The sequence below is a fragment of the Kitasatospora sp. NPDC088779 genome (genome assembly GCF_040685395.1).
Classification (GTDB): domain Bacteria; phylum Actinomycetota; class Actinomycetes; order Streptomycetales; family Streptomycetaceae; genus Kitasatospora.
The window spans coordinates 1-44710 of the sequence record NZ_JBFBHW010000066.1; the positions used below are offsets into that span (position 1 = coordinate 1).

General features: G+C 72.8%; 37 protein-coding genes and 1 pseudogene. 19 read left to right on the forward strand and 19 right to left on the reverse strand.

Annotated features, from left to right (window positions below):
- Both AB0P03_RS36595 and AB0P03_RS36600 read left to right on the forward strand, forming a co-directional pair.
- Positions 1–240, forward strand: a 240-nt coding sequence (locus AB0P03_RS36595; protein ID WP_363632974.1) for a BTAD domain-containing putative transcriptional regulator, incomplete at its 5' end; no start/stop codon positions are given.
- Positions 241–324: 84 nt separating this feature from the next.
- Entirely contained in the window at positions 325–1002 is a 678-nt protein-coding gene (locus AB0P03_RS36600) for a ScbR family autoregulator-binding transcription factor (RefSeq protein ID WP_363625720.1), read from the forward strand.
- A 61-nt stretch (positions 1003–1063) separates the two neighbouring features.
- Here the strand turns inward: AB0P03_RS36600 and AB0P03_RS36605 are convergent, their stop codons facing one another.
- Entirely contained in the window at positions 1064–1846 is a 783-nt protein-coding gene (locus AB0P03_RS36605; RefSeq protein ID WP_363586253.1) for an MBL fold metallo-hydrolase, read from the reverse strand.
- A 90-nt stretch (positions 1847–1936) separates the two neighbouring features.
- Between AB0P03_RS36605 and AB0P03_RS36610 the strand changes: the two genes are divergently transcribed.
- From AB0P03_RS36610 to AB0P03_RS36620, 3 genes are all read left to right on the forward strand, one after another.
- Entirely contained in the window at positions 1937–2545 is a 609-nt protein-coding gene (locus AB0P03_RS36610) for an ABATE domain-containing protein (RefSeq protein WP_363632976.1), read from the forward strand.
- Positions 2546–2690: 145 nt separating this feature from the next.
- Positions 2691–4757 carry an NAD-dependent DNA ligase LigA gene (ligA, locus tag AB0P03_RS36615; protein ID WP_363632978.1) on the forward strand — a complete coding sequence of 689 codons (2067 nt, stop codon included), beginning with the start codon at positions 2691–2693 and terminating at the stop codon, positions 4755–4757.
- A gap of 278 nt (positions 4758–5035) precedes the next feature.
- On the forward strand, positions 5036–5830 hold the full coding sequence (locus tag AB0P03_RS36620; RefSeq protein WP_363586287.1) for a putative protein N(5)-glutamine methyltransferase: 795 nt from the start codon (positions 5036–5038) through the stop codon (positions 5828–5830).
- 69 nt (positions 5831–5899) lie between these two features.
- Here AB0P03_RS36620 and AB0P03_RS36625 read toward each other — a convergent pair whose 3' ends face one another.
- The 6 genes from AB0P03_RS36625 to AB0P03_RS36650 all read right to left on the reverse strand — a co-directional run bounded on the left by AB0P03_RS36625 (position 5900) and on the right by AB0P03_RS36650 (position 13299).
- Complete coding sequence (locus AB0P03_RS36625) at positions 5900–7117, reverse strand: MFS transporter (RefSeq protein WP_363586256.1); 1218 nt, start codon at positions 7115–7117, stop codon at positions 5900–5902.
- Between the two features lie 136 nt (positions 7118–7253).
- Positions 7254–8453 (reverse strand): cytochrome P450, encoded by a 1200-nt coding sequence (locus tag AB0P03_RS36630; protein ID WP_363632980.1) that lies wholly within the window; start codon positions 8451–8453, stop codon positions 7254–7256.
- 30 nt (positions 8454–8483) lie between these two features.
- Positions 8484–9143, reverse strand: coding sequence for a DUF5825 family protein (locus AB0P03_RS36635; RefSeq protein WP_363632982.1), 660 nt, complete (start codon positions 9141–9143; stop codon positions 8484–8486).
- 70 nt (positions 9144–9213) lie between these two features.
- Positions 9214–11151 carry a RiPP maturation radical SAM C-methyltransferase gene (locus AB0P03_RS36640; protein WP_363632984.1) on the reverse strand — a complete coding sequence of 646 codons (1938 nt, stop codon included), beginning with the start codon at positions 11149–11151 and terminating at the stop codon, positions 9214–9216.
- Positions 11152–11230: 79 nt separating this feature from the next.
- A complete protein-coding gene (locus AB0P03_RS36645; RefSeq protein WP_363586260.1) occupies positions 11231–11392 on the reverse strand; it encodes a hypothetical protein in 162 nt (53 codons plus the stop codon).
- Positions 11389–13299: a prolyl oligopeptidase family serine peptidase gene (locus AB0P03_RS36650; protein ID WP_363632985.1), complete on the reverse strand. Its 1911-nt coding sequence runs from the start codon at positions 13297–13299 to the stop codon at positions 11389–11391. The genes AB0P03_RS36645 and AB0P03_RS36650 overlap by 4 nt, the downstream gene beginning before the upstream one ends.
- A 295-nt stretch (positions 13300–13594) precedes the next feature.
- On the opposite strand from AB0P03_RS36650, the gene AB0P03_RS36655 reads away from it, so the two are divergent.
- From AB0P03_RS36655 to AB0P03_RS36665, 3 genes are all read left to right on the forward strand, one after another.
- The gene (locus AB0P03_RS36655) at positions 13595–13720 is read left to right on the forward strand and encodes a hypothetical protein (protein WP_363586262.1); all 126 of its coding nucleotides are present in this window, start codon (positions 13595–13597) and stop codon (positions 13718–13720) included.
- Positions 13721–13723: 3 nt separating this feature from the next.
- On the forward strand, positions 13724–14311 hold the full coding sequence (locus AB0P03_RS36660; protein ID WP_363632987.1) for a cysteine dioxygenase family protein: 588 nt from the start codon (positions 13724–13726) through the stop codon (positions 14309–14311).
- A 433-nt stretch (positions 14312–14744) separates the two neighbouring features.
- Positions 14745–16388, forward strand: a complete 1644-nt coding sequence (locus AB0P03_RS36665) for a glycosyl hydrolase family 18 protein (protein WP_363632988.1) — start codon at positions 14745–14747, stop codon at positions 16386–16388.
- Between the two features lie 122 nt (positions 16389–16510).
- Here the strand turns inward: AB0P03_RS36665 and AB0P03_RS36670 are convergent, their stop codons facing one another.
- Positions 16511–17149 (reverse strand): hypothetical protein, encoded by a 639-nt coding sequence (locus AB0P03_RS36670; RefSeq protein ID WP_363586265.1) that lies wholly within the window; start codon positions 17147–17149, stop codon positions 16511–16513.
- A 640-nt stretch (positions 17150–17789) separates the two neighbouring features.
- On the opposite strand from AB0P03_RS36670, the gene AB0P03_RS36675 reads away from it, so the two are divergent.
- From AB0P03_RS36675 to AB0P03_RS36685, 3 genes are read left to right on the forward strand one after another with little or no spacing between them, the layout of a single operon-like run.
- The gene (locus AB0P03_RS36675; RefSeq protein WP_363586266.1) at positions 17790–18170 is read left to right on the forward strand and encodes a hypothetical protein; all 381 of its coding nucleotides are present in this window, start codon (positions 17790–17792) and stop codon (positions 18168–18170) included.
- Between the two features lie 59 nt (positions 18171–18229).
- Positions 18230–19447 carry a phosphatidylserine decarboxylase gene (locus tag AB0P03_RS36680; RefSeq protein WP_363632989.1) on the forward strand — a complete coding sequence of 406 codons (1218 nt, stop codon included), beginning with the start codon at positions 18230–18232 and terminating at the stop codon, positions 19445–19447.
- Positions 19448–19474: 27 nt separating this feature from the next.
- Positions 19475–20875 (forward strand): hypothetical protein, encoded by a 1401-nt coding sequence (locus AB0P03_RS36685; protein ID WP_363632991.1) that lies wholly within the window; start codon positions 19475–19477, stop codon positions 20873–20875.
- Between the two features lie 118 nt (positions 20876–20993).
- Here the strand turns inward: AB0P03_RS36685 and AB0P03_RS36690 are convergent, their stop codons facing one another.
- The 10 genes and pseudogenes from AB0P03_RS36690 to AB0P03_RS36735 all read right to left on the reverse strand — a co-directional run bounded on the left by AB0P03_RS36690 (position 20994) and on the right by AB0P03_RS36735 (position 34010).
- Positions 20994–22214, reverse strand: a complete 1221-nt coding sequence (locus tag AB0P03_RS36690; protein ID WP_363632993.1) for a hypothetical protein — start codon at positions 22212–22214, stop codon at positions 20994–20996.
- A 123-nt stretch (positions 22215–22337) separates the two neighbouring features.
- The gene (locus AB0P03_RS36695; protein ID WP_363632995.1) at positions 22338–23702 is read right to left on the reverse strand and encodes a sugar porter family MFS transporter; all 1365 of its coding nucleotides are present in this window, start codon (positions 23700–23702) and stop codon (positions 22338–22340) included.
- Between the two features lie 260 nt (positions 23703–23962).
- Positions 23963–25315: a phosphomannomutase/phosphoglucomutase gene (locus AB0P03_RS36700; RefSeq protein WP_363632996.1), complete on the reverse strand. Its 1353-nt coding sequence runs from the start codon at positions 25313–25315 to the stop codon at positions 23963–23965.
- A gap of 10 nt (positions 25316–25325) precedes the next feature.
- Entirely contained in the window at positions 25326–26516 is a 1191-nt protein-coding gene (locus AB0P03_RS36705) for a glycosyltransferase family 4 protein (RefSeq protein WP_363632998.1), read from the reverse strand.
- 8 nt (positions 26517–26524) lie between these two features.
- Entirely contained in the window at positions 26525–27256 is a 732-nt protein-coding gene (locus AB0P03_RS36710; RefSeq protein WP_363632999.1) for an NDP-sugar synthase, read from the reverse strand.
- Between the two features lie 11 nt (positions 27257–27267).
- Positions 27268–28251, reverse strand: coding sequence for an NAD-dependent epimerase/dehydratase family protein (locus AB0P03_RS36715; RefSeq protein WP_363586274.1), 984 nt, complete (start codon positions 28249–28251; stop codon positions 27268–27270).
- A 283-nt stretch (positions 28252–28534) separates the two neighbouring features.
- Positions 28535–29590, reverse strand: a complete 1056-nt coding sequence (locus AB0P03_RS36720) for a hypothetical protein (protein WP_363633001.1) — start codon at positions 29588–29590, stop codon at positions 28535–28537.
- Positions 29591–29946: 356 nt separating this feature from the next.
- Positions 29947–30085 (reverse strand): annotated as a pseudogene (locus AB0P03_RS36725) (IS256 family transposase); the annotation flags it as partial.
- 8 nt (positions 30086–30093) lie between these two features.
- Positions 30094–31503 carry a hypothetical protein gene (locus AB0P03_RS36730; protein ID WP_363633002.1) on the reverse strand — a complete coding sequence of 470 codons (1410 nt, stop codon included), beginning with the start codon at positions 31501–31503 and terminating at the stop codon, positions 30094–30096.
- Positions 31504–31754: 251 nt separating this feature from the next.
- On the reverse strand, positions 31755–34010 hold the full coding sequence (locus AB0P03_RS36735) for an RICIN domain-containing protein (RefSeq protein WP_363633004.1): 2256 nt from the start codon (positions 34008–34010) through the stop codon (positions 31755–31757).
- 242 nt (positions 34011–34252) lie between these two features.
- Here AB0P03_RS36735 and AB0P03_RS36740 point away from each other — a divergent pair, with 242 nt between their 5' ends.
- From AB0P03_RS36740 to AB0P03_RS36775, 8 genes are all read left to right on the forward strand, one after another.
- Complete coding sequence (locus AB0P03_RS36740; protein ID WP_363586278.1) at positions 34253–35140, forward strand: SIS domain-containing protein; 888 nt, start codon at positions 34253–34255, stop codon at positions 35138–35140.
- 59 nt (positions 35141–35199) lie between these two features.
- Positions 35200–36150, forward strand: coding sequence for an ROK family protein (locus AB0P03_RS36745; RefSeq protein WP_363633006.1), 951 nt, complete (start codon positions 35200–35202; stop codon positions 36148–36150).
- Positions 36147–37097, forward strand: coding sequence for a hexose kinase (locus tag AB0P03_RS36750; protein ID WP_363586280.1), 951 nt, complete (start codon positions 36147–36149; stop codon positions 37095–37097). Before AB0P03_RS36745 ends, AB0P03_RS36750 begins: the two co-directional genes overlap by 4 nt.
- A 25-nt stretch (positions 37098–37122) precedes the next feature.
- Positions 37123–37983: a class II fructose-bisphosphate aldolase gene (locus tag AB0P03_RS36755; protein ID WP_363378434.1), complete on the forward strand. Its 861-nt coding sequence runs from the start codon at positions 37123–37125 to the stop codon at positions 37981–37983.
- A 50-nt stretch (positions 37984–38033) separates the two neighbouring features.
- Positions 38034–39815 (forward strand): beta-galactosidase family protein, encoded by a 1782-nt coding sequence (locus AB0P03_RS36760; RefSeq protein WP_363633008.1) that lies wholly within the window; start codon positions 38034–38036, stop codon positions 39813–39815.
- 430 nt (positions 39816–40245) lie between these two features.
- A complete protein-coding gene (locus AB0P03_RS36765) occupies positions 40246–41559 on the forward strand; it encodes an extracellular solute-binding protein (protein WP_363586282.1) in 1314 nt (437 codons plus the stop codon).
- Positions 41560–41671: 112 nt separating this feature from the next.
- Positions 41672–42628 carry a sugar ABC transporter permease gene (locus AB0P03_RS36770; protein WP_363378430.1) on the forward strand — a complete coding sequence of 319 codons (957 nt, stop codon included), beginning with the start codon at positions 41672–41674 and terminating at the stop codon, positions 42626–42628.
- On the forward strand, positions 42625–43545 hold the full coding sequence (locus AB0P03_RS36775; RefSeq protein ID WP_363633010.1) for a carbohydrate ABC transporter permease: 921 nt from the start codon (positions 42625–42627) through the stop codon (positions 43543–43545). Before AB0P03_RS36770 ends, AB0P03_RS36775 begins: the two co-directional genes overlap by 4 nt.
- Before the next feature lie 55 nt (positions 43546–43600).
- On the opposite strand, the gene AB0P03_RS36780 is transcribed toward AB0P03_RS36775, so the two are convergent.
- Positions 43601–44359, reverse strand: a complete 759-nt coding sequence (locus tag AB0P03_RS36780; RefSeq protein ID WP_363586284.1) for a DeoR/GlpR family DNA-binding transcription regulator — start codon at positions 44357–44359, stop codon at positions 43601–43603.
- Positions 44360–44710 lie beyond the last annotated feature (351 nt).

Consider the following 44710-nt stretch of genomic DNA (forward strand, 5'->3'; position numbering starts at 1 on the left):
TACATGATCGCCCTGCACCGCTCCGGCCGACGGGGCGAGGCCCTGGAGGCCTACCAGCGCCTGCGCAACACCCTGGTACGGGAGTTGGGCATGGAGCCGTCCACCGGACTGCGACGGCTCCAGCGCTCCATCCTGCTGGCCGGCCCGGAGCGGCCCGAGCGTTCGGAGCGCCCGGAGCGCGAGGCGGCCGCGACCGCTTCGCCGGAGGGGTCCGTGGCCCGGTTCACCCGGGTCGGCTGAGGACGCGCGGCAGGCGCCGTCGCTGCCGGGGCGCTGCTCGTGTGTGGTCGGAACGTGCTCGTCGTTGTGAGGGGTGTGGGTCGGGTGGTGCAGGAGAGGTCGGAACGGACACGCGGACGGCTGGTCGAGGCGGGGGCGGTGCTGTTCGACCGCTGCGGCTATGCGGGGGCCACGCTCGGCGAGATCGCCGGCGCCGCGGGAGTGACGAAGGGTGCGCTCTACTTCCACTTCGCGTCCAAGGAGGAGCTGGCGCAGGCGGTGTTCCAGCGGGCCGAGCGCTCGCTGCGGGGCGCCTGCGGCGGTCTGCGGGCCACCTCCTCCCCCCTGCAGACGCTGATCGACGTGGGCTACTGGCTGGTCGACGCCCTGGGGTCGGACGCGGTGGTCCGGGCGGCGTTCCGCCTCGGCCGGGAGGGCGGCTGGCAGTCGAGGACCGCCGCGTTCGCTCCCGCCACGCCCGCCCCCGGCGCGCCGGTCGCGGGCGTGCGGGGCTTCCACGGCGTCTGGGCCGGTGTCGTCCGGGAGTTGCTGACCGGTGCCCGGCGCGCCGGCGAGCTGCGCGACCGCTCGGGCGATCCCGGCCCGGAGACCCTGGTGGTGGCGGCAGCCTGCGGGCTGGAGGTCGTCTTCGGTGACGGCTGCCCGGGCGAGGAGCGCGCCCGCCGGGTCGGCGCCCTGTGGGAGTGGCTGCTGCCCTGCCTCGTCCCCCCGGGCTCCTCAAGCGCCTACCGGACCAGGCCGCTGACGTCGCTGCCGGGCTGAGCAGGCGGTTCAGGGGCGGACAGGCGGGGTGCCTGGTGCGGCGCGCCCCGCCCCGGGCCGGTCACGCCGTGTGGAGGCGCTCCGCCAGGCCGGCGGCCGTGAAGGCGGCCACCAGGTCGTCTCGGTCCTCGGTGAAGTGGGCCCAGCTGTCGTGGTGGACGAGGACGACCCGGCGGGCGTCGAGGATCGCGGCGGCCTCGGCGGCCTGGGCGCTGTCCAGGACGATGGGCGCGCCGTCGAAGAGGGCGGCGAAGCGGGGAGCCCCGGCGAAGAGGATCGCGGTGTCCACGGGGGCGAAGCGTTCGGCGATCTCCCCGACGGCGGGGAGGGAGGCGTTGTCCCCGCTGACGTAGACGGTGGGCAGCCCGTCCCCGGTCAGGACGAAGCCGACGACCTGGCCGGTGGCGGCCTCCACCTCCTCGCGGGCCCCGGGCCCGTGGAGGGCGGGCACGCCGGTCACGGTGAGGGTGCCGCCGCCGGGGCGGTCCAGCGTGACCGACTCCCAGTCGGCCAGTCCCCGGGCCGTGCCGCCGAGGCGCAGGCCGCCGCCGGGGGTGGTGAGGGTGAGCGGGACGTCGGCGAGCAGGGCCCGGCCGGAGTGGTCGAGGTTGTCGGGGTGCTCGTCGTGGGAGAGCAGGACGACGTCGACGCGGCCGGCGTCGGCGGGGCTCCCGGAGGAGGGCGCGGTCTTGGTGAGGAGCGGGCCGCCCGGCCGCTGGTAGTCGCCCGGGCCGTCGAAGGTCGGGTCGGTGAGGAAGCGCAGGCCTCCGTACTCGAAGAGGGCGGTCGGGCCGCCGAAGAGGCGGACGGGGAACTGCTCGACGGTCGTGTCGGAAGAAGCCATGGTGAAGCACACCTCACGGTTGAGAGTGGTTTATCCGTGAGGAAAGCTAGCCGGTTCTCACGGATGAGTGCAAGCGCTACCATGAGACTCATGACGGACGCCGCGGACACCGCCACCGACGAGACCGCCGTGCCACCCGCGCCGGGCGAGCAGCAGTACTCCTCGCTCGCCCTGGTCAACAGCGCCGTCACGCTGCCCGGCGGACATGTCGTCGACCGCCTCGGCACGCCGGCCGCCGCCGGTCGGTGGCTCCTGGAGCACGGCCTCGCCCCGGCCGACGCGGGCCTTCAGGAGATGTGCACGGCGCAGGTGCGCTCGATGCGCGAACAGGTCAGGACGCTGTTCGCCGCCCGCGTCGCGGAGCTGCCCGCACCCTCCTCCGCCCTGGCCGCCGTCAACGACGCCCTGACCCGCCTGCCCACGGCCCGGCTGCTGCGGTGGGACGACGGCAGCGGCCCCTACCGCGCGGCCCCCCACCCCACCACCGAGATCGTCGACCACGCCCTGGCCACCCTCGCCGCCGACGCCGCCGACCTGCTCACCGGGCCCGAAGCGGCCCGTCTCACCGCCTGCGGCTCCACCCCGTGCACCCGGTACCTCCTCCGGCACGGCCGGCGCCACTGGTGCTCCACCCGCTGCGGCGACCGCGCCCGCGCGGCCCGCGCCTACGCCCGGCGCACCCGGCCCCAGCCCGACTGACCGGGCTGGCGCCCTCGACCGGCGCCCTCGCCGACGGCCCTGGTCGACACCCCTGGCCGGCGCGGGCCGCACCCCCCCCGAGCCCGGTCCGTGCGAGCCGCGTTCGAACGGGCCGAATGTCAGTGCGGCTCGCCATGATGGCGGTATGAAGGACGCAGCCACCCTGGCCCCTCCCGCCGCCCTGGCCTCCCCGCAGGCCTACGCTGACGCCGTCGCCGCCGCCGTACGGGCCGCCGCCGCGTACTACGCCGACGGCTCCGCCCCGCTCGGCGACGACGAGTACGACGCCCTGGTGCGGGCGATCGAGGCCTACGAGCACGAGCACCCGGACGAGGCGCTGCCCGAGTCGCCCACCGGCAAGGTGGCCGGCGGCGCGGCGGTCGGCGACGTCCCGCACAGCGCGCCGATGCTCTCCCTCGACAACGTCTTCTCGGCCGAGGAGCTGGAGTCCTGGGCGGCCGGCCTGGAGCGCCGGCTCGGCCGGCCGGTCGCCGCCTGGTGCGTCGAACCGAAACTGGACGGCCTCGCCGTCGCCGCCCGCTACCGGGCCGGCCGGCTCACCCAGGTGCTGACCAGGGGCGACGGCCTGGCGGGGGAGGACATCACCGCCGCCGCCGACGCCGTGCTCGGCCTGCCCGCCCGGCTCGCCGAACCGGTCGACGTCGAGCTGCGCGGCGAGGTGCTGCTCACTCACGAGCAGTTCGAGCAGGCCAACGCCGTCCGCACCGCGCACGGCGCCAGCCCGTTCGCCCACCCGCGCAGCGGCGCGGCCGGCACCCTGCGCGCCAAGGACCGCGCCTACCGCGTCGAACTCACCTTCTTCGCCTACGACGCCCTCGGCCTGCCCGGCCTCGACCACGCCGACCTGCTCGCCCGGCTGGCCGTCCTCGGTGCCAACACCGCCGCCAGCACCGATGCCGCGCCGCGCCGCTGCGCGACCCTCGCCGAGGCACAGCAGCGGATCGACGAGATCGCGGGCCTGCGCGCCGCGCTGCCCTTCGGGATCGACGGCGTGGTGGTGAAGGCGGACGCGGTGGCCGACCAGGAGGCGGCCGGGTCCGGCTCCCGCGCGCCGCGCTGGGCGGTGGCCCGCAAGCTGGCGGCGCAGCACAAGGTCACCCGGCTGCTCGGCGTCGAGTGGAACGTCGGCCGCACCGGGATCATCGCGCCCCGGGCCGTCCTCGAACCGGTGGTGATCGACGGCGTCACCGTCACCTACGCGACCCTGCACAACCCGGCCGACATCGGGCGCCGCGGGCTGATGATCGGCGACCAGGTGTTCGTCTACCGGGCCGGCGACGTGATCCCGCGGGTCGAGGCGCCCCTGGTCGACCAGCGCACCGGCGCCGAGCAGCCGATCGCCTTCCCCGAGGTCTGCCCGCGCTGCGGCGACGCCATCGATACCTCCGAGCAGCGCTGGCGCTGCGTGCGCGGCCGGGCCTGCCAGGCGGTCGCCTCGGTGATCTACGCGGCCGGGCGCGACCAGCTCGACATCGAGGGCCTCGGCGGCACCCGCGCCGTCCAACTGGTCGAGGCCGGGCTGGTCGGCGACCTCGCCGACCTGTTCACCCTCACCCGGGAGCAGCTGCTCACCCTGGAGCGGATGGGCGACACCAGCGCCGACAACCTGCTCGCCGCGATCGAGACCGCCCGCAGCCGCCCGCTGAACCGGGTGTTCTGCGCCCTCGGCATCCGCGGCACCGGCCGGACGATGTCCCGCCGACTCGCCGCGCACTTCGGCAGCATGGCCGCGATCCGCGCCGCCGACGCCGCGGCGCTGGCCGGCGTGGACGGTATCGGCGTCGAGAAGGCCGCCGTGATCGTCGCCGAACTCGCCGATGTGGCACCGCTGTTGGACCGGCTCTTGGCGCAGGGCGTCGGCACGGCGGTGACCGAGCCGACGGCTCCCGCCGACCGGGCCGCGGACGGCGGCGCGGCGGCTGCGGACGACACCGCGGCGGGCCCGCTGGCCGGCCAGAGCGTGGTCGTCACCGGCAGCATGACCGGAGCCCTCGCCGAGCTCTCCCGCAACGCGATGAACGAGCTGATCGAACGCGCCGGCGGCAAGGCCTCCTCGTCGGTGTCCAAGCGCACCACCCTCCTCGTCGCGGGCGAGAAGGCCGGCTCCAAGCGTGCCAAGGCGGAGGAGCTCGGAGTGCCCGTCATGACCCCGGAGGAGTTCGCCGCCCTGGTCGCCGAGCAGCTCGGCTAGGCCGGCCGCGGCCGGCCAACCGGCCGGACAGCCGGACAGGACCTGGGCCCGGAAGGCCAGTTGATCGCCCGCGCCAAGGGTGCGGTAGGGTGGCCGACGCCGTGTACGACCGCGACTCAAGGAGGTGAGCCCCATTACCGGTATGTCCGAGCGGGTGCTCCCGGAGCGCGGCCGTGCGGGCGCGTCGCGCGCGTAGCGCGGATGCGTCGGCGCGGTGTCGGCCCTTGCGGGAGCCCTGACGGAGTCGTTCGTCCTCCTCCCGATTCCCCCAAGGGGTCATCTTGTCGGTTTTTGCCTCCGCAGCTCTCCGTTCCTCGGTCGTCGCCCGGCTGCGTGCCGCCGGTTGCGTGTTCGCCGAGGACGAGGCGCGGGTCCTGCTCTCCGCCGCCGCGACACCGGCCGACCTGGCCGTGATGGTCCGGGCCCGGGCCGAGGGCCGGCCGCTGGAACACGTCGTCGGCTGGGCCGAGTTCGCCGGGCTGCGGATCGCCGTCGACCCGGGCGTGTTCGTGCCGCGCCGCCGCAGCGAGTTCCTGGCCGCCACGGCCACCGAGCTCACCGGCCCGGGCGCCGTGGTCGTCGACCTCTGCTGCGGCAGCGGCGCCCTCGGCGCCGCCGTGGCGGCCACCGCCGCGCACCCGGTCGAGCTCTACGCGGCCGACGTCGACCCGGTCGCCGTCCGCTGCGCCCGCCGCAACCTCACCGGGCCCGGGGCCCCGGTCTTCGAGGGCGACCTGTTCGTCGCGCTGCCCGCCGCCCTGCGCGGCCGGATCGACGTCCTGCTCGCGAACGTCCCGTACGTCCCCAGCGCCGACATCGCGCTGCTGCCGACGGAGGCCCGGCTGCACGAGGCCCGGCCGGCGCTGGACGGCGGCGCCGACGGTCTGGACGTGCTGCGCCGGGTGGCCGCCGAGGCGCCGCACTGGCTGGCCCCGGGCGGGTCGCTGCTGTTCGAGACCAGCGAACGGCAGACCCCGACGGCCCTGGCCGTCGCCCGCGCGGCCGGCCTCGACGCCGTCGACGCCTGGTGCGAGGACCTGGATGCGACGGTCGTCACCGCGACCCTGCGCTGACGGGGCCGCAGCCCGCCCCCGCCTCCCGCCTCCCGGTGGCAGGGGCGGGCCCGGTGGCCGGCTGGGCGCTCACAGCTCGCGGATCTCACGCCTGGTCAGCGCGTACCCGAACGCGCCCGTCAAACAGAGCCCGGTCGTCGCGAACACCCCCCGGCTCCCGAAGGCGTCCACCGCCGCGCCGGCCGCGATCACCGAGATCGGGAAGACTCCCAGCGCGCAGAAGGTGACGGCCGCCATGACCCGGGCCAGCAAGGCGGGCGGGGTGCTCTTCTGCACGCCGGTGACGATCAGGACGTTGGTCACCGTGCTGGCGCCGCCGGCCAGGCAGAGCAGCAGCACGGCGCCGACGAGGCCGGTGAACGGCACCAGCCCGATCGCCGTACCCATCACCAGACCGGAGAGCATCGCCGTGCGGCCCCGCGAGCGCACCTCGGTGAGGCCGGCCGCGAACAGGCCGCCGACCAGCGCACCGCCGGTGAACGCGGCCAGCAGCAGGCCCAGCCCGACGGCACCGGCGCCGAAGCCGTGGGTGGCCAGGGTCGGTAGGGCGACACGGGTGGCGCCGCCCACCGTCAGGTTCGCGATCACCGTCACCGTCAGCACCGCGCGCAGCAACGGCGACTCCCGCAGCAGGCCACGGAAGTTCTTCGGTACGGAGGCACGTTCGGAAATCGGGCTGGCGGGTGCGACGAGGCTGCCGCGACCGATCAGCAACAGCGTGGCCGCCGACACGGCGAAGGTGGCCGCGTCCAGGCCCAGTGCGGCGGCCGGGCTGAGCCAGGCGACCAGCGGGCCGGCCAGCGCCGGACCGAGCAGACCGGCGCCGAAGGTGACCGTACTGTTCAGTGCGTTGCCCGCATGCAGGTCCTCGGAGGGCAGCAGGGTCGGGGTGATCGCCCAGGCGGCCGGCAGGAACACCCCTGCTCCGAGGCCGACCAGCAGCGCGAGCCCGCCGATCAGCCAGAAGTTCGCCGCCCCGCCGGCGGCGATCGCGCACAGCCCGGCGGTGGCGAGCAGTCGGCCGAGGTCGGCGGCCAGCATCACCCGGCGGGCGCCGAACCGGTCGGCGAGCATCCCGCCGAGCGGGGTGGCGGCCAGCCGTCCCGCGCCGTAGGCGGCGACCACCAGACTCAGCTGGCGGGCGCCTCCGGCGAGGGAGTAGACCAGCAGCGGCAGGGCGACCACCTGGAACGCGTTGCCGAACTCCGAGGTGCCCTGCCCGATCACCAGCAGCCGGAAGCCCCGCGCACGCAGGGGCGCGACGCTGATCCGGGGGCGGAACCGCAACAGCCCCGCCGCGCCGCCTGCTCGCGCGCCGCCCGTCCCTGCGCCGCCCGTCCCCGTGCTGCCCGTCCCCGTACTGCCCGTCCCTGTACTGCCCGTCCCCGCGTTGTCCGTCCCCGTATCGCTTGCTCCCGCGCCGCTAGCCATCGAGCGAGACCGGCAGCGACTCCAGGCCGCGCAGCATGATCGTGTTGCGCCAGGGCAGGGTCTCCTCCGCGGCGGCCAGCTCGATCCGCGTGAAGCGCTCCAGCAGGCCGGTCAGCGCGACCTCGCTCTCCAGCTTGCCGAGGAAGGAGCCGAGGCACCGGTGCAGGCCCTGCCCGAAGGCCAGGTGGCCCGGATCGCCCCGGTCCAGGATCAGCCGGTCGGGATCGGTGAATCGGGCCGGGTCCCGGTTGGCCGCGCCGAGCGAGAGCAGCACCAGCTCGTCCGCCGGGATCTCCACGTCGTCGACCATCACGTCGGCGTTCGTGAACCGCAGCGTGGCCATGCTCACCGGAGACTCGTAGCGGAGGAACTCGTCGATCGCGACCGGCATCGCCGCCGGGTTGGCGCGCAACCAGGTGAGCTGGTCGGGGTGGTGGAGCAGCGCCAGGGTGGCGGTGCCGAGCAGGTTGACGGTGGTCTCGTGGCCGCCGATCAGCAGCAGGAAGACCATCGAGAACACCTCCCGCTCGGTGAGTTCACCGGCGTCACAGGCCTGGACCAGGTCGGTCAGGATGTCCGCGCTCGGCGACGCCCGCCGGGCCGTCATCAACTCGCGCAGGTAGTCGTTCAGTTCGGCGGTGGCCTGGTCGAAGGTCATGTCGCCGCCCTGGGTGAGGATCGCCGTCGACCAGGTGCGGAAGGCCTGCATGTCCTCCGGGGGGAAACCCAGCAGCTCACAGATGATCATGATCGGCAGCGGGAAGGCGAAGTCCGTCACCAGGTCGGCGGTCTCCCGCCCGCGCAGCCCGTCCAGCAGGCCGCTGGCGATGCGCTCGACCAGCGGTCGCATCAGATCGACCCGCCGGCGGGTGAAGACGCCCTGGATCAGCCGGCGCAGCCGGGTGTGGTCCGGCGGGTCGCTGTTGAGCATGTGGACCACCTCCGAACCGAGCGTCAGGCCGGAGCCCCGCCCGCTCGCGATGGCCTGGCTGCGGCGGACGTCCTGCCCGAAGCGCGGGTCCATCAGCGCGGCCCGGACGTCCTGGTAGCGCGTCACCAGATAGACCGGCAGGCCCTCGCCGAACTCCACGACGGAGACCGCGCCGGCCTCGCGGATCCGGGTGAGCGTGGGGTAGGGGTCGCGGATGAAGGCGGACATCCGCGCGGCGGCGTCGTCGACCGCGGTGGTCATGGATCACTCCTCGGGCTCGAACTCCGGCAACTACACGGTCAGCGACGGGAAGGGCCAGCGGCGCACCCGCATGGGCAGGAACCAGGCGCGGCCGGCCTGTTCGGCGATCAGGCCGGCCGCGGCGAAGTCCCGGTGGACGGCGTCCGGCAGCCGGCCGACCTCGACGCCCTCGGCCAGCGCCTCGACCTGCGCCAGGTGGCCCGGCTCGTCGATGGTGAACAGCTCCAGCGTCCCGAACCGGCGGTCGCGCACCTCGACGAAGCCGGGGCCGCGCCGGAAGACGCACTTGCTCGGGTAGTACGTGGCGCGCCAGTCGGTGACGACGTCCTCGGGGCCGCCGGTCAACTGCTCGGGCGGGTACAGGTGGTGGAACCGGCGCTGTGCCGCGCAGCCGTCCGTGCAGTCGGCCTGCCAGAGCACGGCCAGCCCCTGCCCGGTCGCCTCGCGCAGCAGCATCAGCGCCCGCGCGGAGGCCGCCGGCGCGTCCGCGCAGAGCCGCACCGGCTCGGTCAGCCGCAGGCAGCGGACCCCGGCGCGGTGCAGTTCGGTGACCTCCGCCTCCGCCGGGCCGGACAGGGTGCGGTGGCCGAGCGCGAAGCCCGGCAACTCCCGGGCGGCGGGGTCGTAGTCGAGCCAGAGCTCGACCTCCGGGCCGGCCGCGCGCCAGGAGGCGGCATCGGTCCTTCCCACAACGGTCCTTTCCACAACGGTCCTTTCCGCAAAGGCTCTTCCGGCATCGGTCCTTCCGGCATCAGTCCGTTCAGCCGATCGTGACGGCATCGAGCACCTCCTCGGCGCCAGGGCGGGCGGCGGCGGGGCCGTGCCGGTGCTGCATCCGCATCAGCACCTGGTTGTCGGACTCGACGGCGACCTGGAGGAAACCGTCCCCGTCGTGGAACAGCAGGCCCAGCGCGGTGAAGCGCTCCAGCACCGGCTCGACCGCCGCCGCGCCGCCGGGGACCTTGGCGGCCAGCGCGGCGGTCGAGCGGGGCTGGTTCAGCAGCCGGAAGGCGGCGAGCTCCACCGGATCGGTCAGCTCGACCACCCGCCAGTCGTACCCGGGGCGGGTGTTGACGAGCGCGATCCGCCCGCCCGCGTCCCGGTAGCTGAGCCGGCTGTGGGGGAACCGCGCGATCCAGGTGCCCACCGCCGCGCTCAACCGTTCCGCGAGGTCGCCGCCGATCCCGCGCGGCGGTGCGCTGAACACGTAGGCCAGCTCGGCCAGTTCGCTCTCCGGCAGGCGGTAGGTCGCGCCGTACTGGAAGGCCGGTCGGGTGATCGCGAAGCCCAGCTCGGGGCGGTCGAAGTACGGGCTGAACCGCTCGATCGCGATCCGGCCCGCTCCGGTCGGCGGGTCCAGGTGGTGCAGTACGGGCAGTTGGCGGATCACCGACTCGTAGTCGGCCGGCTGCTCGCCCGGGAAGCCGTAGAGGTAGTTCCAGCTCACCGACACTCCGGCGCTCTGCGCGTCCCGCAGCGCGCGGACGTTCTGGCAGCCCGTCACCCCCTTGTCCATGATCCGCAGGACCCGGGTGCTCAGGCTCTCGATGCCGGGCTGCACCTGGGCCGCGCCCGAGTCGCCGAGGAGTTGGAACTGGTGGCGGCGCAGGTTGGCCTTGATCTCGAAGTGCAGCCGCAGATCCACCGGGAGCTCGGCGAGCGACTTCAGGACGGTGTCGAAGTAGCCCATGTCCAGGATGTTGTCGACCACGTAGACGTCCAGCAGCTGGTGGCGTTCGGCGAGCGCGAGCACCTCGGCGAGGAAGTCGGCCGGCGGCTTGGAGCGGAACTCCATCGAGGAGCCGTTGAGCCCGCAGAAGGTGCAGTGGTGCTTCTCGCCCCACCAGCAGCCCCGGGAGCCTTCGACGACCAGCTTGGGATCGACCCAGCCGGCCGCGACGGAGGCGTCGAGCCGCTCGTAGAAGCCGTCGTAGCGGGGCGCCAGGATCGCCGCGGGCGGCAGCGGACGCCTCGTCATCTCGTTGGCCGTCGACTTCCCGGAGCCGTCCCGCCAGCACAGCCCGGGGACGGCGGAGAGGTCGCCGCCTTCCAGGAGTGCCGGGAAGGCGGCCTCGCCCTCGCCGCGCACCACGTAGTCCAGGAAGGGAAAGTTGCGGTGCAGCGCGGCGCCCTGCGGACCGTCGCAGTTCGCGCCGCCGAACACCGTGCGCACCTGCGGGCACCGCTGCTTGAGCAGCCTCGCGGCGGCGAGGCTCGCCGTGTTCTGCTGGAAGGTGGTGGTGAAGCCGACCAGGTCCGGTGGGTCGGCGGCGAGTTCGTCGACCAGTCGGGCGATGAACGCGGGGGCGATCGCGCGGGTGGCCCGGGTCAGTGCGATCTCCTGCTCGCTCGCACCGCTGGTGGCCAGGTACTCGAAGTAGGCCGCGAACTCGCCGTCGCTGTCGTCGATGTCGCCCTCGATGTCGCCCTCGACGCCGGGGGCCGGGCCGTCGTCACCGTACAGCGCACCGGCGAACGCCCAGTCGCCCGCGCCCTGGAAGTAGGACTTCTCGGAGAAGTACTGGTAGTCGTCCACGCCGAAACCCGCGGTCTCGGCGGCCCAGTCCACGAAGTCCAGGTTGGCGTACCGCACTTCGACCTGGTGGTCGGCGCGTGCGGCGGCGGTGTGCATGATCCCGAGCGCCAGCGACGGCACGTCGATCGCGCCCCAGGGCATGTGCAGCAGGACGATACGCATGGTGGCCACTTCTGTTGATCGCCGGCGGTCGATGAGGTGTCGCTCCGGGGCACCGCAGGCGCCCCGGAGCGACGGAGAATCACTTGCCCTTGGTCTCCGGCTTCGGCTTCGGCTGCCCCTTGAGGGCAGGCGCGACCACCGCGGCCTTGGTGATGTCGAGTGCGAAGGCCTGGACCACCACGGCGCCCCGGTCACGCTCCGGGGTGCTGATCGGGTCGTTCTGAATGCTGCGTCGCTTCATGGATGTTCACCTCCTTCCACCAGTTCGGCGGGTACCTCGGGGCGGTCGCCCCGGGGTGGCAGGGGGAGCGGTGCCGGCCAGGCGTGCTCGGCGAACCGGACCATCGTGGCCAGCACCGATCGGTGGTCGGCGGTCCGGCGGCTGTAGTGGCCGCCGTCCACCCAGAGCAGCTCGTGCGGCACCGCCAGCCGGCGCAGGTCCGCGGCGTACCGGGCGACCTGGTCGGGCGGGCACCGCTCGTCGGTCCGCGAGGCGACCAGCAGGACGGGCGAGCGGACCTGGTGCACGTACGATCGCGGGTCGGCCGCGCGGTAGCGCTCGGGAACCTCGTCCGGGGTCCCGCCGAAGAGCTGCCGATCGAGCGCGCGCAGTGCGGGGGTGGTGGTGCGGTAGGCGGCGGGGTAGTCCGCGATCGGCTGAGCGGCCATGCCGAGTGACCACAACTCCGGCTGCGCGCCCATCGCCAGCAGGGTCAGGTAGCCGCCCCACGAGAATCCGCACAGGCCGGTGCGCTCCGCGAGCGCCGTACCGTCGGCGACCAGCTCCGTGCGGACGGCGGCCAGGTCCTCGATCTGCGCCAGCCCGACCCGGTGGCCGTACTCGTGCTGCCAGCGGGCGCCGTAGCCGGTGGAGCCGCGGTAGTTGGTGCGCACCACCGCGTAGCCACGGCCGACCAGGGCGTTCACCCGCGGGTCGTAGGAGTCGCGGTCGTGGGTGGCGGGGCCGCCGTGGACCAGGAAGAGGGTCGGCCACGGGCCCTCGCCGACCGGGGTGCTGACGAAGCTGTGGATCCGCCCGTACGGCCGGGGCGTCCAGCGCCGGCTGCGGGAGGTGTCGCCCCGGTCCGGGTCGAGGCCCTGTCCGGGGTGGTGCGCAGCCTCCGTGCCGGGGCGCAGTACCAGCGGGCGGGGCGGTGTCGACTCCCGGCTCCAGACGCAGTGCAAGGTGCCGTCCGGAGCGCAGGACAGGTCGTGGATCGTGCCGCCGGGCGTGCTGATCTCCCGGACGGGCGGGGCCTGTTCCGCCGGTCCTTGCCGTGCGGCTCCCTGCGGCGTCACCCGCTGCCGCGTCGCCCCCTGTCCCTCCGGCGGGTCGAGGTCGGCGAGGAGCAGCCGGCTCCGCCCGGCCCGCTCGTGCTGGATCAGCACCTCGCGCGGCCCCCGGTACCAGCCGGCCGATATCTGCGAGTCGAACGACAGCCCCGGGTACCTGCGCAGTCCCGTGCCGGCCCGCCAGGTCGCGACGGTGTACCGCTCGTCCTCCTCGACCACCAGCAGCAGCTCCGGTTCGAGTCCCGCGAGCGGGTTGAACTCGATCGGCCAGAGCCGTAGTCGGCGGTCCCCGGCGATCCGCAGCGGACCGTCCGCCTGCGTGCCCGCCTGCGCGCCCGCCTGGGCGCCTGTCGGCCACAGGACCACTGAGTCGTCCCCGTCGGGCCGCCCGCCGAGGGCGAGGAGCCGACCGTCCGGCGACAGGTCGGCCAGGCTCAGGTACCCCGGCGCCGAACCGATCAGCCGGGCCTCGCCCGCGGGCGGTCCGACGTAGCAGTGCGAGGCGCCGTCGACACCGACGACCACCGCGGCGAGCGCGCCCGTCCGGTCGAAGGCGACGCCGTATGCCCGCCCGCGCGGCACGTCGTGCAGCGCCTCGCCGCCCGCGCCACCGGCGAACGGCTCGCGCCACCACCGGCCCTCCCCGGCGTTGTCGGCGTCGAACCACCAGATGGCGTCGCCGTCCGGCTCGATCTCGCTCAGATGGACGCCCCCCGGCCGGTCGGTGACCACCCGGCGCCGGCCCGTCCTCAGGTCCCAGGCCACCGCCTGCCAGCGCTCGTCGACGAGCCGCGTCTCGACCGCGCGGTCGGCCGCCAGCGCGGCGAAGCCGGGGGATTGGAACGCCTGCGTCACGGACCCGGCCCTTTCGGCTCGATGGTGGGAACAGACTGCGCTGAACGTCCCGAGGCCGGTGCACTGATGTGAAGATCCAGTGAACTGGCGTGAAGAAAAGGCCACTTGTGGAGGATCGCCGCCACTCTAAGGGGGTGCCGTGGCTGCGAACAGACCTTTCGCACAGTTGGCCGAAATGCAGCTGAGGTGAATGCGGGCCGGCGCCGACGCCGCCGACCGCGCGTTGATCACTTGTCTGCCATGGATTCCTACGGTCGGGCCTTCGGCAAGTTCCGCACCGCTCAAAAGGATTCCCATGATCGACCAAGCCGCGTCGTCGCGCGGTGGCACAACCATCGGCCTGTTCGTCGCCCTGGTGGCGGTGACCCGCGTCATCGCCGCACCGGTGCCGCTGCGCGCGCTCACCGGGGTGGGGCGGTAGACCGTGGAACCGCGCTCCAACCTCGACGAGTTCCTCTCCGACCTCGCGCGCTACGCCGCCGCGGACGTGCTGACCGCGCAGCTCACCGCGGACATCCTGCGCAAGTACCTGCGGTCCGGGCTGATCGTGCCCGACGACCTGTGCGCCCGTGGCACCGACGGCTACTCGCAGCGGTTGCTGCACGCCGGACGGACGCACTCCGTGGTGGCCCTGACCTGGCTGCCCGGGCAGTCCACCCCGATCCACGACCATGTCGCCTGGTGCGTGTCAGGTGTGGTGGAGGGCGTCGAGGTGGACGAGGCGTTCCGGCTGTGGCGGCCCTCCAGGACCGGCCGCCGGGTGCTGGTGCCGTCCGGCCGGACCACCTGCTCTCCCGGCCGGGTGCAGTTCCTCGTACCGCCCGACGAGGACATCCACCGGGTGTCGAACGGCGGCACAGGTCGCGCGGTCTCCCTGCACGTCTACGGCGCCGACATCTCGCTGAACGGGGGCAGCTCGATCAATCGGGTCTTCGGGAACGAGGTCGTGGACCTCCCGCCGGACGGCGCCCGCCTGGTGAGCTGGCGGAGCCCGGAGGGCCTGGCCCGGTGACCGCCCCGTAGCGAACCGACGGGCCGTCCGATCCGGACGGCCCGTCGGCCGCGCCCGGGCCCCTGCCCGGTCGACCGGGCGGGGCCGTACGGCCTGACGTCGGCTTCTGTTGCGGCCGACCGGGCCGCACCTCGCGATTGGTCCAGACCTATTGACGAGCTGCGCCGCCCCTCCTACGATCCGGTCCGGCACAGCCCCACATGTCCCCACCTCACCCACAGCCGGGCGTCGCGCCCCCACGCGTCGGTCATGTCCATGGCGTTCGGCGGGAAGGGAGCGCAGCATGTTCCGTCGAAGGTCGCGTACTCCACGTCCGTCGGGCGATGTCCGACCCTGTCCGGATCCCGGCCGCCCCGAAGGCGACCCGGCCGGGAGCGAGCCGCTCCGGACCCCTCGCCCGCAGCCGCGGGCGGGCGTGGAACGCGCAGCGCAGGTGAACCGGACCAGCCGTGCCCAGCACGGGCCGAGCGTCCTGCGGCGCTCCCTCGCCGGGGTGAGCGCCGTCGCCGTCATCGGTGCCGGCATCGCCGCGGCCGGCTCCGTCACGGCCGGGGCCGCCACCCCCAACCTGGTGGCCAACCCCGGCTTCGAGAGCGGACTCTCCGGCTGGACCTGCTCCGGCGGCTCCGGCGCGGTCGTCAGCAGTCCGGTCCACTCCGGGGCCGCCGCGCTCAAGGCCACGCCGACCGGCCCGGACAGCGCCCAGTGCAGCCAGACCGTCAGCGTGCAGCCCAACTCCCAGTACACGCTGAGCGCCTACGTCCAGGGCAGCTACGTCTACCTGGGCGCCACCGGCACCGGCGCCGGCAGCGACCCGTCCACCTGGACGCCGAGCAGTGCGGCGTACAGCCAGCTCAGCGTCGGCTTCACCACGGGGCCGAACACCACCTCGGTGACCGTCTACCTGCACGGCTGGTACGGGCAGCCCGCGTACTACGCGGACGACGTGTCGCTCACCGGCCCCGGCGGCAGCAGCCCCACGCCGACGACCCCTCCGCCCACGACTCCACCGCCCACCACCCCGCCGCCGACGACCCCGCCGACGACCCCTCCGCCGACCACTCCGCCGCCCACGACTCCTCCGCCCACCACCCCGCCGCCGACCACCCCGGCGCCGGGTGACACGTGCCCCACGAAGCCCAAGCCGTCGGGCAAGGTCCTCCAGGGGTACTGGGAGAACTGGGACGGCGCCGCGAACGGCGTCCACCCCGGCATGGGCTGGGTCCCCATCACGGACAGCCGGATCGCCGCACACGGCTACAACGTCATCAACGCCGCCTTCCCGGTGATCCTCTCGGACGGCACCGTCCAGTGGCAGGACGGCATGGACACCAACGTCAAGGTCTCGACCCCCGCCGAGATGTGCCAGGCCAAGGCGGCCGGGGCGACGATCCTGATGTCGATCGGCGGTGCCGCCGCAGGCATCGACCTGAGCTCCAGCACCGTCGCCGACCGGTTCGTGGCGACCGTCGTCCCGATCCTCAAGAAGTACAACTTCGACGGGATCGACATCGACATCGAGACCGGCCTGTCCGGAAGCGGCAGCATCGGCACGCTGTCCGCCTCCCAGGCCAACCTGATGCGCATCATCGACGGCGTGCTGGCGCAGATGCCCGCGGGCTTCGGCCTGACGATGGCCCCCGAAACCGCGTACGTGACCGGCGGGAGCGTCACCTACGGCTCGATCTGGGGCGCCTACCTGCCGATCGTCAAGAAGTACGCCGACAACGGGCAACTGTGGTGGCTGAACATGCAGTACTACAACGGCAGCATGTACGGCTGCTCCGGCGACTCCTACCAGGCCGGCACCGTGCAGGGCTTCACCGCGCAGACCACCTGCCTGAACAACGGCCTGACCATCCAGGGCACCACCGTCAAGGTGCCCTACGACAAGCAGGTGCCCGGCCTGCCGGCCCAGCCCGGCGCGGGCGGCGGCTACATGGACCCGGGCCTGGTCGGCCAGTCGTGGAACGCGTTCGGCGGTTCGCTGAAGGGGCTCATGACGTGGTCGCTCAACTGGGACGGCTCGAAGGGATGGAGCTTCGGCGACAACGTGAAGTCCCTCCAGGGTCGTTGATCACCCGCTGACGTCCTGCTGGCGTCCTGCTGACGTCCCGCCGGCTTCCCGTGCACCGGTGCACGGGAAGCCGGCGGGACGTCGGGCGTTGCCCGGCCGGGGTGTGCCCGGTAGCGCTGGGCTCAGTAGCGCTGGGCCTTCACCACGACCGGGACCAGGGCCAGGTCGGCCGGCTGGCGGCTGAAGGCGATCGGACTGGCCTTCCCGCCCGGGGCCAGGTTCTCGGCGCCGACGATCGCCGAGTCGACGGCGTGGCCCGACGCATCGGTGAAGTCCACCTGGACCGCGTAGGACGCGGCCTCGCGGGTGCTGTTGACGATGGTCACGACGGCGGCGTGGAGGCCGCCGGTGGTGGATCGCGGCACGCCGGTCAGGGTGATGTCGGAGGTGGCGTTGCCGGGGCCCTCCACGGTCTTGAGCACCTCGGTCGCCTTCGCCCGGTTCTGCGCGGCCTGCGCGTCCGCCGATGCCTCGAACGCCGAGGCGGCGGCCGCCGCCGAGGCCGAGCGCGCGGACGCCGCGGCCGAGGCCGACTCCAGCGCGGAGGCGAAGGCGGAGGGCGGCTCCCCGGAGAAGCTCGACGGGTTGGGCGCCTCCGACAGCGTCGCCCCCGCCGCGTTCGTCGGCGTCGCGGGCCCGGACGAGCTCCCGGATGAGCACGACGCCACGAGGAGGACGGCCGTTCCTGCCGCCGCGGCCAGGGCGCCCACTCTTCGCGGCAGCCGGGGGCCGCCGCCCTGGCTGGTGTACAGCGTACGCATCACGCACAACCCTCCGGTCATCCCGTCATCCGCTCGGCCGTCGGTGGGCACGTGCAAGCCCGCAGCCGCCCGGTTCGTGCTCTCCATGCTTTGTTCTGCACGCCCGGACCACGAGCGGTGCTGGGCCGTCCGGACGGCACGGAGCGATTCCAGCGGTCGGCGGCGGCCGGGCGACCCGCCGCCCGCGCCTGTCGGCACCAGCAGCAGCCGCCCGGGGGAGGCCGGCGCGAGGGCCGGGCGCAGCCGCAGCGCGAGCGGACCGCCGAGCACCGTCCCGGCGCCGGGGAAGCCGAGCAAGGGGCCCGGAAGGCCGTAGGCGTTCGGGCCGAGCCGGTCCGCCCGGATGTAGCCCGGTCGGGTTGAGCGGGGAATCGGCCGGTTCCGGGGAGGGTACGGAGTAGCGGACTTCGAAGCGGCGCCGGAAACGGCGGAGAGGTCAGGAGAACGCGGACGAGGGCGAAACCGCCGGATTCCGAGGAAAGCAGCCGTAGTTGACGTTCCGTCCTACCGCCGCCGGCCATCGCGCGCGGTGTGGGCGGCTGTTGTGTGTCGTCCCCCTCGCGGCCTGTGTCGTGTGACTGTTCCCCCTTCCCCGCCGTGGCGCCCCCTCTGTTCCCTCCCCACGAAACCGGAGTACTGCATGCGTGTGCGAACGATGTTCGCCGCCTCCCTGGCCTGCGCCCTCCCGATCACCGGACTGACCGCCGCAGGCGGCGCCGCTGCCGCACAGTCGGTGAACGCGCAGCCGGTGAACGCGCAGCCCGTGCGGGCCGCGGCGGCCGTTCCCGACGACTGCCCGCCGCCGCCCGACGTCACCGATTCGCCGATGGCTGGAAAGTATTACTGCTCCCAGGAGAGATTCGGGCCGGCGGCCATCCCGAACGACGAGCAGGAGTGGCTCGACCCGGACCTCGCGCCCGCAGGGCTCGAGGGCGGCTACAAGGTCAACAACCTCATCGCCAAGGGCTACCTCAGCGAACTCCCGGCAGAGCGGTGCAACGTCACCCCCACCGGTTCCTGACCGGCCCGCATCGCCCGGAAGGGCCGGGGCCGACACTTCCATCAGAAGGAGACAACGCAATGGCGAACCAAGAAGAGCCGTACTCGAACGACCTGGACGAGCTGCTCGCGAAGGTCAGACGGTGGTACCAGGAGGACCACGAGGGCTTCAGGACCATGTACGACGCCACGGTCAAGCACGTGGTGCCGTACCCGGCCGACACCCCGGAGCGGGTGCAGTGCGACTGGAAGGACCAGAACGTCGACTTCCTGTGTACCTTCCTGACGGAGTGGTACAACTCGCAGCCCGGGCTCCACGAAGGGCTGGACTACATCGAGAAGTTCAGCTGGATCAACTACGAGAACGACTACGGCATGGTCTTCGTGACCAGCGGCCCGGGGCGCAAGATCCTCGCGGACTTCACGCACCTGCAAGGCCTGCAGATGGACTCGCCGGAGTCGAAGGTGCTCATCAAGAAGTGGCGCGACCAACTCGGCCGGCACATGGAGGACTTCCAGGAGCCCGAGGGTGGCTGGAAGAACTTCAACGAGTTCTTCGCCCGGGAACTCAAGGACCCGTCGCGGCGGCCGATCGACGCCAGGACCGACAAGAGCGTGGTGGTCGCCCCGGCCGACTGCGTCATCAACATGATCGTCGACGACCTGACCGAGAACACGCCGATCCCGGTCAAGACGGTGACCATGAACGTCAGGCAGCTGCTCGACGACTCCGACTACGCCCAGAGGTTCATCGGCGGCACGGCGGTGTCGTGCATCCTGATGCCCGACGGCTACCACTGGTACCACACCCCGGTGGCGGGCGAAGTGGTCGAGGCCCGCGACCTCGTCCCCGGTGTCTACTACGGGATGCGGGACTTCCCCGAACTGCTCAACAAGGGGAACGTCGGCTACGGCTACGACTACGAGATGTTCGACGACTTCCGCCGGGGATACCTCGTCTACCGCACGGACTACCTGGACGCCAACGGACGCAAGGCCGGCGAGGGGTACGTCGGGCAGGTGATCGTCGGTCTCAACTCGATCGCCTCCGTCAACTTCGAGGAGAAGTTCCGGGGTTCGCTCGACGAGCCGGTCAAGGTGGACAAGGGCGAGCGCGTCGGGAACTTCATGTACGGCGGCTCGCTGAACATCCTGCTGTTCGAGAAGAACCGCTTCCCCGCGCTGCAACTGCTCCAGGGCCAGCGCATCGGCGTCCTGGAGCAGGTGGAACGGACCGAAGGGCTGTTCACCGGCCTCTACCACACGCCGTCCCGGCGCCGCCGCCCCCTGGCTCCCTGAGCCCGCTGCCGAACGGACGGTGAAACCATGCCCTCAGACCTCGTCACCTCGATTCCGGCGAACATCCCCAACACCCTGCGCATCGACTTCCACACCGAGGACACCAAGAAGGTCCGCTCGTACGCCGGACACGTGCACCTCGACAGCACCGAGCACCGGCACCCGCAGAAGAAGAACCACCTGTTCTACTGGTTCTTCGAGAGCCAGACCTGCAACCCCCACGTCGCCGTCCACGACCAGCAGGAGCTGATCAGCCGGACGCCCCTGCTGATCTGGCTCAACGGCGGCCCCGGCGCCTCCTCGCTGCTCGGGCTGTTCCTGGAGAACGGACCGCTGTCCATCGGCGACGACGCCGCCGGAACGGTGTCGGTCTCGCCCCACAGCTGGAACCAGGAAGCGCACGTCGTCTTCTGGGACCAGCCCATCGGCACCGGGTACAGCTACGCCGACGACGCCCTGGAGTACGTCCGGGACGAGGAGGCCCTCGGCCGGATGTTCTGCGACGCCCTCCAGGGGTTCCTCGACGCGCACCCGGAGTACGCGCAGTGCCCGCTGTACGTCTGCGGCGAGAGCTACGCCGGCAAGTACGTGCCGGCGATCGCGCTGGAGATCGACGCGCGGAACACGGAGAACGCGGGCGGGCGCATCAACTTGCAGGGCATCGCCGTCGGCAACGGCTGGATCAAGCCCGAGCTGTCACTGCGCGTCCTGATCGACTACGCCTACGCGGCCGGCTTCCTCGGCATCAGCCAGAAGGAAGCCCTGGAGAAGTCCTACCAGGACTTCAAGAGCACCCTCGACGCGGGAGACCTGGAGGGGGCCACCGAACTCGGCAACGACCTGGTGGCCACGACCCTGGCCTACGGCGGGAACTTCGACGTCTACGACGTGCGGCGCTGGGACGACCTGTCGATGGGGGCGCTGCGCACCTATCTGAACAGCGCGGACGTGAAGGAGGCCCTGCACGTCCCGCCGAACGTCACCTGGCAGTGCGCCGACAACGAGGGTCCGGTGGCGGAAGCGCTGGTGCGGGACAACATGGCGGACTGCACCGGGCAGTACGCCCAGATCATCGAAAGGGGATACCGGACCCTGCTCTACACCGGGAACTTCGACGCCGCCTGCGGGTACCGGAGCACCGAGGAGATCCTGGACGACCTCATGACACGAGAGGGCGAGCAGGCGGAGTGGCGCAACGCTCCCCGGCTGGTCTGGACGCAGGCCCAGGGGAACCCGAAGGGATTCGTCCGCCGCCACGGCAACCTGACGCAGGTCAGCGTGCCCGACTCCGGACACCAGGTGCCGGCGTACCAGCCGGAGATCTGCCGGGAGCTGCTCTACAACTGGCTCTTCGAACGCCCCTTCCCCGGTTACGACCCGCAGCAGGCGCGCAAGCAGAGCGGCGACGGCGGCCTGCGCAGAGGCTGACCGCACCGTCGGGGTCGCCCCTGCCCCCGCTCCCCGCTGCTCGGGGGGCGGGGGCGGCGGAGCCGGCCGCACGACTCGGGCGGTCGCCCGCCGTCCCCGGCGGGGCGGTGAGGTGCGGTCAGAGGAGCCGGTCGCGGTGGCGGGCGGCGGTTTCGCGGACGAGACGGGCGAAGTTCTCGCGGCTGTGGTGCCGGTGCTGTTCGGCCCGTTCGTCGTCCAGGTCCGCGTCGTCCAGGTCCGCGTCGTCCGGGCCCGCGTCGTCCGGGCCCGCGTCGGCCAAGCCTGCGTCATCGGTGCCGAGGTGCTCTTCGTCGAGGTCGTCGTACTCGGTGTGGAGGACCCAGCAGCCGTGGATGCCGGCGAGGAGGTCTTCGAGGAGGTCGCGGGCGGGGCGCCTGGGGTCGAGGGGGGTGAGGCGCAGGCCGGTGTCCTCCGGGTCGGTCTCCTCGTCGTCGGTGTAGTCCTCGGTGTAGTCGTCGAGGGCCCCGTCGAGGTCTTCGAGTTGTTCGCGCAGGCCGGCGGGGTCGGGGAGGAGGCCGTCGGCGATGTGGAGGGCGTGGCGGACGAGGCCGGTGACGGCGTCGTGGGGGGTGTGGCCGGCGTCGAGGAGTTCGAGGACGAGGGTGGGGGTCTGGTGCGGGAGGTCCTCGATGCTGTCGGCTTCGAGCAGGACGGCGGTGGCGTCGTGGCCGGAGGCGCCGGCGGCGACCTCGGCCGCGGCGGCGAGCCAGTGCGCGGCCGCGACGGCGGCGGCGGTCGGGTCGACGTCGGAGAAGAGGGCGAGGGAGCCGAAGGGGTTCTGCTCCAGCAGGTGGTCGGCGGCGGCGACCTGGACGGGGGAGGCGTCCTCGCGGCTGAGCAGGACGGCCTGCTGGGCGCGGCCGGTGAGGTTGCCGAGTTCGGCGCTCTCGACGGCGGTGAGTTCGGTGACGGTCTCGGCGAGGACGGCCTTCGTCAACTCGGCTTCGTCGAGGGCGTGCAGGGCGCGGCCGGCCTGGTGGGCGGATTCCAGCAGGGGACTGTAGGAGACGGTGAGCAGGCCGCCATGAGGCAGGTTCGGCGCGGCCACGGCTTCGGCGACCTCGCTGAAGGTGTCGCGTTCCTGCTCGCGGCGCCAGCCTTCGGTGTCGGGTTCGAGGGAGCCGGCGGCGCTGGCGGGGTGGGTGTAGGTGCGCCAGGCCGCCTCCGACAGGCGGGTCAGCGCGCCGGCCAGGCGCAGGAGCGTGGCGCCGGCCGCGTCGGCCGGGAGGGCGGTGATCCGGGTGGCGAGGTCGCCTTCGCCGGTTCCCCAGGTGGCGATGAGCTCGTGCCGGTTCGGGTCGACGCTGTAGCGGGTCATGATGCCTACCTTCGGGGACGCGCGGCTGATTGCTCGGCTGACGGCAATTCTGGCGCATCGTCAGGTGGCGGCGGGTGAAGCCCAGCCCGGGCGCGAGCGCAGGAGCCTCGCGCCCGGTCCCGTTCACAGCAGCAGACGGCCACGGGTTTCGGGCATCCAGCGGGCCAGGGCCAGGGCGGACGCCGCGCTGATCGCCGCGTACACACCGAACGCCCCGCCGAGCGACAGCTCCTGCACGAGGGGGAGGAACGTGGTCGCCACGACGAAGTCGGTTCCCCAGTGGGCCGCGGTGGCCAGACTCATCAGGACTCCGCGGGCACCCGCCGGGTAGATCTCGGCGATGTAGACCCAGAAGACGGCAGCAGGGCCCACCGCTCCCGCCATGATGAAGACACACAGCAGCGCTGCGGTCGGCGCCCCCGTGTGCCCGAGCGGCTGTGCCACCGCGATGCCGACGGCCGCGACCGCCATGACCAGCAGCCCTCCGATCATCGTCTTCCGGCGGCCGACCCGGTCGAGCAGGGCGATGGTGACGACGGTGGCGGCCACGTTGCACAGTCCGACCAGGACAGCTCCCCGGATGCCTCCGGCAGCGGTCATGCCGCTTCCGCCCAGGATGGTCGGCACGTAGTAGATCGCGGTGTTCAGACCGGTCAGATGAACCAGGACGGCGATCGCCAGTCCCAGCGCGACCCAGCGGGGACCGGCCAGCGCGCAGGCCTGCCGGAGGCTCGCAGCGGGGGCGGCGGTGGGCCGTGTGACGGTTGCGGTCGCGGGGCCGGCGGTGGGCCGTGCGGCGGTCGCCGTCGCGGGGCGGCCACCGGGGCGGGCGGCTGCGCCGCCCGGGTCGGGCGGGGACAGGCGCCGGGCGGCGCTCGCCGCCCGGGCGGTGTCTCCCCTGGAGTGCAGCCAGTCCGGCGACTCGGGCACCAGGCACATGCCGGCCATCAGCACGCACGCGGGCAGGAGCCCGAGAGCGAGCATCCAGCGCCAGGCCCCCGCGGGTTCCAGGAGATAGGCCACCACGTAGGACAGCAGGAGCCCGATCGTGATCATGAGTTGGTTCAGTGTGACGAGCGCGCCGCGTCGGGCGGGCGGAGAGATCTCGGAGATGTACAGCGGGACCGCGAACGAGACGGCCCCCAGGGCGAGTCCGACGAGGAACCGCCCGGTGAGGAGCGCGGTGGAGCCCGAGGCCGCCGCCGAAGCCGCCGTTCCGAGGGCGTACACGGCCGCGGCGGCGCCGATGACCGGTCGGCGCCCGAACCTGTCCGCCAGCCGCCCGCTGGTGAGGGCGGTGAGCGCCGCGCCGAGGAGGGCGGCCGACACGACCGCTCCCTGCTGCCACGACGACAGGGCGAAGGTGGTGGCGACCAGCCGCAGGACTCCGGCGATCACCCCGATTCCGTAGCCGAACAGCAGCCCTCCGACGGAGGCGACGCCCACGGTCAACAGCCGCGCGGTGCCCGGGGGGACGGGCGCCGTCATGGCGAGACCCCTGCGCCGCCGCCGACATGGTCATAGGACGGGGCCAAGCCCATGGGATGCCCTTCTTCGAAGTGCCGTAGGCAGGGGTGGGGCGAGGCCGGGTCAGGCCGCCGGGAATCCGCCGCCCACGCCGATGACCGCCCCGCCCCCGGGCACCGAGCCGAGATGATCACCCGCTTCGCAATCCGGGAGCAGACTACCGGCGTCACCGGCCGACCGGCCGCAACCTGAGCGCGCCCCGACGCACCGTCAGAAACGTCTTATGGTCGGATCAACGCGAGGACCTCGTCCCGGAGGTGCTCCATGGTCTCCTGGTCGTGCGCCTCCACGTTGACCCGAAGGACCGGTTCGGTGTTCGAGGGACGCAGGTTGAAACGACTTCCGCCCGGCAGGCCGACCGTCAGACCGTCGAGCCGGTCCGTGGTCACCCCGGCCCGGTGCCGGTAGCGCTCCTCCACCTCCCGGATCGTGGCCGGGACGTCGGCGACGACGCAGTTGAGTTCACCGGACAGCGCGAAGCGACTGTGCGCGGCGATCACGGCGGACAGCGGCCGGTCCTGTCCGCCGAGGGCGGCCAACACGTGGAGCGCGGCGAGCATGCCGCTGTCGGCACGCCAGAAGTCCCTGAAGAAGTAGTGCCCGGAGTGCTCTCCGCCGAACACGGCGTTGTGCTGCGCCATGAGCGCCTTGACGTGGGAGTGCCCCACGCGGGACCGGAAGGGGCGTCCGCCGTGGCGGCGGATGCTCCGCACCGTGGCCTCCGCGGTGATCAGGTTGTACACGATGGCCGAGCCGGGGTGCCGTGCCAGCTCCCGGCCTGCGATCAGGCTGATGACGGCGGACGGCGAGACCGGCTGACCGCCTTCGTCGACGAAGAAGCAGCGGTCGGCGTCACCGTCGAAGGCGAGTCCGATGTCGGCCCCCTGCCTGCGGACCTCGGCCTGGAGGTCGACGAGGTTCCTGGGGTCGATGGGGTTGGCCTCGTGGTGGGGGAACGTGCCGTCGAGTTCGAAGTAGAGCGGGACGAGGTCGACGGGCAGGCCCGCGAAGACCTCCGGGGCGGTCAGGCCGGCCATGCCGTTGCCCGCGTCGGCGACGACCCTGAGGGGCCGGATCCCGGTGAGGTCGACGAGCTGCCGCAGGTGTGCCGCGTACTCCTTGAGGAGTGGTCTTTCCGTACGGGTGCCGCGGGACGTGGCGGGTGCGGCGCGTTCCCCCGCGACGAGCCAATCGCGGATCCGGCCGAGGCCCGTGTTCTCCCCCAGGGGGGCCGCGCCGCTCAGGCACAGCTTGATGCCGTTGTCCTTCGCGGGGTTGTGGCTGGCGGTGATCATGGCGCCGGGAAGTCCGAGCGATCCACTGGCGTAGTAGAGGTAGTCGGTGGAGCCGAGCCCGGCGTCGATGACATCGGCACCGGCCCGGCGGGCGCCGTCGCTGAACGCCCGCACCAGCATGGCCGAGGAAGGGCGCATGTCTCTGGCCACCACCACCTGCGGGGCGTTGGTGAAGCGGATGAACAGGCCGCCGATGCGTTCCGCGACCTCGCCGTCGAGTTCGGCGGGGACTTCCCCGCGGATGTCGTAGGCCTTGACCAGTCGCGCGTAGTCGGACACGGTCACCCCTTCACGAGGTCGGGGCCGCGGACGCCGACTGCCGGCGACGCGCCATGGCCACCCGGTAGCCGTCCAGGGTGTCCGCGACCATCCTGCGGCTGCTGAACTCCCGTTCCGCCGTGGTGTACGCGTTGGCCGCGAGCTCGGCGGCCAACGCCTCGTCGGTGAGCACCCGCAGTATCCCTTCGGCCAGTGCGGGCGGGTCGGCCGCCGGCACGAGCAGGCCGTCGACGCCGTCGGTGATGACGTCGCTGATGCCGATGACGCGGGTGCCGACGACGGGCTTGCCGGCGCGCATCGCCTCGACCACGCTGAACGGAAGTCCCTCCGCCAGGGAGGGCTGGACCACCAGATCCGCCGCAGCGTAGACGGCGGGCATCGTCTCGGCCCCGAAGTCCTGGCGGAGAGTGACCAGTTCTGCCACACCGCCGCGTTCGAGCCGGTCCCACACGCTCTTCTCGTACGCGTAGTCCGAGACCCTCCCCGACAGGAGCACCCGCACCTCGGGCAGCTCCGCCGCGACCAGGGGCAGTGCCGCGGCCAGGTCGAGCTGGGCCTTGCGGGCGGACATCCGGCCCGGGAGGACGACCAGCCGCTGGTCGGGGGCGACGCCGAGTTCGGCGCGCAGCGCGGAGCGCAGGTTCCGGGCCACGTCGTCCGGCGGGGCGTCGGGAACGCCGTTGTGGACGAGCCTGATGCGGTCGGCTGGGGCGCCGAAGCGGGCGGCGCGCTCGGCGAAGAAGCGGCTGGGGACGAAGTGCATGTCGACGGGGAGGGTCTGGTACGACAGGCGGCACCGGCCACGGCCGAACCGCTCCAGGTCGGGGTTCTGCTCGTGCAGGGAGCACACCAGTGCGGCGTCCGTTTCGAGCGCCACGATGCTCGCGAGGATCAGCGTCTCATGGCTGTTGGCGTGGACGACGTCGAAGCTCTCGCCCTTGAGCACGGCCCCGAGTTCGTCGAGGACGGAGTACTGCATCTGCCGCCATCTCACCTTGTCCCGCGCGTCCACGCGGTCCGCGAAGTCGCGCAGCCGCACGACCCGCCCCGCGTCCTCCTCGCGGTCCCCGGGCAGGTGGTCCAGCCACGACCCGTCGGTCGCGATGACGACGTCGTGGCCGTCGGCCACCAGCCCTTCGCACAACAGCCGGGCATAGGTCTCGGCCCCGCCGTGCAGGGGTTCGTAACTGGAGGTCAGCATCAGGACTTTCATCGGTCCGCCCTTTCGGTGAGCCAGGGAATGAGCCCACGGCCGGCGTCCTCGCCGGCCTCGCGCAGCGAATCGGGAGTGCCCACGTCCCGCCAGTAGCCGGTGAGCCGGTGCGCCCCCACGCGTTCGCCGGCGGCCATCAGCGCGGGGGCGAGTTCCCTGGCGTAGTCGTAGACGACGTCCTCGGGGATGTGCGCGATGACGCGGGGGTCCAGGCAGTAGACCCCGGCGCTGATCCAGTGCGTCTCGTCGTCGGGGACGTCGGGCTTCTCCCGGGCGCCGCGGATCCGACCACCGGGGTCGATGTCCAGCACGCCGTAGCGGCGGGCCTGCCGGATCCGCGTACAGGCGAACGTCAGGGCGTACCCTCCGCGCGTGTGCGCGTCGACGAGCCGTTGGAGCGGCTCGCCCATGATGACGTCGCAGGAGGTGACGAGCACGGCGTCGAAGGCGGCCAGTTCCTCGTGGAACAGCCGCAGCGCCCCGGCGGGCCCGGTGAGGCGGGGCTCGGTCCGGGCGTGGACGGGCACCTTCACCGTGGTGCCGTCGAGGAAGCGAAGGATCTGCTCGGCCTGGTAGTGCAGATTGAGGTAGACGTCCGTGACGTCGGTCTCGGCACACCGGTTCAGCAGGTGTCCCAGCAGCGGCTTGCCCGCCAGGGGCAGGAGCGGCTTGGGCGTCCGGGCGGTGAGTGCTCCCATCCGGCTGCCGCGCCCGGCTGCCAGGATCATCCCCGCCAGCCTCATCCGGTCTGCCCCGCCTCGGCGGAGTCCGTCTTCTGGAGGGGGCGTGCGGTCAGCCAGGACACGACGGAGTCGACCCCGTCCTCCAGCGTCGTCCCGGCGGTCCAGCCCAGCTGGGCCTGGGCGCGGGAGGGATCCAGGCACCCCCTGCGCACTTCTCCCGCCAGCGGCGGCCCGAAGCGGGGCGGCAGCGAACGGCCGGTCCGCTTCTCGACCGCCTGATGGATGTCCAGGACCGAACTCTCCTGGCCCTTACCGATGTTGATCAGACCGTGCCCCTGGTCCATGGCCCGCACGAACGCATCGGCCACGTCGCTCACATGCACGTAGTCGCGGGTCTGCAGGCCGTCCCCGTTGATGACGCAGGTCTGCCCGGAGAGCATGCGCTGCGCGAAGATGGAGACGACTCCCGCCTCACCGAACGGGGTCTGGCGGGGGCCGAAGACGTTGCCGAGGGCGAGCGCGACGTAGTCCAGGCCGTAGGTCTCGTGGTAAAGGCGCAGGTAGTCGACGGCGACGGACTTGGTCAGCCCGTAGAAGGAGCTGGGCACCCGGCCCGCGGACTCCTTGATGGGCACCCCGTCCTCACCGGCGGGCCCGTAGATCGTCCCGCCGCTGGAGGCGAACACGACCTTGCGGCTCCGGCTGCGCCGCGCCGCTTCGAGCATCCGGACCAGGCCGATGACGTTGACCTGGGCGTCCAGCAGGGGATCCCGCATCGACACCTTCACGCTGAACTGTGCGGCCAGCAGCAGCAGCACCTCGGGCGCGAAGGCCTCCACCGCGGCCGCGGTGGACTCGTCGACCACGTCGGCCGTGAGAACGCTCAACTCGGGCCAACGGGCCTCGCTCTCGGCGAGATTGGCCCGATCGCCGGTGGAGAAGTCGTCCACCACCAGGACGCGGTGTCCCTGTGCACACAACCGGTCGACGATGTGCGAGCCGATGAACCCGCCGCCACCCGTGACGACAACCTTGCTCATGCCTTGGTCTCCTCTCGTGGTTCGCCAATGTGGTTCACATCCGGATCCGCCGGATCACGCCGGCGGATCACGCCGGCGGATCCGCGTAGCCGCACCGCAGCCGGACGTCGTCCTGGAGGATGCGCGGGCCGTCGGCTGCCGGGGACACGACCGGGATCGCCGCGGTGGCGGCGGCCGTGTCCCCGGCCCGCACGACACGGTCGGGGAAGTGGCCGGGGCGCGACGCCCGAGTGGCCGTGAGTTCCTCTCCCGATGTCTTCCTGACTTTCGGCCCTCCAGGCCCTTACGCGGCGCCCTTCTTGATGCGGTATCCGATCGCCGTCACGGGGTTGTCGACGAACATGCGGTGAACCGCCGTGTCATCGAATCCGATGGAGAGAATGTTCTGCCGCTGCTGCTCATAACCGCTCGACCCCGCTGCCACGGCCCCGTCGTCACGCAGCCACAGCGGATTGTGGTCACTCCGGGAAAGCGGCTCCTGAGCCATCGTGGCGACCTCGGTGTGGTCGGTCAGCGCGATGAGGCGGTCCACGCCCAGGTATTCGACGGTGCGCCGGCAGATTTCGAGGTCGACGTGGTACCCGTCGAAGTTGATGCACGGGTACAGGAGGGACTCGCGTGCGGAGCGCAGCATTTCGGCTGGAACAGGGCCGAGCAGTTCCCGGAGGTCGGTCTCGTTCCAGTCGGGATCGAGCACCCGCCGCAGTTCGACTTCGCGGTTGACCCGCTCCTGCGGCGTGCGCCAGGAATGTGTGAAGTTCCGCGGGGTGTCGTTGTACAGATGGTCGGTCAGGACCAGGTACGGGGAGGAGTCGTAGCGGCTGTGCAGGAATTCGAGCACTTCCCGCAGCCGGACGGCGCTGCGCTCGGGCGCCTCTCGGTGGAAGTGCCCCACGGCGATCCGGAGCCCCTGCTCGTAGAAGCTGGTGAGCAGGTCGGCGAAGGTGGGACCGGCGTCGATGCGCTCGTCCAGGGCCATGGCGTCGGGCGCCATCACGATGTAGCGCAGGCCGAGCGGGCCGAGGGACGCGATGACGTCCCACTCCTTCGCCGACGGGAACCACCGTCCGGCCCGCGGTATCCCTCCCTGCGGCCCGAGCAGCGGGCCCTCGATCGCGAAACCGGCGATGTTGGGAACCGCGTTCGTCTGTTCGAGCCGGTGGTACTCCTGGAGGACCTCCACCAGGCGGGGGAGATTCTCCCGCCGCAGGTAGACGGTCGGCAGAATTCCGTACTCACGGGATTCCGCAGCCTTCTGGACCTCGGGGAGGTCCTCGGGCGAGATGGTCGAGAAATCGAAGTCATCGATTCCGTGGAAGTGGTAGAGAAGGGCCTTCACTTTTACCCTCGTTCCGTCTCGGACTATTCCTTGGACGGTTGGATTGGGTGCCGTCTCCACAGCTACGGCTATTGACTTCCTGAGGCTTTTCTCATTGTCACGATCGACCTCACGAGTCGTCGCCTGGAGCAGCACGTCCTGCTGCACGCTCCGTGGACTGGCCTGCGGATAACACGGCAGTGCCAAAAGAACGGAGACTGTACGTACAAGCATCCGTCGCCCGAGGGGTGATGAAAACAGAATCCTCGACAGTGTCCTGAAGTCACTGCGGCCTGGCGCACCTTGGTGCCTTGACAGTGGCCTTACAATTCGGGGTAAGTATGTGGTGATTATGTGCTGGCGACGCCGGGCGGCACGGTTTTCGCCCGGGGGCTGTTACGGGTGTTGCCGTTGTTCCTCCCCGCCGGATCATGCTTTTCGCGGCCGGGATGACCGGTGATCTGGGCCTTCACCGGCGGATTCCGGAACCCGCCTGGTCAGCACCCGTAACAGCCCGTCCGGCGTCAGTGCGTGAGGAGCCGGCGGAGGAAGACGTCCGGGACGTGGTTGGTGTCGCCGGGGACGAGGGTGCCGTCCTCGGAGGTGAACAGCACGGCGCTGCCGGAGGCGTCGGTGTACGGGTTGTCCGAGGTGCCGGTGCTCGCGGTGCCGTCCTCGGCCGCGCCGGCGAGTTCGACGGCTCCGGTGGCGAGGTCGCGGCGGAACACGTTCTGCTGCCCGCCGTCGACGCCGGGGACGAGGTTGCCGGCGTCGGAGACGAAGTAGACCCAGCGGTCGTCGTAGGACATGGTGCCGCGGCCGGCGGAGCCGACCGTGGTGGTGCCGGGTAGCGGGGTGGTCACCCTGGTCACGGTGCCGGTGCGCAGGTCGCGGGTGTAGAGCTCCTGGTGGCGGCCGAGGATCGGCCCGCCGGGCGCGTCGAGGGTGTAGACGGCGTACCGTCCGTCGGGGCTGAGGGTGGCGTCCAGGCCGGTGTTGGCGAGCAGGCCGGCGGGGTCGGTGCTCGCGCCGCTGATCACCCCGGTGTGCTGGTCGAACACGTAGAAGGGGTAGGAGGCGTGCCCGAGGATCGCGGGGGAGCCGCCGTGGCTCCCGTGGTCTTCGTGGCCTTCGGGGGTTGTGGGGGCTGCGGGGGTCTGGGCGGGAGCCGGGAGCAGGTTGTACGCGCGGGACTTGAAACCGATGACGCGGCCGTCGGCGCTGATCGAGGGCAGGTAGGAGTCGCCGTTGCCCGGTTTGCCGTTCACCCCGAGGGTGACCAGGCGGGTGGTGCCCTCCCGGCGGTCGGTGACGTAGATGTTCTCCTTGGTGAACGTGCCGACCGGCGCGAGGTCGGTCCGGGAGGAGGAGAAGGCCACGAAGCGGCCGTCCCAACTGGCCACCGCGTCACGGGAGATGCGGCCATCCTGGCCGGTGGCCGCCGGGTCGCCGGCGGTGATCAGCTCGGTGACGCCGTCCCGGAGGTCGCGGAGGTAGACCTCCCCGCCGCTGTTGGCCCGGTGGCCGGGGAGCACATTGGTGGCCTTGGTGTTGAACGCGACGAAGCGGCCGTCGCCGCTGATCGACGCCTGGGTGGTGGGGGCGTCGAGCTGGGCGCCGTCCGCGCCGACGCTGACGCGTTGGGTGCGGCCGGTGTGCAGGTCCCGGACGAAGACGTCCGTCGCCCCGTTGGTGTCGCCGGGCACCAGGTTGGTCGCGTCCGAGGAGAACAGCGCGTAGCGGCCGTCGGCGCTCAGCCCCAGGGCGGCGGACGCGCCGTCCGGCTGGGTGCCGTCGAGGCCGACGCTCACCCGGACGATCCCGCCCGTGCGCGGATGCGCTTCGGCGGCTGGGGCGGCGAGGCCGGCCAGTACGGCGGCGAGCAGGGCGCAGCCGCCGCGGAGCAGCCCGCGCCGGGGGTGTGTGGTGGTCATGAGGTGGGTCCTCCCCTTGGTGAGTGACGACGGCGCGGGCGGTGCCACCCTGGTGGGTGGCACCGCCCGCGCAACTGGCTGGGGAGAGCCAAACGTCCAGCGGCCCGGAGGTCAACGAGCCCGCCTCCGGACTGGCTGATTCTCGCCAACTAGCCGAGGGGGAAGGGATATTGGGTGCTGCCGGGCGGTAGCGGAAGGTGCGGGGCCGGCGTGTCCGGCCCCGGCTCCCGGCCGGGGTTAGGGGCGGGTGGTCAGTTGACGGTCCAGACCTGGAGTTGCGAGCCGGTGTCGGGCTGTTGGGTGGTCCGGGCGCCGTCGGCGGTGGACGCGGTGGTGAGGAGCAGGCCGCTCTTCTGGGAGGTGATCCGGTAGCCGCCGGCGGCCGGGGTGAGTTGCCAGCGCTGGTTGCCGCCGCCGGTGCAGGCCCACTGGATCACCTTGGCGCCGGCGGAGGTGGAGCCGCCGTCGACGTCCATGCACAGGTGCGACTCGCCGTTGGCGATCTGGTAGCTGCCGTCCGCCTGCCGGGTGAACATCCAGGTCTGGTTCGGGCCGCCGTTGGGGGCCCAGGTGACCAGTTGGGTGCCCTGGGCGGTGGAGTGGCCGGGGTCGTCGAGGGCCTTGCCGGCGGCGGTCAGGGTGTGGGTGCCGTCCAACGGGGGGTTGGGCGCGGTGCCGGTGGCGGTCAGGGTGAGGGTCTGCTCGCCGGGGCCGCGGGTGCCGCCGACGGGGTTGCCGGTGGTGTCGGCCCAGCTGCGGGTGGGGGTGGTCTCGGTGGACCGGCTGTTGGTGGAGGAGAGGCCGAGGACGAGTCCGCTGTAGCGGTTGACCAGCTTGAACGTGCCGGTGGCGGTTCCGTCGGCGGACTTCCCGGGGATGACGAACCACTGCTGGCCGACGGTGGGCCCGCCCGGGCCGGCGGCGGTGGCGGTGGGGCGGGCGCCCCAGGCGCGGCCGGCGGTGGCGGTGGAGTCGACGCCGAGCAGGCGGCCGGTGGCGGCGTTGGCGATCCGGTAGGAGCCGTCGCCGTTGGTGGTGAAGCTCCAGGCCTCCAGGTCGGAGCCGGTGCCGGCGGCCAGCGAGGTGGTGGCCGGGCCGCCGGCGACCTGGGCGAGGAGCCGGCCGTCGGCGTTGCCGATCCGGTAGTTCCTGCCGGGGTCGACGGGGGGAGCGGCGGGCGCGGAGCCGTTGATCGTCACGTCCACGTACTCGCCGGACGCGCCGTTGGAGCAGCCGAAGGCGCAGTACGAGCGGAAGGTCCTGCCGACGACGGTGCTGTTGGTGCGGTTGGCGCTGTCGAGGAACCAGCGGTACCAGGACGCGGTGTGGTAGCCGCCGGTGTCGCCGATCGGCACCCACTTCTGGCTGGCGAGGTCGGCGGTGGCGTAGTACTGCTGGGGCGCCGAGCCGCTCTGGTCGACGGCCTGCGGCTCGGCGATGTACAGCCCGAGGTAGGCGTTGTAGGTGATGTCCATGACGAACAGCGGTGAGGTGGGGGGCATCGTGCCGGCCGCGACCTGCTGGGCCACGGTGCCGGTGTTCGCCGGGTCGTACTCGTCGGCGACCGGGGTGTAGCCGGTGGGGTGCGCGGAGTCGGCGGGCACCAGGTTGCTCTCCTGGCCGCCGGTGCCGGGCTGCGACCACGCGCCGTCGTACCACTTCTGCCACGAGTCGGGTGCCATCTTGGCGGCGATCGGGGCCCGGGCCACGTGTTCGTGGAAGGCCTTCCAGCTGCCGCCCTTGTCGACGATCCGCGAGCCGTAGAAGACGTAGAAGTAGCCCGAGGCCGTGTCGACGAAGAGGCGTTGGTCGCCGTCCCCGTAGTCGAAGGTCTGGTTCGGGAAGGCCGCGGTGTCGCCCCGCTGGGTGCTGTAGGGCGAGGTGATGGCGTGGTCCTTGATGGTCCACGTCCGGCCCTGGTCGCTGGAGACGGCGTAGTCGATGGCGTCGAAGTGGAGGCCGTCGCCGAAGGGTTGCGGGGTGAACTCGTTGTGCACCAGCCCGTACCAGTCGCCGGTGTCCGGGTCGACCCAGATGCCGGAGAGGTCGCAGTAGTTCTTCTGGGCGTAGCCCGACCCGGCGGGCGCGGAGGTCGAGGTCAGGCCGGTGGGGCTGTTGTTGCAGCGCCAGGTGGTGTCGTTGTTGCGGTCCTGGGGGTTGGCGGGGTTGACGGCGTTGCTGAGCGCGCTCGACCGGGTGGCGGAGTCGAAGTCCGTGCCGGTGAAGAAGTCCCAGTAGCGCGGGTCGTTCGCGCCGTAGAGCGCGGCGGACTGCTGGAAGTAGAAGGTGCCGTCCTTGTCGGTGTACGGGACGGCGGGGGTGTCGGTGGGGTGGGCGTAGCCGACCGGCTTGCCGACGCTCACGGTGTACGGGGCGGTTGACGGGGCGCCGGCCGGGGCGGCTGACGGTTCGGGGGCGGCCGACGCGGACGGGGCGAGGCCCGCGCTCAGCGCCAGGAGCGCGGGGGCGAGGACGGCGGCGAGTGCTCTGCGGGGTGGGGCGGACACGAGGTCTCCTTCGGTGCTGCACCGTCGGGGCGGGGGTGGGCGGTGCTTCTCGGGCCCGCCGGTCGTCGTTGGGGGCGCGACCGCCGAGGCCGGCGATGGCATGCAGTATCCGGCCCTCTTGCGCGCAACTGTCAACACCTCTGAGCAACAAATTGCGCAGACGGGTTCCATGGAGTGCTTGAAGATGCTTGAATCTGGCCAGAAAGAAGCAGGTATCAGCAACTATTTCATGGAGGTGGCCGATGGCGACCCATGTCGAGGCCGAGATCGCCAGCCAGCCGGACTGCTGGCGCCGCGCTGCGGAAGTCGCCGCGGCGGAGTGCACGGCGCTGCCGGAAGCCGGTGAACGGGTCGCGGTGATCGGCTGCGGGACCTCGCTGTTCATGGGCCAGGCGTACGCCGCCATGCGGGAGTCGAGCGGACAGGGCGTCACGGACGCCTTCGCCGCCTCCGAGTTCCCGGGCGTCCGCTCGTACGACCGCGTGATCGCGCTGACCCGCTCCGGCACCACGACCGAGGTCCTGGCCCTGCTGGAGCGGGTGCGCGGAAAGGTCCGCACCGCGGCCGTCACCGCCGACCCGCGGACGCCGGTGATGACCGCGGCCGACGACATCGCCGTGCTGGACTTCGCCGACGAGCGGTCCGTGGTGCAGACCAGGTTCGCCACCACGGCGCTCACCCTGCTGCGGGCCCACCTGGGCCTGCACACCGAGGCGGTGGAGGCCGACGGCCGGGCGGCCCTGGCGGAGCCGCTGCCCGAAGGCCTGGTGGACTGCACCCAGTTCACCTTCCTCGGCACCGGCTGGACGGTCGGGCTGGCGAACGAGGCCGGCCTCAAGCTGCGCGAGGCCGCGCTCGCCTGGAGCGAGGCGTACCCGGCGATGGAGTACCGGCACGGCCCGATCAGCATCGCCGCGCCGTCCACCGCCACCTGGATGCTGGGCGCCGCACCGGCGGGCCTGGCCGAGCAGGTCCGGGGCACCGGCGCCCGCTGGATCGAGGGCCGGCTCGACCCGCTCGCGGAACTGGTGCGCGTCCACCGGCTGGCCGCCGCGCTGGCCGCCGCGAAGGGCCTGGACCCGGACCAGCCGCGCAACCTGACCCGGTCCGTGGTGCTCGCCGACTCATGACCGATCAGCCTCGGCTCACGACCGGCCGGCGTCAGCCCGTGCCCGACCAGCGTCAGCCCGTGCCCGACCGGCGTCTGGTCGTCGCCGTGGACGTCGGCGGCACCGGCATCAAGGCAGCCCTGCTGGACCGGGAGGCGGCCGTCCGGCACCAGGTGCGGCGCGCCACCGGGCGCGAACGGGGACCGGAGGCCGTCGTGGCCACCGTCGTCGACCTGGTCGCGGACGTGCGGCGGGAGGCCGGGCGGCAGGGCGCGGAGGTCGACGCCGTCGGCCTGGCCGTTCCCGGCATCGTCGACGAGGCCACGGGGACGGGCGTGTACTCCGCCACGATCGGCTGGCGGGACGTCCCGTTCCGGGAGCTCGTCGCCGAGCGCACCGGCCTGCCCGTGGCCGTCACCCACGACGTGCGCGCCGGCGGCGTGGCCGAGGCCCGGCTCGGAGCCGGGCGCGGCGAGGAGCGTTTCCTGTTCGTCCCGGTCGGCACGAGCATCGCCGCCGCCGTCATGACCGGCGGCCGTGCCCTGCCCGGCGCGCACCACCGGGCCGGGGAGATCGGCCACCTCGTGGTGCGCCCGGGCGGGGAACCGTGCGCCTGCGGGGCCCGGGGCTGCGCCGAGACCTACGCCTCGGCCGCCGCCGTGGCGCGGCGCTACACCGAGGCCACCGGCCGGCCGGCCCCCGCACCGGAGGTGGCGCGGCTGGCCGCCGAGGGGGACCGGGCGGCCGGCGCCGTCTGGCAGGAGGCGGTCGACGCCCTGGCCGACGCCCTGCTGACGGCCGTCCTGGTGCTGGACCCGCCGCTGGTCGTCCTGGGCGGGGGCCTCGCCGAGTCCGGCGACCTGCTGCTCGCCCCGCTGGCCGCCGCGCTGGCCGCCCGCGCCCGGATCCAGGTCGCGCCGCGCCTGGTGCCCGCCGCGCTCGGGGACCGGGCCGGCTGCCTGGGCGCCGGACTGCGCGCCCTGGACGCGGCGGCCGGCCGCGCGGCCCCGGAAGGGAGCCCGGCGCCGTGATCGTCACCGTGACCCCGAACCCCGCCCTGGACATCACCTACGGCGTGCCGGCGCTGCGCCCGCACACCAGCCACCGGGTGGCCTCCGTCCACGAACAGGCCGGCGGCAAGGGCGTGAACGTGGCCCGGGTCCTGCACGGCCTCGGCCGGCCCACCACCGCCGTCCTGCCGCTCGGCGGGCCCACCGGCGCGGTGCTGCGGGCCGACCTCGACCGGGCCGGCATCGCCTGCCTGGGCGTTCCGCTCGCCGCCGGCACGTCGACCCGGCGCACTGTCGCCGTGGTCGACGCCGTCGACGCCACCGTGCTGAACGAGCCCGGACCGGAACTCTCCGCCGAGGACTGGACGGCCCTGCGCACCGCCGTCCGCAGCCTGCTCCCCACCGCCCGGGCCCTGGTGCTGTCCGGGAGCCTGCCGCCGGGCCTGCCGGGCGACGCCTACGCGGACCTGGTCCGCCTCGCCCACGCGCAGGGCGTGCCGGTCGTCCTGGACGCCGACGGCACCGCGCTCACCGGGGCACTGGCGGCCGGGCCCACGGCCGTCAAGCCGAACGCGGTCGAACTGCGCCGCGCCACCGGCATCGCCGACCCGCTCCGCGCGGCACACGCCCTCGTCGACGCCGGCGCCCGGGCGGTGGTCGCCTCGCTCGGCCCCGACGGACTCCTCGCCGTCACCCCGGACGGCAGCTGGTGGGCCCGCCTGCCCCCGGAGGCCGACGTGCGGGGGAACCCGACCGGCGCGGGGGACGCGGCGGTCGCGGCGCTGGCCGCGGCCCTCGCCGACCGTGCGCCGTGGCCGGCGGCGCTGGCCCACGCGGTGGCCCTGTCGGCCGCCGCCGTCCAGGCCCCGTACGCCGGCCGGTTCGACCCGCAGGCCTACCGCGGCCACCTCCCGCTGGTCCGGGTCACCCCGGCCGCACCCTCCGCGGGCTCAGCCCCTTCCGACTGAACAGCCCCACCCGACAGGAGAGTTCATGCCCCTGGCAGCCACCGGCGGCCTCGTCGCCCGGGCCGCGGCCCGGCACGGCGCCGTCGCCGCCTTCAACGTCATCACCCTGGAGCACGTCGAGGCCGTCGTCTCCGCCGCCGAGACCGCCGGCACCGCGGTGATCCTCCAGGTGAGCGAGAACGCGGTGCGGTTCCACGGCGGGCGGCTGGCCCCGCTCGCCGCGGCCGCCGTGCGCTGCGCCGAGCCGAGCACCGTCCCGGTGGCGCTGCACCTGGACCACGTGAAGACCGGCGTCCTGCTCCGCCAGGCCGCCGAATGCGGGTTCAGCTCGGTGATGTACGACGCCGCGCACCTGCCCTACGCGGAGAACGTCGCCGCCACCCGCGAGGCCGCCGTCTGGGCGCACGGCGCCGGGCTCTGGCTGGAGGCCGAACTCGGCGAGGTCGGCGGCAAGGACGGCCGGGGGCCGCTGGACGCCCACGCACCGGGAGCCCGCACCGACCCCAAAGAGGCGCGGCGCTTCGTCGAGGAGACCGGCGTGGACGCCCTCGCCGTCGCCGTCGGCAGCTCCCACGCGATGACCTCCCGCGACGCCCGGCTCGACCACGACCTGCTCGCCGCCCTGCACGCGGCCCTCGACGTCCCGCTCGTCCTGCACGGCTCCTCCGGGGTCCCCGACGACGAACTGCGCCGCGCCGTCCACGGCGGCATAGCCAAGGTCAACATCGGCACCGCCCTGAGCATCGCCATGACGACCGCCGTCCGGTCCCACCTGGCGGCGGACGAGCGGGGCGTCGACCCCCGCGCGTACCTGGCCGCGGGCCGCGGGGCGATCACCGAGGCCGTCGGCCGGCTCCTGCCCGTCGTCGCGGGAACCGCCGGATGACCGCGCCCCGGCCGACACCGTCCCCCGAACCACCCCCTCAAGGACCACTCATGCTCCAGATCGACCGGACCGGGTTCACGCTCGACGGGCGCCCCCTGCGCCTGCTCTCCGGCGCCCTGCACTACTTCCGCAGCCTGCCCGGGCAGTGGCCGCGCCACCTGCGGATGCTGCGGGCGATGGGGCTCAACACCGTGGAGACGTACGTCCCCTGGAACCTGCACGAGCCCCGTCCCGGCGCGTACGACTTCACCGGCATCGCCGACCTGGAGGCCTTCCTGCGGGCCGCCGCGGACGCCGGACTGCACGCGATCGTCCGCCCGAGTCCCTACATCTGCGCCGAGTGGGAGAACGGCGGCCTGCCCTGGTGGCTCCTGGCCGAACCGGGCGCGGCGGGCCGCGGCCTGCCGCTGCGCACCAGCGACCCGCGCTTCCTGGCCCACGTCGACCGCTGGTACGACACGCTGATCCCGATCCTGGCGGCGCACCAGACCACGCGCGGCGGAAACGTCCTGATGGTCCAGATCGAGAACGAGTACGGCTCCTACGGCACCGACCGGGCCTACCTCGCCCACCTCGCCGACGGCCTGCGCGCCCGCGGCATCGACGTCCCGCTCTGCACCTCCGACGGGCCGGAGGATTTCTTTCTCACCGGCGGCGCCCTGCCCGGCCACCTCGCCACCGTCAACTTCGGCAGCCGCGCCACCGAGGCCTTCGCCGAGCTGCGCCGCCACCGCCCCCAGGACCCGCCGATGTGCATGGAGTTCTGGAACGGCTGGTTCGACCACTGGGGGGAGCCGCACACCACCCGCCCGGCCGAGGACGCCGCCGCGGCCCTGCGCGAGATCCTGGCGGTCGGGGCCTCCGTCAACCTCTACATGGCCCACGGCGGCACCAACTTCGGCACCTGGGCCGGCGCCAACACCGCCGATCCGCGCACCGGCCGGGGCTACCAGCCGACCGTGACCTCCTACGACTACGACGCCCCGCTGGACGAACGAGGCGCCCCCACGGCCAAGTTCCGGGCCTTCCGCGAGGTCCTGGCGGCGTACGCGGACGGCCCGGTGCCGGAGCCCGAGGAGCTCCCGGCCACGCTGCCGGCGTGCCGGGTGGAGCTCGACCGGTCCCTGCCGCTGGCGGACGTGGTGGACCACCTGTCCACCGGCGAGGTCCGCTCCGCCGTCCCGCTCTCCTTCGAGGAACTCGGCCTCCCGCACGGCCTCGTCCGCTACCGGACCACCATCCCCGGCCCGCGCGCGGAATACCCGCTGACCGTCGAGGGGCTCGCCGACCGGGCCCACGTCCGCGTCGACGGCACCCACCTCGCCACCCTGGAACGCGACGTCGAGCACGAGCCCCTGCTCGTCCCGGTGCCCGGCGGCGGTGCCCGGCTGGAGCTGCTGGTCGAGTCGATGGGCCGGGTCAACTACGGCGCCGGGATCGGCGACCGCAAGGGGATCGCCGGGGCCCTGCACACCCAGCAGTACCTGCACGGGTGGACGGCCGACCCGATGCCGCTGGCCGACGGGACGCCGGACCGGCTCCCCTGGGGCGCGGCCGGCGCCCCGGCCGCCGGCCCCGGCGCGGCCTTCCACCGCGGCGCCTTCGAGGTCGCGGAGCCCGCCGACGGCTACCTGGCGCTGCCGGGCTGGGGCAAGGGCTACGTCTGGGTCAACGGCTTCCTGCTGGGCCGCTACTGGGACCGCGGACCGCAGTGCACGCTCTACCTGCCCTGGCCGGTTCTGCGCAGCGGGACGAACGAGATCACCGTCCTCGAACTCGACCGGTCCGGCGAACCCGCCGTGCACCTGGTGGCCCGGCCCGACCTGGGCTGACACCCCGTGCACCCGGCCCGTCGCCCGGCTCTCCGCCCGGGTCTCCGCGCGACGGGCCGTGTCGAAACCGAGACCGCTTCGTGCTCCGAAGCTCTAGGAACCTGCTCGATATTGAGCAATACTCATCCGAACTGCGCACCATAGAGCAGGGGGTGGTCCGATGGGCACGCGACCACCGACACCCGGACCGGGCCAGGGCCAGGGCCAGGGCCAGGAGCCGGACCAGGATCCGGCCCGGTGAGGAGGCCGCCGACGCGCGGCGGCACTCCCGGCCGGCCCCAGAACCTCCGGAACCCGGACACCCCTGCCGACCCCCACCGCACCCCCACCTCCACCCCCACCCCCACCGCACCCGCTCGCGCCAGCCGCCGTCCACCCGACGCCGTGCCGCGATGGCCGAGGGCCAGTACACGTAAAGGACGAGATCCTCATGGCGAAGACACGAATCCGCACCCGCCTGCTGGCCGCCGCCGCCACGCTGCCGCTGCTCACCGGCATCGCGGCCTGCGGATCGGGCGGTGACGGCGCCTCGGGCGGCGGAGGCTCCGCCGAGGTCACGTTCTGGGGCTGGGCGCCGGGCTACGAGGAGGCGGTGGCCCAGTACAACGCGGCCCACCCGGACGCCAAGGTCAAGTTCGAGAAGATCGTGTCGGGCAGCAAGGGCGGCTACGCCAAGATCTTCGCGGCCGTCAAGGCCGGCAACGCCCCCTGCCTGGCCCAGGTCGGCTACGAGTCGCTGCCCAGCTTCGTCGTCGAGGGCGCCGTCCAGGACGTCAGCGGCGAGGCCGGGCAGTACCAGTCGCAGTACGGGGACGGCGCCTGGAACGCGGTGAAGGTCGGCGGCCAGGTGTACGGCATCCCGGTCGACGTGGGTCCGATGGCGCTCTACTACCGCACCGACCTGTACGCCCAGTACGGTCTGAAGCCGCAGGCGACCTGGGAGGAGTTCGCCGCCGACGCCGCCAAGGTGCACGCCGCCAACCCCAACGGCTACCTGAGCGTGTTCAACCCGGACGACCCGTGGTGGTTCGCCGGCATGTCCGCCCAGGCCGGCGGCAGTTGGTTCGGCACCGACAGCAAGGGCTGGAAGGTCTCGCTCGCGAGCGACCCGGCCACCGCCAAGGTCGCGAAGTACTGGCAGGGCCTGATCGACCAGGGCCAGGTCAAGTCCGAGCAGGGCTTCAGCCCCGACCTCTACAAGGACCTCCAGGACGGCACGCTCGCCGCCTACCCCGGCCCGGTCTGGTTCTCCTCCATCCTCGAACAGAACGCGGCGCAGGCGTCCGGCAAGTGGGCGGTCGCCCCGATGCCGCAGTGGCAGGGCGGCGCCAAGTCGGTCGGCAACGACGGCGGTTCGTCCACCGCGGTGGTCAAGGGCTGCAAGAACACCGCCGCTGCGCTGCGCTTCGCCAACTGGATGAGCACGGACGCCGCCGCCGTCGGCACCCTCGTGGACAAGGCCGGCATCTACCCCGCCTCCACCAGCGGCACGTCGGTGCCGGCACTGGCGAAGCCGAGCGCCTACTTCGGCAACCAGCCGATCTTCGACGTCTTCAAGCAGGCGACGGCGCAGGCCCCCAAATGGAGCTGGGGCCCGACCATGACCCAGACCTCCAGCGACCTCACCGACGCCTTCGGCGCGGCCGTCGCCGCCCACGGCGACCTGACGGCGGCGCTGGGCACGGTGCAGAACAAGACCGTCGACGCGATGAAGTCCAAGGGGCTGACGGTCACCGCCGGCTGACCGGCTCGCCGGCGGACCCCGCGCGGTCCGCCGGCCCGGGCGCGTCCGACCCGTCCGACCCGTCCGACACGTCCGAGGGACCGACCACCGCCCGCACGAGAGAGAACCCCAGATGAGCGCAGCAACCCCGGCGGCGCCGGGCCGCACCGCCCCGAAGGCCGCCACCGCACGACGGACGCCGTCCCGCAACCGCGCGGCCCTCGGCTTCCTGGCCCCCTTCGGCCTGCTGTTCACCGTCCTGTTCCTGCTGCCCATCGGGTACGCGCTCTGGCAGAGCCTGTACCGCGTGGAGCGCTCCGGCCTCGGCTTCGGCCCGGCCAGAACGGTCTTCGCGGGGCTCGACAACTACACCGCGGCCCTGGGCGACGGTTCGTTCCTCGCGGGCGTCGGCCGGGTGCTGCTCTTCGGCGTGGTCCAGGTCCCGGTGATGCTCGGACTGGCCCTCGGCCTCGCCCTGCTGATCGACGCCAAGGGCACCCGGCTGCGGAAGTTCTTCCGGCTCGCCTACTTCCTCCCGTACGCGATCCCGGGCGTCGTGGCCACCATCCTCTGGGCGTTCCTCTACCTGCCCGGCACCAGCCCGCTCGTCGCCGGACTGAGGGACATCGGCATCGACGCCGACTTCCTCTCCTCCGGCACCGTCCTGTGGTCGATGGCCAACATCGTCACCTGGACCTGGACCGGCTACAACATGCTGGTCATCCTCTCCGCCCTGCAAGCCATCCCCAGCGAGCTCTACGAGGCCGCCGACCTCGACGGCGCCGGCCCCTGGCGGACCGCCTGGCACATCAAGATCCCGCTGGTGGCCCCCGCCCTGGTGCTGACCGGGATCTTCTCCATCATCGGCACCCTCCAGCTCTTCACCGAGCCGATGGTCCTGCATTCGCTGGCCTCGACCGTCTCCGCCGACTACACGCCCAACATGGCGGCGTACAACGCGGCGTTCGGCACCAACGACTACGGCAAGGCCGCGGCCATCGCCGTCCTGCTGGCCCTGGCCACCTGCGTCCTGTCCTTCACCTTCCTGCGCCTCTCGGTGCGCATCACCGGAAACCGGGTGACCGCATGAGCACCGCCGACCTCCGCCGCCGCCCCGAGACCGCGGGCCCGGCGCGCCGCCGCCCCGCCGGGCCCGCCCGACTGGGTGCCCCCGGCCGCCGTCCGCGCCCCAACGTCCTCGGCACGGCCGTCCTGTTCGTGCTCTCCGCCTACTTCCTGCTGCCCGCCTGGTGGCTGCTGGTGGCCTCCACCAAGAGCAGCAGCGACCTGTTCGGCAGCGGCGGTTTCTGGTTCTCCACCCTCCACCTCGGCGACAACCTGCACGACCTGGCCACCGCCAACGGCGGGCTCTACTTCCGCTGGCTCCTCAACACCGTGCTGTACGCGGGCGTCGGCGCCGCGGCCGCCACCCTGCTCGCGGCGATGGCCGGCTACGCGCTCACCAAGTACCGGTTCCGGGGCCGCGAGGCGGTGTTCAACACGATCCTCGCCGCGGTGCTCGTCCCCGCGCCGCTCCTCGCCCTGCCGGTCTACCTGCTGCTGTCCAAGGCTCATCTGGTCAACACCGTCTGGGCGGTCCTGCTGCCCAGCATGGTCAGCCCGTTCGGCGTCTACCTCAGCCGGATCTACGCCGCCGCGTCCGTCCCGGACGAGATCCTGGAGGCCGCCCGGATGGACGGCGCGGGGGAGTTCCGGATCTTCTTCACGGTGGTCCTGCGGATCTTCTCGCCGGCGCTGGTGACCATCTTCCTGTTCCAGTTCACCACCATCTGGAACAACTTCTTCCTGCCGCTGGTCACGCTCTCCGACCAGAAGCTCTGGCCGGTCAACCTCGGCCTCTACTACTGGAACGGCCTGCGGGACCACACCCCGTACAACCTGGTCGTCACGGGCTCGTTGGTCTCGGTCGTCCCGCTGGTCGTGGCCTTCCTGCTGTTGCAGCGGTTCTGGCGCACCGACCTGACGGCGGGCGGCGTCAAGGCCTGAACCGGGTCCCGGGGCGTGGCCGGTGGATCAGGCCACCCCCGGGGCCCGTCGGCGGTCAGGCCCGCCGGACCCGGACGCCGCAGCCGGTGACGGCCCGCTGCTGTGCCTCCGTCAGGCCGTCGTCCGTCACCAGGTCGTGGACGTCGGAGAGCGGGCAGATCCGGGCGAAGGTGACCTTGCCGACCTTGGTGCTGTCGGCCAGCACGACCGAGCGCGCGCTGCTGCGCAGGAACGCCCGGTCGGTCTGGGCCTCCATCTCGTCGTGCGTGGTGCAGCCCTCCTGCGCCGTCAGGCCGTCGACCCCGATGAAGGAGATGTCCAGGTGGTACTGCGAGAGCATCCGGTCGGCGGCCGGACCGACCAGCTCGTAGCTGGCCGTGCGGGCGATGCCGCCGATCACCACGAGGCGCACCTCGGGGCGGACGATCAGGTCGGCGGCGATGTTCACCGCGTTGGTCACGACGGTGATGCCGGTGCGCTCGGCGAGCACCCGGGCGAGCTCGCTGGTGGTGGTGCCGCCGCTGAGGCCCACCACCGCCCCCTCCGGCACGAGTTCGGCCGCGGCCAGGGCGATCCGGCGCTTCTCCTCCCGCTGCTTCTCGCCGCGGTGGCGCAGCGGCAGTTCGAGGTTGACCGAGCCGGTCACCGCGCCGCCCCGGGTGCGGTGCAGCAGCCCCTGCTCGTGGAGCTCCTGGAGATCGCGGCGCACGGTCGCGGTCGAGACGTCCAGGAGCTCGGCGAGCGCGTGCACATCGGCGCTCCCCGCTTCGGTGACGTGCGAGAGGATCCGGGTGGCGCGATCAGCTTTGAGCATGACGCGATTCTAGCCCGGTCCGGAGCCAAACCCCTGGGTGGCGCCGGGTCGGACTGATTTCGGCGAGCAGGTCGCAGGTCTGGTCGTCCGCTCGAAACTGACTATCATGGCGATGAAACAAGCAACTTCACTCAGTTCTACGGCTGCCCGGAGCAGCGCCGGAGGTGACCGCGTGACCACCGCGGACCGTGACCGTACCGCACTGGCCGGCGCCCGGCTGGTCCTGCCCGGCGGCGTCGTCGAGGGCGGCCGCCTGGCCGTCGAGGGCGACCGGATCGCCGGCCTCGGAGGCGAGAGCGAGCCCGGCGACCTCGACCTGACCGGGTACACCGTCGTCCCCGGCTTCGTCGA

Bases quoted from the DNA above. Each gene is read 5' to 3' on its own strand.
- AB0P03_RS36670 (WP_363586265.1), bottom strand. From the start codon at position 17,149: ATGCGTACGCTGTACACCAGCCAGGGCGGCGGCCCCCGGCTGCCGCGA.
- AB0P03_RS36605 (WP_363586253.1), bottom strand. From the start codon at position 1,846: ATGGCTTCTTCCGACACGACCGTCGAGCAGTTCCCCGTCCGCCTCTTC.
- AB0P03_RS36775 (WP_363633010.1), top strand. From the start codon at position 42,625: ATGAGCACCGCCGACCTCCGCCGCCGCCCCGAGACCGCGGGCCCGGCG.
- AB0P03_RS36680 (WP_363632989.1), top strand. From the start codon at position 18,230: ATGGCGAACCAAGAAGAGCCGTACTCGAACGACCTGGACGAGCTGCTC.
- AB0P03_RS36695 (WP_363632995.1), bottom strand. From the start codon at position 23,702: ATGACGGCGCCCGTCCCCCCGGGCACCGCGCGGCTGTTGACCGTGGGC.
- AB0P03_RS36755 (WP_363378434.1), top strand. From the start codon at position 37,123: ATGCCCCTGGCAGCCACCGGCGGCCTCGTCGCCCGGGCCGCGGCCCGG.
- AB0P03_RS36610 (WP_363632976.1), top strand. From the start codon at position 1,937: ATGACGGACGCCGCGGACACCGCCACCGACGAGACCGCCGTGCCACCC.
- AB0P03_RS36630 (WP_363632980.1), bottom strand. From the start codon at position 8,453: ATGACCACCGCGGTCGACGACGCCGCCGCGCGGATGTCCGCCTTCATC.
- AB0P03_RS36780 (WP_363586284.1), bottom strand. From the start codon at position 44,359: ATGCTCAAAGCTGATCGCGCCACCCGGATCCTCTCGCACGTCACCGAA.
- AB0P03_RS36655 (WP_363586262.1), top strand. From the start codon at position 13,595: ATGATCGACCAAGCCGCGTCGTCGCGCGGTGGCACAACCATCGGCCTG.
- AB0P03_RS36760 (WP_363633008.1), top strand. From the start codon at position 38,034: ATGCTCCAGATCGACCGGACCGGGTTCACGCTCGACGGGCGCCCCCTG.
- AB0P03_RS36675 (WP_363586266.1), top strand. From the start codon at position 17,790: ATGCGTGTGCGAACGATGTTCGCCGCCTCCCTGGCCTGCGCCCTCCCG.
- AB0P03_RS36715 (WP_363586274.1), bottom strand. From the start codon at position 28,251: ATGAGCAAGGTTGTCGTCACGGGTGGCGGCGGGTTCATCGGCTCGCAC.
- AB0P03_RS36645 (WP_363586260.1), bottom strand. From the start codon at position 11,392: ATGAAGCGACGCAGCATTCAGAACGACCCGATCAGCACCCCGGAGCGT.
- AB0P03_RS36770 (WP_363378430.1), top strand. From the start codon at position 41,672: ATGAGCGCAGCAACCCCGGCGGCGCCGGGCCGCACCGCCCCGAAGGCC.
- AB0P03_RS36740 (WP_363586278.1), top strand. From the start codon at position 34,253: ATGGCGACCCATGTCGAGGCCGAGATCGCCAGCCAGCCGGACTGCTGG.
- AB0P03_RS36710 (WP_363632999.1), bottom strand. From the start codon at position 27,256: ATGATCCTGGCAGCCGGGCGCGGCAGCCGGATGGGAGCACTCACCGCC.
- AB0P03_RS36640 (WP_363632984.1), bottom strand. From the start codon at position 11,151: ATGCGTATCGTCCTGCTGCACATGCCCTGGGGCGCGATCGACGTGCCG.
- AB0P03_RS36685 (WP_363632991.1), top strand. From the start codon at position 19,475: ATGCCCTCAGACCTCGTCACCTCGATTCCGGCGAACATCCCCAACACC.
- AB0P03_RS36705 (WP_363632998.1), bottom strand. From the start codon at position 26,516: ATGCTGACCTCCAGTTACGAACCCCTGCACGGCGGGGCCGAGACCTAT.
- AB0P03_RS36690 (WP_363632993.1), bottom strand. From the start codon at position 22,214: ATGACCCGCTACAGCGTCGACCCGAACCGGCACGAGCTCATCGCCACC.
- ligA (WP_363632978.1), top strand. From the start codon at position 2,691: ATGAAGGACGCAGCCACCCTGGCCCCTCCCGCCGCCCTGGCCTCCCCG.
- AB0P03_RS36765 (WP_363586282.1), top strand. From the start codon at position 40,246: ATGGCGAAGACACGAATCCGCACCCGCCTGCTGGCCGCCGCCGCCACG.
- AB0P03_RS36730 (WP_363633002.1), bottom strand. From the start codon at position 31,503: ATGACCACCACACACCCCCGGCGCGGGCTGCTCCGCGGCGGCTGCGCC.